The sequence below is a fragment of the Dehalococcoidia bacterium genome (assembly GCA_021295915.1).
In the GTDB taxonomy this organism is placed as follows: Bacteria; Chloroflexota; Dehalococcoidia; order Lucifugimonadales; family UBA1123; genus VXRN01.
In genome coordinates this window covers 1-55890 of sequence record JAGWBK010000023.1, presented here as the reverse complement: position 1 = coordinate 55890, position 55890 = coordinate 1, and the positions used below count along the sequence as shown (strand labels likewise).

The following is a 55890-nucleotide window of genomic DNA, read 5'->3' as shown; positions in this document are numbered from 1 at the left end:
GGGGAGAGGGCTGGGGTGAGGGCGAAAGGTCCGACTCCAACCTACTGGACACCACCCACACATCTCTGGATTCCGGCCTCCGCCGGAATGACGATTTGCGAATACCTACGCTTGTCAGCCCTGAGGGAGAGGGGATCAATTGACTAAGGGGCCAGTTGGCTGGGTGGTTCAGGTGCGGGTGAGGCTGAGGTACTCTTCGAGGTGTTTTCTCAGGAGGACGCGGCCGCGGTGGAGGCGCGATTTGAAGGAGGAGACGGTGATGTCGAGCGCATCGGCGGCTTCGGCGTTGGTCAGGCCCTCGACGTCTCTCAGCACGACTGCGGCCCTGAAGTCCTCGGGAAGCATCGCGATGCCCTCGCGCAGCCTGTCTCCTAGCTCGGAGTTCGAGGCGAACCGGTCGGGCGTGTCGGACCAGTCCGGTATCTCCACGTCCTCGAGGCCGGTGCGCGTCAGAGTCCGCTCCCTCTTGTCCTTGCGCAGCCGCATCAGCGCGGCGTTGACTGTGATCCGGTACAGCCAGGTCGTGATCTTCGAGTCACCCCTGAAGCGGTCGTATGCCCTGTAGGCCGAAATCAGGGCCTCCTGCGCGACCTCTTCGGCGTCCTCGGGCCTGCCCATCATCTTGAGGGCGACGTTGTAGACAAGGTCTGAGTGCTGCTCGACGACCTGCTCGAAATCGGGGACCACTGCCGAGTTCTGTGAGTGCTGTGCGGACTGTTCTGCCACGGTATTTCTACGGGAACCTCGGACGAATCAGGAGCGAGTTGCACCCTATTGGGGGTGTATTGCATCCAATTGTATCTGATAGGTGGGTTAGTAGTAAGTGGAATTGATCACCCCCGTATCCAGTACGGGGTAGCTCTCACTCCAGCCCTCTGGATTGCCGAGCGGCGAGCCATTCCATGGGTTCCCGCTTTCGCGGGAATGACGGTGGGTGCGTGGGGAGAGGGGGTCTGTTGGAGGAGGGCGAGGGTCGCTGTTGACGGTCAGGCGGGGTTGGAATAGAGTTTAATCGCTTTAACAGGGGCGGTAACTGGCAGGATGATTTCACGACTGGTCAGACTATTCAGGGGACGCGAGCTCGACTGCGGCGAGGTTAGAGCGGCGTCCTCGGACTTCATCGACGGCGACCTCAGCTCGGGGGAGTCGTCCAGGATCAGGTCGCACCTTGAGCGGTGCGGTCCGTGTACGGCGTTCATCGAGACGCTGAGGGCTACGATTGACTTGCTGCATTCGACCGCCGCGTCGGGGGCGCCTGCCGGATTCAGGGAGCGTGTTCAGGAGCGCATTCGGGGTGGGTAGTGTTGAACTACCAAGGTAGGGGCAGGTTTAAAACCTGCCCCTACAGGATGAATGTGCGGCGCGCGTTGCTGTCCCAATACCCGACTGATTGAGGTTCTACTGTCATGAAGATCGCTGTTTGCATTAAGCAGGTGCCTGTTGTCTCGATGATCAAGTTCGACAATGAGACACGGCGTGTTGTGCGCGAGGGTGTGCCGAACGAGGTCAACCCATACGACGTGCTGTCGCTGTCGCTAGCTGTGCGACTCAAGGGAGAGCATGGCACAGAAGTCGTCGCGCTCACTATGGGGCCGCCACAGGCGTCCGACGCGCTCGTGCAGGCTCTCGCGATGGGTGCTGACCGCGCTGTACACCTCAACGACCGCGCGTTCGCCGGCTCGGACACGCTGGCGACCTCCCGTGCACTGGCGCTGGCCCTCGAACGAGAGCAGCCAGACCTCGTCATCTGCGGACGCAACAGCACGGACGCGGAGACCGGGCAGGTCGGGCCTGAGATCGCCGAGATCCTCGGGGTTCCGCAGATCACGGCGGTATCGAAGCTCGACATGAACCCTGAGGCGGGCACTATCTCGGCCACACGGCTGACTGACGAGGGCTACCAGGAGCTTGAGTGCCCGATGCCTGCGCTGGTGACCATAACGGACGGCGCAGCCGAGGAGGTCTACCCGAGGCGGGAGGCGATGGCGGAGGCCGCCTCCAGGCCGATAGAGCAGCTTACCGCCGCCGACCTGACCGACGACATGTCGCAGTTCGGGCTGGACGGCTCTCCGACATGGGTGGACGAGATATTCTCACTGGAGTCGACGAGACTCGGCACGGTCGTGCGCGACCTCCCGCCAGCGGAAGCAGTAGCCCAGATGATGGAGTTCCTCGAAGAGCGGGGAGTGTTCGGTCCTTCGACAAGCTCAGGACAGGCCCCTTCGACAGGCTCAGGACGAACGGGGGTGGCCAGAGGGCCACGGCTGGAGCAAGGCCCTTCGACAAGCTCAGGACGAACGGAGGGGGCGATCTGGGTGGTCGCAGAGGTCATCGGCGGTGAGGTCCGGCCGGTTACGCTGGAGCTCCTCGGACGGGCGCGAGAGCTTGCGGCGCAGATAGGCACCACCGTCGAGGCCGTGCTGATTGGGGACGACGACGATGGACGCATCCGGCAGTTGACTGCGTACGGTGCTGACACGGTGCACATCGCGGGCGGCTCAGGGCAGGCTACATACGACACCGAGGCTCACACTGCGGCGTTGACGGCGGCGATCAAAGCGCAGTCGCCATTCGCAGTGCTGGTGCCGTCCACTGCCAACGGGCGCGACCTCGCAGCGAGAGTGGCGGGCAGGCTGGAACTCGGACTCACCGGCGACTGCGTGGGCCTCGACATAGACGACGAAGGACGGCTCTCACAGCTCAAGCCGGCGTTCGGGGGAAGCATCGTCGCGCCAATCCTGTCGCGCACGCTTCCCAACATGGCGACTGTGCGACCCGGCATCCTGACGGCGTGCGATCCGGACGAGTCGGTCGAGCCGGTGGTCAACCGGATCGACGTCGGGACGGTCGAAGCGTCAGGGGTCAGGGTGCTTCGAAGCGTGTCGGACGAGTCGGCAGAGGGCGCAGAGCTTGAGCGTGCGGCGAGGGTGGTGTCAGTCGGCATGGGCATCGGCGGGCCTGAGAACCTCGGGCCGATACGCGAGCTTGCGTCGGCGCTTGGCGCGTCCATAGGCACGACCCGGGACGTGTGCGACCTCGGATGGCTGCCGCGCCAGTATCAGTTAGGGCTGTCCGGCAAGGCAGTCGCGCCGGAGCTGTACGTTGCGGTCGCGCTGCGCGGACCGTTCAACCACACGGTCGGGATACAGCGGTCGGGGACGATCGTCGCGATCAACAACAGTGCGAGGTCGCAGATATTCCGCGCGTCCGATTTCGGGATACTCGGCGACTGGAATGAGATAGTGCCTGAGTTGACGACTGCGATCAGACAGCGTCTGGGCGTGTGATAAGATCAGCGCGCAGGACCGTCTTATCAATAGCCGATAACTGGAGGTTTTCGAATGGCAGATGAAGTATCAATCACACCCCGAGCGAACGGCCCGCTGCTGGTCCAGGGGAACTTCAAGATCGTTGACGCCCAGGGCAACGAGTACTCCGTCGATGGAGACGTGGTAACGCTGTGCCGCTGCGGTCAGAGCGAGAACAAGCCCTTCTGCGACGGCACACATCGTCCGGCAGGTTTCGAGGCCGATAGCGAGGCGAAGTAGCACAATGGGGCAGGTTCTAAACCTGCCCCTACCAGTTCGTAAACCACCCCCGCCAGTCCATGTCAGCCTAATTCGCGGCTGTGACACGGAGTAGCGAGGGTGAATCTTTTGTAAGAAAGGCGGGGAGAATAGGGGTCCGGCGTTATTCCTGTTCGGCGGGGGTGTACTGGCCGAGGAAGACGCGGGTGAGGATATCGGTGTCCCTGACTGAATCCGGGGTACCGCCGTGTACGACCCTGCCCCTGTCGAGCACGTAGGCGCGGTCCACTATGTCCAGGACTCCCTTGATGTTGTGCTCGACGACCAGGATGGTGGTGTTGAGCCTTTCGCTGATCTCCGAGACCTTCTGAAACACCTCGCTGACGATTATGGGCGCGAGTCCCAGCGTCGGCTCGTCTAGCAGCAGCACCTCTGGTCCGGCCATGAGTCCACGTCCGAGAGCCAGCATCTGCTGCTGTCCGCCTGACATCTGGCTGGCGAGGTCGCGTCGCTTCTCATGCAGGATCGGGAACAGCTCCATCACCGAGTCCATGCGCCGGTCCTTCTCATCAGGATCGTTGAGATAGAGACAGCCCATTTCGAGGTTCTCCTCAATGGTGAGGTGGGTGAACACACGCCTGCCCTGAGGGACAAACGCGATGCCCTCTTTGACTATCTCGTGGGTGGCTGCGACCAGCGGCTGCTGTCGCCAGTACACGTCTCCGCCTACCACGGGAGCGAGGCCCATGATGGCCTTGAGTACGGTGGACTTCCCCGCGCCGTTTGGGCCCATCACGGCGACGACTTCGCCCCTGCTCACGCCCAGTGAGATACGGTCGAGCGCGACGACCGCGCCGTAGTGGACTGATATGTCGACGAGGTCTAGGAGTCTTTCTTCTTCACCAATCACTGTTCTTACCTTGTACTCGGGAAGTATCTAAAGTCCTGCCCTCTCATGGCGGTGCGAAGAGGGTAGTTATTCTTGCTTTTCACCCTCACCCCAGCCCTCTCCCTGAGGGAGAGGAGGCCGTCGGCTGGTAATCATACCTGTCTGTGCATCTTTACATACCCCTCTCAGCCCTGAGGGAGAGGGGGTCTGATGGCTGGATTCGAGGGAGAGGGGGCCCTATGCCGCCATATGTCTACGTCCCCAGGTAGGCCTGTATCACCTCATCGCTGGCGAGGACTTCTGTGACGTCTCCCTCTGCGAGAAGTCTGCCGCTGTCGAGCACGATCAGGTGGTCGGTCAGCTCTCGTACGATGTCCATGTTGTGGGAGATGAAGATGATGGAGCGTCCCTCGTCGCGCATGAGCCTCATGATGTCCTTAACCTGCTCCAGCATCTGTGGGAACAGGCCGGCAAACGGCTCGTCGAACAGGTAGGTGTGGACATCCAGCGCCATCGCGCGGCCTATCTCAAGCAGCTTGCGCTGGCCGTATGAGAGGTCCATGGCAAGCGAGTCGCGCTTCTCCCACATGCCGACGTTCTCGAGGATGTTCTGCGCCTTCTCACGGTGGCTCTGCTTGCCCCGCTCCATCAGCGCGCGGAACGTGCGTCTCTCGGTCAGCACCACCATGATGTTGTCCCAGACGCTGATCTGATCGAACAGCCTGACCTCCTGGAAGGTGCGCGTGATGCCGTGTTCAGGGGTCTCGTGCGCCCTCACGACCCTTAGGCCGACGCCGTCAATGATGACTATTCCGCCGTCCAGAGGCAGCGTGCCGCTGAGAAGGTTCACAAGCGTTGATTTGCCCGAGCCGTTGGGGCCGACGATACTGGTCATGCCGGTCCTGGGGATGGAGATGGAGAGCCGGTCCACGGCCCTGACGGCACCGAAGTGCTTGGAGATCTCGGAGGTCTCCAGGACGAAGTCGTGATGGTCTGCAGATGGCCCTTCGACAAGCTCAGGACGAACGATCGTGGCCGCCTCCGACCCCTCTTTTCTCACTCCTCTTTCCTCGCTCCTCGTCATAGCCTGTACCTCCCAACCAGACCCTGCGGCCTGAACAGCATCAGCAGCACCAGGAGTATACCAAGCACCACCTGCCTGGCCTGGCCGATGTACTCGACTGGCATGAACGGCAGGAAGCGCATCCCCTCTTCGAGCAGGACGAACGCCATCGCGCCGAGCAGAGAGCCCCAGATGGTGGCCAGTCCTCCGAGAATCACGATTGATATGAGCAGTATCGATTCGAGCAGTACGAACGAGAACGGGTCTATGAAGCTGGTCCAGCTGCTGAACAGGCCGCCCGCGAGTCCCGCCATCATGGCGGATATGACCCATATGGCGAGCTTGTACTGCGTCACCTGGTAGCCGAAGACCTCGATCGCCTGCTCGTCCTCGCGAATTGCGGTGAGCACCCTGCCGAACGAAGACGTCACTATGAACCACGCTATCACCATGACGATGGCGAGGAGCACCAGCGCGAAGATGAGGAAATCCAGCTCGCCGTCGAGCACCCAGTTTCCTATCTTGGGCCGGGCGATCTCGTGGATTCCGAATGCTCCCCTGGTGAGACCCCGCCAGTTCAGGAACACGTTGAACGCGATGATCGCGAATCCGAACGATACGAGCACGTAGATATCGTCCCTGAACCTGTTGAACACCACGCCCACGACTATCGCTACCAGCCCGGCCAGCAGAACGCTGACGGGCAGGGCGGCGAAGAATGGCCAGGCAAACGTGGGTATAGCCTCGGTGCGGAGCTGCTCGTACTCGGGGTTAGAGCTCAGAATCGCCATTGCGTAGGCACCGATGCCGAAGAAGCCGATGTGACCAACCGACAGCAGTCCGGTGAAGCCGACGACGAGGTTGAGACTCACGGCAAGTATCGCCCAGATGGCGAAGACCGTCCCCACGGTGATGGCGAATCCGACGCCCTGCCACAGCATGAATCCGATGGCCCACGCGATGACGAACAGGTTCGCCCACAGCTGGACGTTGCCCTTGGCGGTTTGCCAGAAGGTCCTGGGATCTCGGAACAGTGTCGCGAAGTCCCTGAACAGCTGTCTATTCATCAACAATGGTTCTTCTTTCCGAGTCTCTTTCCGTTTTCGCGGGGATGGCTGGAAGGCGGCCTTTTCACCCTCACCCCAGCCCTCTCCCCCGTATCAAGTACGGGGCAGGCTCTGAGGGAGAGGGGGTTTTGCTCACTCCATTTTGCGCTCACCACGTCTCTGAGAATACGAAACTACTTTCTTGGCAGCAGGCCGTTGGGCCAGAACGACAGGAACAGAATCAGAAGGACGAACGAGATCGCGTCCTTCCACTCTCCTGCGAGGTCCCAGATGCCGAACTGCTCGATCAGGCCGAGCACGAACCCGCCGACGATTGCGCCGTACATGTTCCCGATGCCGCCGACCACCGAGGCGATCCACCCCTTGAGCAGCAGCAGCAGGCCCATCCTGGGTTGAATGGCGGTATCGTGTCCGCTCAGCACGCCCGCGGCGGCGGCGTAAATCGCGCCTATGAAGAACACGACGGCGATGACCACAGTCGTGTTGATACCCACGACCTTCGATACCTCTTCGTCGTCACCGATAGCCCTGACGGCCTTCCCGAAAGAGGTCATCTTCAGCAGGAACAGAAGGAAGACGAACCCTACGAGGGCGACGGCGATGGTGAATACGTTGAATCCCTTGATGTTCGCACCGGCGATCTTCCACGGCGTGCTGCCGAACGCGTCGGGCAGGGGTCGTGGCGCGCTCTGGAATATGATCGTGGTGAACGCGGTGATCGCGAGCAGGATACCCAGCGTGGCCACGAGCATGACCAGCGGGGACCTCGCCCGCTCTCGCATGTACACGTACAGACCCCTGTACAGCGCGAGTCCCACTATGCCGGCCAGCAGGCAGGAGATCCCCCAGGTGAGGTACAGTCCCCAGTCCGGCGAGCCGGACACGGCAACGGCACAGTACGCTCCGAGGGCGACTCCGGCCACCGCGCCGACTAACAGGACGGGCCCCTTCGACAAGCTCAGGACAGGTGCGGTGGTGACCCTGGGGAACACGCTCCTGTATATGGCATGAAGCACCCACACCACAGCCACGGCGACTAGCACGCCTACGGCCGGACTTAGCACAGTGTGGATGTCCTTGGGGAAGCTCAGCACGAAGCCCATGTACACTCCGGCGGCAGCGCCGATGAGCAGTGCAACGATCCTGACTGCAGTCGTGTTGAGGCGGCTCCTCAAGCGGTAACCGAAGCTCGTGTGGAACGACCACGCGACGACCCCGGCGGTCACAACGGCAAACAGGATGTTGAGGATCGGCTCGTTGACCTCGTAGCGTCCGCCCAGCGTGTCATGTGAGCGGAGGTAGAAGACTCCGTATGCCCCGAGAGCGGCCGCTGCGCCGTAGTACAGGTCGAAGAACCAGACCGTGCTGTACACCAGCGTGAATCCCATCGCGAGCAGCGCGTACACGGCGCCCACAGCAAGGCCGTTGAAGGTGAACTGCAAAGCCTGCTCGGGAGACTGCGTGATCTTCCAGCCGATGTACAGAACGGCCAGCGCGGTCAGTACGATTGCCAGGGTCGTGCTGTGGCGACCTCGGAGACTTAGCAAGTGACTCCTCGAAGATGCGCTTCCCTGATTCCTCTTCTCCCTGGAGAGGTTAAGAGGGATGGGTATTTGTGCTTTTCACCCCCGGATCAAGTACGGGGCAGGCTCTCACCCTGAGGGAACTCACAGGGGTACGTGTAAACCAATAGTTCGTTCGTGGACTCTGGGTTCCGGCCTCCGCCGGAACGACGGTTTGTGTAGTACATACCCTTGTCAGCCCCCTGATCAAGTCCGGGGCAGGCTCTGAGGGAGGGGGACTCTTATAACCCCTTCCAAGCACAACATGGGGCTGGCACACGAGTCATCGCAGGTCAGCCCCATGACACTAACACAGATTTAGTTCCCCATCATCATCGAGGGAGCCGGACCGAGAACTTTGTAGCCCTGGTTGGCGTCCGTGCGCTCGGCCAGAGGCAGCACCTCGACGACCGCGTTGGCCAGTCCCACTACCTCGCCTCTCTCATCGAAGCTGTAGTTCTCGCCGATCGTGCCGGTCCAGGTGATGCCGTACATGCAGTCCTTGAATCCGTCTGCGTCCTGGTCGTCACCGGTCTGCTTCAGGCACTCGGCGGTGATGTACACATCGTCATAGGCGGAACCGAGATACCACGGAAGGGTTACATAACCGTAGGTTGCACGGAACCTGGCGAGCACGTTCTGCGCCGCCTGGTTGGCAGGATCGAGCTCGGCGGTTACCGCCTTCAGTCCGGTGGCAGCTTCGCCAGCGATCTCCAGAGCGGTCGTACCTACAGGTACGATCTCAGAGTAGAGGCTGCCCTCATATCCCAGTTCGCGAATCTGCTTGACTACCGTGCCGCCGGTGAACTCTGACTGGGCCGCTATGTGTATCGCGTCAGGCGCGGCGTTGATCAGCTTGGTCAGCTGGGACCTGAAGTCGATCACGTCAGAGGCGTAACGCTCCTCACCTACAATCTCACCGCCAAGCTTCATGAAGTGTTCGGCAGTGGTTCTGCGGACACCCTCGGCGTAGTCGGTGGACTCGGAGATGGTAGCAAGCTTTCTGACGCCGTCCTCCCATAGCAGGTTGCCAGTGTCGATACCGACCTGCGCATCGTTCAGCGACGTGCGGAAGATGTAGTCACCAGCCTCGGCGATGTCAGGGTTGGTCGCCAGGCCGGAGAACATGACGACGCCGTCCTCTTCTGCCAGCGGGGCCGCTCCTAGCATCGCGCCGCTGCACGACGTTCCGAGAATGATCTTCACGCCGTCGACGTCGGTCAGCTTCCTGTACGCCGTGATCGAGTCCTGCGCGTTGCACTTCTCGTCCTCGACGATCAGCTCAAGCATCCGACCGTTGATGCCGCCCGCTGCGTTGATCTCAGCGGCGGCCATCTGCTTGGCCTGCACGGCCACGTTGCCGTAGGTCTCGCCTGGGCCGGTGACCGACTCCATCACGCCGATCCTGAACGGCTTATCGTCCATCATCATCATGCCGTCGTCCATGGCCGCCATGGCCATCGACGTGCTTGGGGCCGGACCGAGGGGCTTGTAGCCCAGGTTGTCGTCATTGCGCTCGGCCACCGGCAGGATCTCAACCACTGCGTAGGACAAACCTACCACGTCGCCATTGGCATCGAAGCTGTAGTCCACTCCGATGGTGCCGCTGTGGGAGATGTCGTTCATGCAGTTTCGGAAGCCGCTGGAGTCCTGGTCATTTCCGGTGCGACCGAGGCACTCGGCGGCGATATACACCGTGTCGTAGGCCGAACCGAGGAACCAGGCGAGGGTAAGGTAGCCGTAAGTCTCACGGAAGTTGGCCAGCATGTCCTGCGCGGTGCGGTTGTTCGGGTCGAGGTCCGCGGGGATGATGGACTTCACGCCTGTGGCGGCGTCACCGGCAATTTCGAGCGCGGTAGCGCCCGTTGGCACGCTCTCGGTGTAGATTGGGCCGTCGTAGCCCAGCTCGCGCGCCTGCTTGATGATCGTTCCACCCGGCAGCTCGCCCTGTGCGGCAAGAAGTATCCCGTCCGGCTCCAGTCCTATCAGCTTTGTGAGCTGGGTCCTGAAGTCCGTCGAGTCGGATGAGTAGCGCTCCTCGCCGATGACCTTGCCGCCAAGCTTCTGGAACTGCTCAACGCTGGTCCTGCGAACGCCCTCGGCGTAGTCGGTCGTCTCTGTGATGGTCACCAGGTTTCTGATGCCGTCAACCCACATTGCGTTGCCGGCGTCTGCTCCAAGCTGTGCGTCGCTTATTGCCGTGCGGAAGATGTAGTCGCCCGCAACGGAGATGTCCGGGTTGGTGGCGGATGGCGAGAGCAGGATTACCCTGTCCTCTTCGGCCAGCGGGGCTGCGCCGAGCATCGCGCCGCTGCATGTCGTGCCCAGGATGATCCTAACGCCGTCGACGTCGGTCAGCTTTCTATAGGCGGTGATCGCATCCTGTGCGTTGCACTTTGAGTCTTCGATGATCAGCTCGAGCATCCGGCCGTTTATGCCGCCCATGGCGTTGATCTCGTCCACGGCCAGCTGCTTGGCGTTGACGATCGGGTTGCCGTAGGACTCGCCGACGCCGGTGAGGGAGTCCATGACGCCGATCCTGAACGGCTCGGGAGTCATCGCCTCTTCAACTGCCATTTCGACAGCCATCTGGATGTCTTCCTGAGAGATCCCGGGGCGGTCTTCGAGCGCCCTGGTTATCGCTGCGGCTACCTCGGCTTCGGTCAGACCTGGGGTCTGCTGTGTGAGGGCGTTGGCGATGGCGCTCGCCATCTGGTCCTCAGTGACACCGGGCCGATCGGCAATGGCCCCTGCTATAGCGTCGGCCACCTGCGCTTCAGTGATGCCGGGCCGGTCCGACAGCGCCTTAGCTATGGAGTCAGCAACCTGTGCCGCGGTCACGCCGGCACTGCGGCAGCGACCTCATCTGGAGTTGCCCCCGATGGCTGCGACTGCATCGCCTGCTGAATCAGAGCCGAGAAGTCCGGGGTGGGCGCGGGCGCGGGTGCCTCTTCGCTGGCACATGCTGCCGCAAACAGAGCCACGAGCACCACCGGAACTAGTAATGTCATCAAGCGAATTTTGCTCACTTTACCCTCCTCACCGGGTGTATAACGTCCAACTTGCATGACACATTTGTGTCAGTCCCTACTTTGTTTTCGTATGGTGTGACATTATACACGCACGTTACTGATCTTTACGAAAATTCGCGTGAAAACGATTGTGGAATTGGGTTCGGTGCGCGTGCGAGTCCATGAAGATACCGGCCCGAATGGGAAAACTCGCAACTCGGCCTGCTATAGCCTACCGCCCGCCTCTCTCCACAGCCTGCGTCCGACCGACAGCGACAGCGCCACGAACAGCGCGTCCATGTTGCCCCTACCTCCTCTGTTCCAGTTTGATGAGACGATTCAGCGACTTCCGAATCATATCCCAGATTTTCCGAGGACAGTCAAAACCCGATCTGAGTGATTCGGATACAATGCAGCCGATGGAGTTGGAGATGGCTGCTGTGGAGACAGCCTGGAACGACCACGTGCGCCTTGACGGGGCAGGGTCAACACGCGTCCACGCCGTCCGCATCTTCTCCCACGCCGCACTGGACTCGTTGGGGGAGGACGACGGCATTGCTTAACTTTGCCAGGTTCCTGCTCGTGGTGACGGTCCTCTACAACGTCGTGGAGGGGGTTATCGCGCTCTGGTCGGGGATCGCCGCGGGCAGCATTGCGCTGGTCTCCTTCGGCGCCGACAGCTACATAGAGGTGGCCGCGGCATCTCTCGTACTCTGGAGGCTCGGCATCGAGGACAACGAGTACGCGGAGGCGGTCGAGCACCGTGTCGTACGAATCATCGGCTGGACCTTCATGGTACTTTCGGCGGTCATCGTCTTCAGCTCAGTATGGGCCCTGGCCGGTCGGGCCGGCGCAGAGGAGTCGCTGGTCGGCATCGGGCTCGCGATATTCTCCGTGGTATTCATGCCCCTCATCGCCGTCTGGAAGTTACAGGTCGCGGCGAAAAGCAACCTGCAGTCCATCGCCATCGAGGCGAAGGAGACGATGGCCTGCTCGTACCTCTCCCTCACGCTGCTGGTCGGGCTGGTCGCCAACGCGCTGCTGGGTTGGTGGTGGCTGGACGCCGTAACGGCGCTGCTGCTGGTTCCCTGGCTCGTCCGGGAGGGGATCGAGGGCATTCACGGCGAGGACAACGACGACGACGAGCTGCAGTTATGCTCCTGCCGCAGCTGCCTGTTCGGCCTTAGGACCTGCACCGCCGCCTGCTGCGCTGTGTGAGGGACTAGCGTAGCGAAAGCGGATGGTTTAGCAATCTAAGCTACAAGCTGAAGTCGACCTCAGGCGACACGCTGGACCTCGATCTGGTCGGCTCTCTTCATCACTTGAGCCAAGTCGTACGCCGCCTGCAGTTGATACCACGTCGATGCACCGCCACCAAATGCCTTGTCCAGACGTATGGCCATCTCAGCTGAGATCCCTGAATGACCATTCAATACGTCGGATAGCTGCTTACGGCTGACTCCAAGATGAGCGGCAGCGTCTGTGACGCTGAGGCCTAAAGGCTCAAGGCAGTCGTAGCGGATGGATAGTCCAGGGTGGGGTGGATTGTTTATGGGCCGATGTAATCAACGTCGCGAACGTTGCTGCCATCGAATCGAAAGACGATTCTCCAGTTCGCCGAAACTCTGACGGACCACAGACCTCTGAGTTCTCCTCTCAGCCGATGAAGCCTGTAGCCGGGCAGGTCCATGTCGCTCGGCTGCGTCGCTATGTCCAGCCTGGCGAGTATCCGTTCAATCTTGGCGAGGTGTTCGGGTGGAAGACGGCTACCGTCCCCACGTTCATACAGACTGGCCAAGCCTCTGTGTCTGATGCTTAAGATCACAGGATCAGTGTCACCTATCACCTCTCAGGTGTCAATGCCGAATTCTTACACAGCCGGAGCCTACGTCAGGTTGGCAGGCAGTGCCTTCACCCTCACCCCAACCTACTGGACACCACTCACACACCTCTGGATTGCCGAACGGCGAGCCACTTCGTGGGTTCCGGCCTTCGCCGGAATGACGACCTGCGAATACCTACCCCTATCAGCCCTGAGGGAGAGGGGGCTTTGTTCTTGAATGGCGAGTCAATTTGAACTGACACAACCACCCGCAGCATAGCCAAGTGTGACAGTATAAGGGTCGAAGATTTCGTTAGGTAATGGCGTCTAACGCATTTACAGAGTGTATCGTCGGCTGTAACATCAGACGGCCATATAGAAATGGTTACAGCACAGGCGTCTATGAATATATTTCGCTCACAATCACATTGGGGTCTGACGCCATGAATCAGATACTCGACAGGTTGAGCTGGCTGGTAACGGTCCGTCCGTGGATCACGATAGGCGTTCTCCTCGTCCTTACCGTTGTGATGGCCATGGGAACTACGATGCGCGTCCCGCCTACAGAGGGCGCGGACGTGGCGTTCCTCCCGCCCGGACACCCCATCGTCACCGCGACACAGGAGATAGATGAGCACTTCGGAGAGTCCAGCGAAGTCAGCATCGTAACGCTCATCTTCCGAGGGGATGCGCTTACGCCCGGTGGCCTCGCACAGATGGACTCCCTGATCAATGAGGTCATCAGCGATCCTAGCGTAGGCCAGCTTCTGGTGCCTGTCGATGCGATCTTCGCGCCTTCGTACGTGGTGAACGCCGTTCTCCAGACGGGCAGCTTCGAGTCAGTCTCTCAGGCGGAGATCGACGCCGTGCGCAACGTGCCGGAGATCGGGGACGCCCTCGATGCGATGACCGGCACCGGCACCGACGGCACACCGGTGGCAGTCGCCAACATACGCCTGAGCGATACGGGCGACGATAGGACCAGGGACGCCGAACGGAAGATAAATGAGATGGCGGCGGCGGACGAGGGCCCGCTGAGCGTGAGCAGCCTGTCACCGGTGATCGTCGAGGACGAGTACAGGGAGGCCACTGAGACCGGAATGGCGCCGCTGATAGGGCTGGCGCTGGTGCTGATAGCGGTGCTGCTCTTCGTGTTCACTCGTGCGCTCTCGGACATGCTGCTGACACTGCTGGGCCTAATACTGTCGATTACGTGGGTCGTTGGTGCAGAGGGCTGGCTCGGGCCGAATGGACTGTCTCTGATAGGTCCTCCGAGCTCTCTAACAGCGATGGTGCCCGTCATCATCATCAGCCTGACGGTGGACTATGCAATCCAGGCGATCTCGCACTACCGCGAACAGCGAATCGCCGGCCTGCCGGTTATGCAGGCGGTGAGGACGGGACTGCGGAACGTCACGGTACCGCTGATGCTGGCTGCCGTCACGACCATCGTCAGCCTGCTGGCAACGCTGTTCTCACCGATCGGTGTGATTGGCGACTTCGGCATCGTCGCCGGGCTGGGCGTGGGATTGAGCCTGATCGTGATGCTGACGCTGATCCCGGCCGGGCGCACCATCATCGACCGGCGGCGCGAGTCGCGCGACACTCTGAAGCCGGCCCGCCCGATGTCGAACGCGCTTCCCGGCATCAGCCAGATGGCAGAGCACCTCGGAGTGTGGGTAACGCGCTGGCCGGCGCCCTTCCTAGTTGTCATCATCGCGATAACAGTGGTCATGGGCTTCTCCGCGAGGGACCTGAAGTCCGAGTTCAGCATCAAGGACATCCTGCCCAGAGGTGGGAGCGTGATCGAGGACATGAACACCCTCGAGGCAGCGGTCGGCGGCTCAACGGAGGTCGCCACCGTACTGGTGCAGACCGAAATCACAGCGAGCAGGACGCTTCTCAACCTGCACGATCTCACGACCGGATTCGAAGACGAACAGCGCCGCCCTCAGGCGGCAGGTGGACCGATCACGGGCTCGTATGAAGAACTGGTCCGCGACTGGACACACGACTCCGGCGAGCCCGGCGACAAGTACGACCCAGAGCTGGCAGCGCTCTTTGACGAAGCCTCTCCCGGGGTGGAACTCGATCCGGTGCTGATGCAGCAGTTCGTCGACAAGCTAATCGAGAGAGAGCCCGAGCTGATGTGGCTGCTGGTCAACGACCCGGCAGGCGTCGATACGATGCTGCTCCACTTCCCGACCTACACGCACGAACCCGAGCAGACCCGGAATCTCCAGGGTGAGATCGAGGCGCTCTGGTTTGGCGAGGACGACACCATCACGGCGCTCTCGGAGAGCATCGTCGCGGTCGCGGTCACTGACCAGATCACTGCCGGCCAGACGGAGTCGATCGGCACCACTGTCGTAGCAGCCATGGGCATACTCAGCATCTTCTTCTGGGTGACGCTGCGCCAGCCCGCGCTGGGGATCGTCGCGGTTGCGCCGATCGTGCTAGTCCTCATCTGCGTACTTGGCACGATGGCGCTGCTGGACATTCCCTACACGCTGGTTACGTCGATCATCACGGCGCTGTCTATCGGTATAGGAGTGGACTACACCATCCACGTGATTCACCGGTACCGGGAGGAATTCGCCCACCTGCGCAACCCCGAGCAGGCCGCAATCAGGACGCTCTCGACGACGGGTTCCGCTCTGCTGGGTTCTGCACTGACGACCGCGTTCGGGTTCGGCGTGCTGATAGCCTCGCCGCTTCAGGCGTCCGCACAGTTCGGCATCACGGCGACCATCACGATCGTCTACTCGCTGATAGTCTCCGCACTGGTGGTGCTGCCCGCGATGGTGGTCTGGGGCGCATACCAGAACATGCGGCTGCGCTCCATGGTGGAACGCTACTGGGATGAGCTGGACGTGACCATCGAGGACACGTTCAGGCGCCACGAGGAGGGCGAAACGTCCTAGGCTCCACCAAGTAACCGGAGGTTACCGCATTTTGGAAAGTCTCCTGCAACTCCGCAAGCTATCCAAGGATCTGAAGGCCGCGTACCGTGGGCGGACACCCACCGTCGTGTGAGAGGACTCGATGGATGGACAGGGCGCCCGCAGAAACTGACGGCGCAACGGGCTACAACCACGCCGAAACCGTCAAGGAGTACTACGATCTTTGCAGCGAGTTCATGGTGTTCGGTTGGGGCGAGTCTCTCCACTTCGCGCCGTTGTCGCCGGGCGAGAGTCTGGAGGACTCCAAGGTCCGGCACCAGCGACTGATAATCGCCAGGCTGGAGTTGGGCGAGGGCATGACGGTGGTGGATGTGGGCTGCGGGATCGGCGGCCCAATGCGCCGCGTCGTCCGGGAAGCTGGCGTCAGGGTCGTAGGGGTCAATAGCAGCGAAATCCAACTCGATAAGGCCAAATCGTTGAACGCCGAGGCGGGGATCGACCACATGGTCGACTACCTTGCATGTAGCTTCATGAACATGGACGCCATTGCGGACGACACATTCGACCGAGGCTACGCGATCGAATCGACATGCCATGCGCCGGACAAGGCAGGCGCGTTCGCCGAGATATACCGCGTGCTGAAACCCGGAGCCCTTTTCTGGGGTCAGGAAATGTGCATGACGGACAAGTTCGATCCTAACGACAATCTGCACCGGGCCGCCAAACAGGACTTAATGCACGGCATCGCGCTCAAGGAGATCGCGACTATGGATGAGGTGAACCGAGACCTCGAAACGGCGGGATTTCAGGTCATCGAGGGGAGGGATCTGGCTGTCGAGGAGAGCGGTCCGACCACGCCGTGGTATCAGCCCATGGAAACCCAGCATGGAACGCCAAGCAGCACCCTGTACAGGGTGCCGCTAGGCCGCAAGCTGTTCATCGGTGCATCCAGGTTGGCAGAGGTGTTGGGAGTGTTCCCGAATGGGTCCGCGGACGTCATCAGACTAATGGACCGTACCGCCAACGCCTACGTCGCAGGCGGCAGAGCCGGGATCTTCACGCCGTTGTACTGTTTCCTGGCTCGCAAACCCCTCTAAGTCCTCTCGTTCGCAGTCTGCCGGGCGATCCCAAGGTGCGTCAGACGTTCAACTCGCGCCTCCGCTCGACTATGTCGAACTTCAGGTTCTTACTCGGCTTCATCGACGGCAGCGGGCTGAACTTCAGGTTGTAGTTCGGTGGGAACACCTTGATATTGAAGTAGTGCGCGACCATAAGCACATTGACGGCCAGCTGCAGCTCCATCCACCGGGAGCCAAGACACGTGTGCGTGCCCAGCCCGTAAGGCGCGAACCCCGGACTGTGGTGCTCATTGCGCGGGGGCAAATAGCGATCGATATCGAATTTGAAGGGGTCGGGAAAGACGTCGTCCATGTAGTGTGAAGCTGTCTGGGCAATGTAAAGCCGCGATCCCAGCGGTAGCTCATAGCCCTCGACCACACACGAATTCATCACGTTCCGGAGAGACATCGGAACAATCGGGTACATACGCAGGCACTCCATGAGGAAGCGGTGTGTGACGTCGATTGAGGCCGGGTTGAAGTCCATGGCATCCGGATCACCGTTGTCGAACAGCGCGTCGGCTTCACTCTGGATCCTGGCGTAGATCTCTGGCTGCGATACCATGGCATACATGGCGAAGCTGAACGCGTCGCCGAGGTATACGCTGGCAATCAGCGCTGCCGAAAGAGCGAAGCGCAGATTGGACTCCGGTACAAACTGGGGGTCGCTCGCGTGCAGGCTGAGAAGGTCGTCGGCAAGATCCCGGGGACTGTCAGCCCGCTGGGCAGGCGTATGTACGCTCTGGATCCGTTCGAGGAGCTCATCGACGGTGTTCGCGCGGCGTCTCATGCCCGGCGTCTTAAGCATGAATTTGGGCAGTATCTTCATGATGTGAGTCATGAGCGCCCGTTCCTTGTACGTCGTCAGATCATCAAAGATATCCTGAGAATCAACGCTGACAAAGAGCGCGGAGAGTTGCGCGTTAATCATTCGCCGGCACATGGTCGTCGCAGGATAGAACTCTCCAACTTCCCAGTCCGCCATATACTTCCGCGTTTGATGGTAGAGTTCGTCCAGCTGACCCATGAGTCTTCCGCGAGAGTACGCCGGCGACAGTGACTTGCGGAGCCGGAAATGATCGGCGCCATCCATGGAAGGCAATACTCCGGACGCGCCATACACTTTCTCGAAGTCGGCGAAGTAGTCCCTGGACCTCAGGTGCAGGCGTCCACGCCGGTGCACCCAGCGGTTTGTCTCAGGCCCGGCCAGCATGATCATGGGCGCGGCAAACGGAGGCCGGATCTGGAACACCGGGCCGTACTCTTTTGCGAGGTCGGCAAAGAGCGCGGGAACGTTTCCGGTGCGGATGTGCCGGTTGAACAGCATCTTCGTCAGGGAGACGGTCGGGATCTTCTTACTTAGACGGGAGTGTCGAAGCACCGGACCGGCCAGATTGTTGGAGACCGCGGCGGCAATGGACCGGCCTATCAGGTCCATGTTGCAGATGAACTCGATGCGCTCCTCAGCCTGCTCATCGAGATTGAACATGAAGCGAAAGACGTCGCACGTATTGATGAGACAGATGATGATGACGTCTCTTGGGTCGGGGATCTCGTTGTTGTAGATCTCGTTGCGGATGCGCGTCTTGACGAACTGTATCCTGGTCCCTTCCTCGGCGTCGTCGAACAGTACCGTCTGTTCCACGTTAGGAGCCACCGTCCAGAAATCGCCGTCGTGGTACTCCAGGATATTCAGGCGGACGAGGCGGTCCAGGGTCTGATCGATAATCGACTCCGCATAATGAGAGAGCCGTTCGATCCAGTACTGGGCGTTGTGCTGAGCGGGCTCGCTCGCGATCTCCTTCAGGATGGGGTCCAGCGTGGAGTTGCCCGTCTCAGTGTCGTCCAGAACGAACAGCGAGTCCCTGTCGGTGTCGATGCGGGACTCGATCGAGAGTTCCGCGAGAACGGCGCCGACCACGGCACAGTTCAGGTCCCAGCCGGGTACCTGATAAAAGTAGCCGCTCTCCTCGTTTAGAAGCATCAGGATGAGTTCTTCCGGCAGGCTTAGCACCTGGGTCTTAACAGCATCCTTTGTGATAGTCATTTACCTTGCCCCTCATTGACGTTAATGGTATAACTATACCACATAAATTAACCTATATTTGTGAATCACAGCTTACAGGGCGAGGAAAGGATACGATTTCTATTATAATGCTAACTGAGACACAAGTGTAATTGCGTTAAATGGTTGCGATTAATCCCAAAATTCCCACAGGGAGTGCTGAACTATGGTAACCCAGCGCAGTGGGCCCGCTAATGTTCCGTTGCCCTCCCCATTTCCCGAGGGTTGGTACTTCGTCGCGACCCGCCAGGCCGTACTGAAGTCCGGGCTCGTCCAGAAGACCTGGATGGGCGTGAACGTCGTCATCTGGTGTGACCGGAACGGACGTGCCTGCGTAGCCGAGTCGGTCTGCCCGCACCTTGGCTCCGACCTGGGACCTGAGGCAGGGGGCTGCGTACGCGACGGCCTGCTTATCTGCCCATTCCACGGATACGAGTTCGACACCACCGGCCAGTGCGTCGCCACTCCCTACGCCGAGGCGCCAAGGACCGCCAAGCTGCGCACCTTCGAGACGCACGAAATCAACGGGCTGATCTTCGCCTGGTGGGGAATAGGCGGACGGGAGCCGCAGTGGCGTCTGCCCGAAAAGGCGCCTGACCAGGTCGGATGGTGCGACTTCAAGGTCAACACCCTCCGCTTTCCGGGCCACCCTCAGGAGACTACAGAGAACTCTGTGGACATGGCCCACCTGCGATACGTGCACGGCTACGACAACGTGAACCCCGTCCAGGAAGTGTCTGTGGACGGCCACCTGCTGGAGGCTCAATTCGACTTCAAGAGGGTTCGCACCATCGCCAGGTTCGCGAGCCTCACTCTTGACGTCTCTGCCCACGCCCATATTTATGGGCTGGGCTACTCGTACGTGGAGGTCCGCGAGCACTCGATCGGCATGGACATGCGCCTGTGGGTGCTGGCGACTCCGGTCGACGGCAAGCTCATAGACCTCACGCTGGTCTCGCAGGCGCGGGAGATTCGGAAGCCCAGGCGGAGGATCATAGGCTTGGGACTGTTCCCTGTGAGCTGGCGAGCGCCCTTGATCAACAGGTTCATGGCGGCCCAGCAGCGGGATGACGTCCTGCAGGACGTGGTCATCTGGAGCCGCAAGCAGTACGTATCGCGTCCCCGTCTCTGCCGGTCCGACGGCAAGATCATGCCCTTCAGATACTACTGCGCCCAGTTCTACCCAGACCCGAGCGAGGGCGAGAACACGCCTCCGCCTCAACTGCGGTCCAGCTTCCGCGGCTCAACGGCCCCGTTCGAGACAACGACCGCTCGTCGTTAGGGTAGGGCCCGCCGCGCTACTCCGGTTTGCGGGCGTGGATGAAATACATCGGAGTGACAAGAGCCTGACGGAATCAGCCCGCTGTTGACCTACGAACTGCCAGCCATCACGCCGTGGCAACCTTCTGATCAAGGGGCAGAGTTCCCAGTGTCCCGGGATTGCTGTACTCAAGCACAAGAAACGTGCCGATGCTGATGGGCAGGACCAGGGCGGTGGCCGCGACGACCAGCTTGGTCGTCAGACTGAAGCGTCCGAACCTGCGACGGGAGACTATGTCCGACAGCACCAGGAAGCCAATCCCGCCGAGAAAGACCATCAGAGTGGTTACGCCGATTACGGTCCAGTCCGAGCTGAAACGCCCTCCATGTGGGGCAATGGAAAACCCGGGCGTTATTGAAGGCGGAGACGGCCCTGAAGAGGGATTCGACCGCGGTATGCGGAGTCAGGTCGTCCACCCAGCACAGCCTGAGGACCAGTACGACGAAGGCCAGCACCTGTGGGGCGACTGCGAACGAGGCAACCCCGGCCCAAGCCGACGTTCTCTCCACCATAGCTCTCCCTGATCAGCAATCTTTGAGAGAGTGAGATGCGCTGACCAAGGAGAACAAGCGCGAAAGTGGCCAGGGTCATGAAACCCAGGCCACCCACAAAGATGATCCCCGCCAGCACGATCTGGCCGCTGGTGGTCCAGTAGGTCGTGGTGTCCTCCACTGCCAGGCCGGTCTCCGTTATGGCAGTGGTCGCGGTGAAAGCTGAGACAAACAGGTGGCGCGCTCTGCCGCCCGAGGTGTGAGTGAACGGAAGCGCCAGGGTCAGGGTGCCGAGCAGGGCCAGACTGACGAAGACGTAGATGACTATCAGGGCAGGCGACATGCCCCTGCGCGTCTTGCGCACGCTATCAGCAGAGAACCTGAGCTTCTCCAGACTGCTCTGCCTCGGTACCCTTACCAGACTGTCCTCCGGCCTTGGTGTCCAGCTGATTTCCACTTCATGCCTGCCTTCACTCGGAGTGTTCAGAAGAAGCTTTACAGCTCCTGGCAGTCCGGCCGACTGGTCGGTCTACAACCGTGCGAACACCACCGATAACCCTGAATATCACTAACCATGGCCATAAACAAAAGGCTAGTATAAAACTAATGGCAATCAATCCGACTTTATGACTATTGACCGTCAACCGAGAGTGCTAGCCGGTGTCTTCTGGAACAATTGCCCCCACCCTGACGCCCCCGTACACTGTCGGCGACTGGAATCCCGACTACACACACCACGGAGGCGCGCTATGAGTGAACTGGACGACCGCTACGAACGAGGACAGGAGACACGGCGGATGTTCGGCGGCGGACAGATCTCCGGCGGGTCGGCGCCGGCAGCGTGGGAGCTTGCGCCGGACCTGGAGAGAATTCTCGGCGAGGCGCTGTTCGGCGACATCTGGAGGCGGCCCGCGTTGACGCCGGTACAGCGGGAGATGATCACGCTGTCGTGCCTCATCGTCATGAACCGCGAGGTGCAGCTCAAGCGGCACCTGGGCAACGCCCTGAACGTCGGACTGACCCCCGAGCAGCTCGTGGAGCTGATCATTCACGACACCTGGTACGGCGCAGCGCCGGCGGGCATCCAGGCGCTGACGATCTGCAAGGAGGTCTTCGAGGAGCGGGGGATAGACTTCACGCCGTCGCGTGTCCACGACACCGACGAAGACCCCGACAGCCTGTTCCAGCGCGGCGAGGAGCTACGGCAGCGCTACATGGGCACCACTTCGCCGACACGCGCGAACCAGCCGACACAGGCTGAGAGGGAGCTGGGTCAAATCACCGGAGAGTACTACTGGGGCGCGACCTGGACTCGACCGGGGCTCGATCTCGCCAGCCGCTGCATCTGCACCATGGCGTGCCTGGCCGCGCTGGGACGCGAGGGGCCGCTGCGGAGCCACATCAGGGCCGCGCTGAACATCGGGTTCACGCAGGACCAGATCATCGAGGTGTTCGGCCACATGACGCTCTACGCCGGCATACCGTTCGCCCGGGGCGCAATGGACCTTGCCAACGAGATATTCACCAGCGGGTGAGGTTGCCGATGTCCCTGTCTGCAAGCCTGCACATCTCGTTCAGACTGAGGCGGTCGCATAAGCCCATGACGGCGCCATGTGAGCCTCTAACGACGGGAGTCCCGCTCATGTGATGTGGGGCTCACTGATCCCAGCCACGCTAATCCCCGGTTTTCGCAACCCCCGTCCTTAGCCTCAAGGCACCGGCGAGACTCGTTCCCCCTCGCTGGCGACTGGCTTTGTTGGCGCTGGTGTGACGATGGTCAGAATGGCGGCGAAGACCATTAGGGCGACACCCACCCACCACGCGGGATCGTACGTGCCTGTGAAGTCGTGGATGTAGCCGGCTATGGGCGCTCCAAGTCCGCCGACCACGAGGTTGATCGGGTTCACGAGTCCGCGGATGCTTCCAACGCTGTCGCGACCGAAGTAGTCGGCCCAGATGAAGTTCTGCAGGAACATCATGCCGCCGATTCCCAGTCCGAATACCGCCATCGATACGAACACGATCAGGATGTTGTTGGCATAGATGGTCAGCACGCTCGCCGTGGCGAGCAACATGAAGCCGGTCGCTCCGAGATATCGCGCGGGAATGTACCTGACCAGCATCCCGAAGGAGAAGGTCGACACGCCCGCGCACACGGCGTCGAACGCGGTGGCGAAGGAGATCAGCGTGGGGTCGAGCCCCTTGTCCATGAAGGAGGGGATTCTGTGAAGGCCGACGGTGCTGGTGGCGAGTGACACCGCGCTGAACACGATGACCAGCCTCCACAGCGTTGTGCTTCGTATCGCCTCGGACACGGTCCAGGAGACCTCATCGGAAGCCGCACCTGGCGCGCCGGAGTCTCCTTCCTCCGAGTCCCGTGCTACAGCTCCGTCGGGCAGGAGTCCAATATCCTCGGGCTGCCTCCGGACGAATATGCCAGTGAGCGGAACGACCACACCTATCCCGATAACGGCCAGGACTATCCAGGACATCTCCCAACCGGCGACGTTTATGACGAACTGGGTGAGTGGGATGAAGATCAGCGCCCCGAAGGGGACTCCCAGAGACATGAAGGCGACGGCCTTGCCCCGGTCGACCACAAACCACTTCAGCACCGGCACGGACGTGACCAGCGCCCCCGGGCCGCTCAGTCCGACGAGTCCCATGATGGCGAACAGGGCGATGAGCTGCCAGGCATGACTTATGTATGCGAGCCCGATCATGGATACGCCGGTCAGGGTCACCGCAACGGACAGCATGATGCGGGCGCCGTACCTGTCGAGCAGCCAGCCGACGACTGGGCTGGTGACGGAGCTCGATGCCTGACGGGCAGTCTGTGCCCAGCCGAAGTCGGCGCGCCCAATTCCCAACTGGTCTCCCATGGGCTTGATGAACAGGCCGAAGTTGAGTGACCCCATGCCCATCGTCACAGCCCTGGACACGGCCATCACGGCCACAATCACCCAGCCGTAGTAGAAACCCGGCTGGCTATCTTTCATCGATCACGTCGATCTCTCTTCTCCAGGGTCCCTCCCGCAATCACCCCCACGCTCAAGACAGTACGGTAACATGAACACGACATCTGTATACGTGGGTTGAACTGTCCCAAGCATCGGAGACGCTCGAGTCAATGCTGAGGGGCCGTGGTTCGAAGAGTTCAGGAATGGTCTGATGACGGGAAGGCAGCGGACACGAGAAGAAGATCTGGCTGTGCTCTACCTCCGGAACAGGAGTATAAGCCAGTCTGATCCTGCTATAACAGAGCTTGCAGAAGCCACCGGGCGTTCTGAGGCGTCCATCTGGATGCGTAAGGGCAACTTCGACGCGCTCGATCCGTCCGTACCGGAAGCGGGACTCGGGAGGGTAGCCGAGGTGACCCGGAAAGTGTGGGCTGAGTACCAGCATGATCCGCAGCGAATCCTCTCCGAGGCGCGTGCTGCCTATCGGAGCCTCCTGGTGATCAACCAGGTCCGGCTGGAGAGGATCCTGGACGCGTAAATACCGGAAGCAGGACTATCAATGAGCGACACTCGCGATAACGCAACTGACGGGGCGGATGGCATCCTGGGCGAGGACCTTATCGGCTCGGCTCACTCCCTGCTCCCCGAAATCCGGGGCATGGTCGATGAGATCGACGATGCGCGCCAACTGCCAGACCGCCTGGTGACCAGGCTGGCCGATGCGGGGTTCTTCCGCATGTTGCTGGGCCGGGAGCTGGGCGGCCTGGAGGCCGATCCGCTCACCGCGGCGCAGGTGGTGGAGACGCTGTCCACGGTCAGCCCCTCCGTGGGTTGGGTGGTGATGATCGTCGCCTCCACGAACTTCTGGACTGCCAGGGTACTGCCGGATGAGGCAGTCACGGAAATCTTCACACCTGGCGTGCCAATAAACGTGGTCGGCAACCTGGTGCCCCATGGGCAGGCGCTGAGGGTCGACGGCGGCTGGCGAGTATCAGGTCAGTGGCCCATGGGCAGCGGCTGCCACCAGGCTGACTGGATGGCCAGTGGCGGCTGGCTCCACGACGAGCAGGGGCCGATCATGGACGGCGACGTCCCCGGCTGGCGGGTGTTCTACACGCCGATTGGTGACTGCCACATCCTCGATACCTGGCACTCGACGGGCCTGCGGGGTACCGGCAGCCACGATTACACGATGGACGACGTCTTCGTTCCCGACCGGATGGTGTCCCAGCACCCGCTGCGAGCGCCGAACCTTCGTCCGAACCGTCACTACACCTACAGCGCAATGGTGGTCGGCGCGATGGCGTCTGTTGCGTTGGGCGGAGCGCGAGGTGCGGTCGACAGCCTGATCGAAATCCTTGGGGGGAAGCAGGAACTGCCAAGCAGTCGTCCAGCGTCAACCAACTTCGACAAGCAGGGCGACCTGGGGGCCGCAGAAGCCCTCGTGGGCAGCGCGCGGGCCTACCTGCATGACACTCTGGCCCAGGTGTGGGCGAAGATCACCACCGGCGAACCGCTGAGTTCGGAGCTGCGAGCCCGCTTTCGCCTGGCCTGTACCAATGCAGGCACCGCCTCAGTCGACGCGGTGGACCGGGTGTACCGCGCCGGGGGCACTGAGTCCATATACGTCTCGTCGCCTGTGGAGCGGCTGTTCCGCGACGTGCACACCGTCGCCGCACACGTCGCCATGCGGCCTGCGACCCTGGCCGACGGCGGAGCGCTGCTGCTGGGTGAGAGGCCGAATATGCCGGGGTTCTAGGGAGCCTCTCGGCTGCCTGCCGTAGTTGGTTCCAGTACTGTGAAAGACTCCGGTACGATGACCGCACTATCTCGACACGAACCAGGAGGTTGATCATGACTTCGCAACAGCCGATTCGACTTGGACTTATCGGAGCAAACATTCACCAGGGGTGGTCGCCGAGGGCGCACCTGCCCGCGCTGGAGGCCCACTCCCAGTTTGAACTGGCAGCCGTCTGCACCACTCGACGGGAGTCGGCGGACGAGGCGAAGGCGGCGTTCAACGCGGGGAGCGCGTGGGACGACTACAACAAGATGCTGGCCGACGCCGACATCGATGCCGCCACGATCTCGCTGCGGGTGCCATCGCACTACGAGCCGACCATGGCGTCGCTGCGTGCAGGCAAGCACACCTTCACCGAGTGGCCGCTGGGTCGCACCACCGCAGAGGCCATCGAGATGGCCGAGTTCGCCCGTCAGCAGGGCGTCAGGACAGCGGTCGGTGTGCAGGCGAGGGCAAATCCCGCCATCATCCACCTGCGCAACCTCGTCGCCGACGGGTTCGTGGGACGGGTGATGACCTGTCACGTGCGGCTGATGCGCGAGGGCGTGCTGTCGCGGGTCTCGGGACGGACGTGGCAGCGTGACGTCGAGCTTGGTGCGAATACGCTGACCATCGCCTGCGGACACACCATCGACGCGATGTGCAGCGTGGTCGGCGAGTTCGCAGACGTGGCCGCCGTCGTCAGCACACAGGCCACCACCTGGCACGAGACCGACACCGGTAAGGACCTGCCGGTGACGTCGCCGGACAACATCCTGGTCAGCGGCAACCTACAGAGCGGCGCCGTGGCGTCGGTGCAGGTCGGCAACACCGCGTGGGCCGGCAGCGGCTACCTGATGGAGGTCTACGGCGAGGAGGGGACGCTGGTGGCGGACTCGCCGGACTCGCCTCAACTGCAAGACGTGAGAATCAGGGGAGCCCGCGGAGGCAGCAACGACCTGGAGGACCTGACACCTCCCACGGAGCTGTATCCCGCGCCTGAGATACCCGACGGATCGCCGTACAACGTCGGCCAGCTCTACAGCCAGTTCGCAGCGTCGATCCACGGCACGGCCAGCGCAGTCCCCGCCGTCCCCGACTTCGATCACGCCGTTGGCCTGCATCGACTTATCGACGCCATCCAGCAGTCGAGCGACGAAGGACGGCGTGTAACAGTGGCGTGAGGTGACACGCAGTAGTCGGTCCAGACCGTGGTACAGTCCTACTGGGGTGCGATCTCGACTTGACCAAGGCTTGATCGCCAAGCCGTTCCACCTGTTTGCTGACCATGTCCGTCGAGTGACCTAGTGGTGTGCCGATGCTATGCTGTTGACAGCCCTGACAACTAACCGTTGGAGATACTACGGAGCTACGGCATGACGATCGACCAGGATCTCCTGAAGCGGATAACCGCCCGCCCCGATGTCTTTGGCGGCAAGCCGATCATTCGCGACATGCGTGTGTCTGTGGAGCTAATTCTGAGTTTGCTCTCCCAGGGTGTCGAGCCTGAGGACATCCTCGACGACTATCCTGACCTCGAACTGGAGGACATTCGCGCCTGCACAGCCTACGCTCATGCTGTTATTGCAGGAGACTCTCTGGCCGCTGTGTCTGTAGAGGGTTAGTGAGGTTTCTGGTTGACCGGTGCGCCGGCGCCCGTTTAGCAGAGTGGCTTCGCATCAACGGACACGACGTTGTCGAGGCCAGGGAGCTCGGCCCTGACCCAGGAGATCGAGCCCTGCTGGAGCTGGCCGCACTGGTCACATCATCAGCCCTGTTCGGCGCAGAGAGGAGACGCCCATGCTGAAGCGGGCAAACTCGCGGGACGCCAAGTTCGGAGCCGTAGTTGGAATCGTGCTTGGCGGCGCAATTGGGTGGGCGCTGGGCGACACCCTGGGCATCGTCATCGGAGTCGTAATCGGGGTAGCCGTCGGCGCTGTGATTGGTGCGTTCGCCAATGTCATCGGGTACCGGACCTTCTACCCATAGGTCTCCCGTGGCGTTCATCAGCCAGTTCATACTTGGCCCCATTACCAGCATCGTGATTGTCGCCGCTGGGGTCTCCGACCCCAGCAAAGAGAAGGCACATTATGTCCAATGACGACACGACAGGCGCGAACGTCGCGCTGCTTCGCGGGATCAACGTTGGCGGGAAGAACAAGCTGCCGATGGCGGACCTTGCTGCCATGTTCCGGGAGGCGGGATGCGACGACGTCCGGACTTACATCCAGAGCGGGAACGTCGTCTTTCGCGCCGACTCTGCGCTGGCTGGAGACATCCCGTCTCTGATCAGTGCGTCGATCATGGACCAGTTCGGCTATAGCATCCCTGTGGTCACCCGCACGGCGAGTGAATTCGAGGAGATCGTGCGAGCCAACCCCTTCGCGGAAATTGGAGCTGAGGCGAACAAGCTGCACGTCATGTTCCTGGCTGATCTGCCCGACCGGGCGCACGTCGAGGCGCTTGACCCGAATCGCTCGCCCGGCGACGAGTTTGCGGTGCTGGGGCGTGAGGTCTTTCTCCATTTTCCGAACGGGGTTGCCCGCAGCAAGCTCACGAATGCCTACTTCGACTCCAGCCTCTCGACCACCAGCACATCCCGGAACTGGAGAACGGTGGGGAAGCTCTTGGAGATGGTCAGCGCGGCCACCTGAGTCGCAGAATAAGAACACGCTTGGAAGGTGAAATGGCATGACACAGAAGCTGCGTCCGGACGACCAGAGGCTGAGCTGGCAGGGCGCCATATCATTCAACGACACCGCCGACTGGCGTATGCCGTGGCGGATCCCATTCGATCAGATTTCGCTGTACCCGCCGGATGCTCTGCGCGAGAGGGCCGCCGTAACCGCCGGTCAGAGACCAGCCAGTCGAATCAGGAAATATCCTGTGGACTACGTGCTGAAACCGTAGTCGCGTTCCACCCTCGCGACGCGTACCTTGTAGCTTCTATAGTAGATCTCGCGGCCCCGCTCCTGAATGACGAGATGCTCCGCGAGCTGCTTGAAGGCTTGGATCGACTCATCGCTGTCCCAGTACGATACGGCGATGCTCAGGTCATCGTCGCCAGCGGCCTCGATACCAAGGAAGCCAGGCTGCTGCTTTGCCAGATCGAGTATGGTCTCTGTGTCCTCGGCGTAGCCCTCGTGATTGCCGGTGTGCGTCGATGAGAAGATCGCCGCGTAGTACGGTGGCTGTGGTGTGTTCGCCTGTGTCAACTATCCTGGCTCCTGTGAAACTGCCCAATTGCGCTGTGCGACGGCCGCACCCGCTGCTCGTCAGAGTACGCCGGACCTATCTACGTTCCGCCATCCAGAAATCATCGGGCTTCTTGTCGAACTTTCCGTGTCCTGCCAGATCATCCAGCCATACCCAGGTCTTGTTCAACCACCTCCACCGGAAGTTCCTGATGATGAAGCGTGGTATCGCATACATCTTACTGGGCGGTTTGGTCCAGGCGCACCTGCGGACGCACGTGCTGCAGGTGCTTCCGACACGGATCTGGAACGTGCTGCACTTCTCTGCATCCACCTTCCACGAGAGCACTCCCGACGAGTTGCTCTTGGCCAGGGGCTCGAAACTCCGGTCGTCCGTTGTGATGGCCTTGGTGCCGCACTTCGGGACACACTTCTGACACGCGTTGCAGAACTCGGTGATGCCTGAGTCAACGGCTCCGATGGCCTCCAATGGGAGATCGGTGAAGATCTTGGAGATACGGCAGCGCGACCCCACCTTGGGGTTGATCAGGAGGCCGTGTCTCCCAAGCTGGCCCAGACCCGCGTCGACAGCCAGTGGAATGCTCAGCGCTGTGTCATTAGCCATAGGGATGGCGTTGTACCCCAGCCCCCGTATGAACTCGGCGGTCATCCACAGCGTCGGGGCCATTCGGGCATACGCCAGCGTACTGAGTCCCTCAGTGAGAAGAGCCGGTGCGTACTCCGTGCCATCGACGTCCTTGCCCCACTCGTGGAGCATCACGACGACATACTTCATCTCCTTCGGGATGACCCGGGTCCCATCTTCGAGGCGAATGGGCCGGTCGTACTGTTCGTACCCGGGCTCATCGGAGAACTTGATGGGGTAGGCCTCCTTCGTCTCATCGTCGAAGTAGTGGGAATACACCCAGCGACGGTCCAGCTTAGCGAAGCCAACCTGGTCCGCTCCGAACATCTGGGCGGCCTTCCGCAACATCTCCGAGGCCTCTTCAGGGGAGGTTTCGGGTCGACCCGTGGGTGAGGGCTCCATCTCAGACTGCCATGCGTTTGCTGGCCTATCGGACTGGTTCTTCGAGAAGTCCATGAGATTCAGCAGGGACTCTGATGCGTATTCCAGTCCCCATGCAGGAGCCTCGAATCCGGCGCGTCCCTTCTCCGTAAGCTCTCGCTGCTTGACCTTCAGCTTGTCCCGTTCAGCCTTGGACCGGGCATCCCAGATCATCTGCGAGCCCATGTGGTTCTTCTGGTTGAACCGGACGTACGAGTCCTGCACCTGGTACATTTCGGCAGCCGTGACGTGGCCGTTCGTTTCTGAGTCCTGTTCGGAGTGGGATTTAGTGGGCCGCCGTATCTGAAGTTTCATAGCATGAATTCTCCTACAGGTATCGCATTGTCACATAGTGGAGGCTGACCGGCTTTTTTGCAAATGTACCAATGACCACCACATCAATACCCGACGTTTCTGGTGAGGTTGCTTACGCTGGAACTGCCTGCTAACTTTGGACAGGCTCAAGTCACACAAAAAGGGTATCAATTACCGACGGATACCGGCATTATGTGCGTCAAAATAGGAGGTAAACAAATGTCAGACGTTGCACAGCGAGTCAATCAGGTAATCGCCAGGGAACTGAGGGTCCCGGAATCTTCAATAACGCCTGCATCGACGTTCACAGAAGATCTTGGGGCGGACTCCCTGGCGCAGACCCGACTTGCAATGGCCCTCGAAACTGAGTTCAGCTGCACCATCCTGGACAGCGACGCCGACGTGATCTTCACAGTAGAAGGACTGGTCAAGTACATAGAAGGACGCTTGCCCGCTTAGATGACTCAATTTTGGAGTGTGCCGGAACCGTCGGAGGTGCTGGCAGTCCAACTTACGAACGGTGCAACGGCGCAGGTGCGGCGACACGGCAACCCGGAAGGTCCCCGGGTTATCCTCAGCCACGGTTGCGGCTTTGCCGCAGATATGTACCTGCCATACTGGTTGCTGTTCAAGGACCGTGTTGACCTGCTGGTCTTCGATTTTCGCTCTCATGGATGGAACCTGGAGGGCGACCCCGCGTCGCTAAACTTTCCCACGTCCGTTGACGACTTCGACGTCATCCTGCGGTCAATCGGACAACGGTTCGGAGAGAGGCCAGCGGTAGGGATATTCCACTCCATGTCGGCACTAACCGCCCTGCTGTTTGAACAACAGCGGGGCGGGTTTGCAGGTCTGGTGCTCTTCGACCCGCCAATCCAGGAGTCAGGCAGGAATCCTGAAGATCTGGTGTATATATCTGAGCACATGAGCCGAGGTGTGCCCCAGCGCCAGGACCGGTTCGACTCTCTCGATGACTACATCGCACACATGGACGCGAATCCAGCCCATCATCGGCTGCGCTTTGGGGTATCGGGGCTCATGGCGGAAACCCTTCTGCGCCCCGATAGTGAAGGGTACGCGCTCCGGTGTCCGAAAGAGCACGAGGCGCAGATATACCGGTTTTTCTACGGCTGGTCAATGCAGATAGACACCAAACTGGTCAATTGCCCAATCAAGGTTGTCGGCTCGGACCCGACAACTTCGTTTACGTTCATGCCGAGCATGGACTTTGCCGAGTTGGCTCGCATGAACTACGACTTCCTGCCGGATGCCACACACCTGCTCCAGTTGGAAGAGCCGGAACATTGCGCGGAAATCACCCTTCAGTTCTTGAGCGAGATCGGGCTTCTCTAACAGCCGATCTCGAGTTGGGGTCTGCTCTAACGCAGGCTTTTGAAGATTAGCATTGGGTCGGGACGCTGTGATGGAAACTACTACTTGGGATCCAGTGGAAACAGTTTCGCAGGACGAAATGGCCGCGTTGCAGGCGGAACGGCTGCGCGATTGCCTGGCCCGCATTGCCGTGCACGTGCCTTTCTACCGTGAAAAGCTGGGTGCGATGGGGGTGGCGCCAGAGGACGTACGCTCTCTGGACGACCTGGCGAGTCTGCCCTTCACCGTCAAGCAGGGCCTGAGGGACACCTACCCCTACGGGCTTTTCGCCGTACCTATGGATGACGTGGTGCGGCTGCACGCTTCGAGCGGGACGACCGGCAAGATGACGGTTGTGGGATATACCGCCAACGACATCGCCATGTGGTCCGACCTGGGGGCGCGTGCGCTCAGCATCGGGGGGGGTAGACCGGCGTGACATCATCCACGTCGCCTACGGCTACGGGCTGTTCACTGGCGGACTGGGTCTGCACTACGGCGGCGAGCGTCTGGGCGCGACGGTAGTTCCGGCGTCGACGGCCAACATGCGCCGGCAGATTGAGTTGGCGCAAGACTTCGGCGCAACGGTGTTGTGCTGCACGCCGTCGTACTCGCTGTTCCTGGGGGAACAGGCGGCGGAGGTCGGGGCAGACCTGAGCAGCCTGAGGCTGGGTGTCTTCGGTGCGGAGCCATGGTCGGAGGAGATGCGGTCTGAGATCGAGGCGCGATTCGGAATCACGGCACTGGACATATATGGGTTATCCGAGGTGATAGGGCCGTCAGTGGCGATGGAGTGTCCGTACAAGCAGGGGCTGCACCTGGCCGAGGACCACTTCATTCCTGAAGTGATCGACCCGTTGACCGGAAAGCCTCTTCCTGACGGGGAGATCGGCGAGTTGGTCTTTACGTGCGTCACGAAAGAGGCGTTGCCGCTGTTGCGCTATCGCACCGGCGACCTGTCGCGGCTGTACCGTGGGCAATGTCTCTGTGGCCGGACCACCACGCGTATGGACAAGCCGCTGGGGCGGGCGGACGACATGCTGATCATTCGCGGCGTAAACGTGTTCCCCGCTCAGATCGAATCTGAGGTACTTCGGACGGACGGCCTGGAACCCCACTACGAGCTTCTGCTGGAACGTGACGAGTCCCACATGGACCATCTGACGGTGCGGGTAGAGGCGTCGGAGACGCTGTACCAGGATGTAGACGTCGCGGGAGCCGTGGGGAGAAGGTTGGCTGCGACGTTGCAGAGTGGTCTGGGCGTCGGCTGTCGCGTCGAGGTAGTAGCGCCAAAACAATTGCCACGCAGCGAGGGCAAGGCCGTCCGCATCGTTGACAACAGGCGAATCTAGCTTCGCCGCCTGGTTGAGTAGACCTTGGCATCATCGCAAGTCAACGAGAACGTCCGGTACGAGCCTGAGGAGCGCCCTCCTGTCCTCGTGACCGTTGGCGTCGGTTTCCAGTTCATCCTCCTTACGATTACGACAATGGCGGTGGTCACCGTCGTAATCGTAAGGACCTCTGAGCAGCCCGAGAGCTATCTCACCTGGAGCTTCTTCGCAGACCTGGCAGTCGCCGGAGTGTGCACCGTCGTACAGGCGGTGCGGATCAGGAGACTAGGGGCAGGTTACCTCCTCATCATGGGTCCCTCCCCCGTGTTCATTTCCGTCTGCATCACAGCGCTGGCAGAGGGCGGGCCCGCACTGATGTCGAGCCTCATCGTCGTATCATCGCTGGTCCAGTTCATCGTGGCTTCCCGACTCTCAGCACTGCGAAGAGTCATCACGCCCGTCGTTTCCGGGTGTGTGTTCATGCTGATAGCGGCCGTTGTGATGCCCTCTCTGTTTGAACTGATGCAGGATGTACCCGCCGGCACATCGCCGCTCGCAGGACCGGCCACAGCCGCCGTGACGATTGCAATCGTCATTGGGCTGGCGCTGAGGGCTCCACAGAACTGGCAGCAGTGGTCTCCTCTGCTGGCGATACTGGCCGGTTGGGCTGTCGCCTCGACCTTTGGGCTGTCCACTTTTCAGACTGTGGCCGACGCCGGCTGGGTCGGAGTCCCGAGTATCGGCTCCTGGCCAGGGTTCGACCTCGGTTTCGGCGTCAGCTTCTGGACGCTCTTGACCAGTTTCATCGTCGTAACCCTGGTGTCTTCGATAATTGCCATTGGCAACGGCGTTACCATACAGCAGGTGTCCCATCGCACCCCACGCGCGACCGATTTTCGAGTTGTCCAGGGAGCCCTCAACGGCGAAGGTCTGGGAAACCTGCTGTATGGCCTGGCGGGAACTGTCGGCAACACGGTCTACCCGTCGAGCATCAGTGGAGTATCCCTCATGGGCGTCGCCGCTCGCAGTGTCGGAATATGCGCCGGACTCATCCTGCTGGGGACCGCGCTGCTGCCCAAGGCTCTCGCACTTCTGCTGGCTATCCCGAGTCCTGTGGCAGCAACGTACATGGTCGCATTGTTCAGTCTGATCTTCATGCAGGGTGTCAGGACCGTCTCACAGGAAGGCCTGGATGCACGCAAGGCCCTGGTCGTGGGGCTGTCGCTATGGATTGGCGCGGCCTTTCACTTTGAGTGGTTGTTCGCAGACCAATTGACCGGGGCGTGGGGCGCCCTTCTCAGCAACGGGCTGACCTCTGGCGGCCTGTCTGTAATCCTGTTGAACGCAATCACGGAAGTAGCGTTCTCAAGACGTCGACGCCTGGACACGGAGTTATCCATTTCCGCCCTGGCCCGGATTAACGTCTTCCTGAGCGAGATTGCATCCAAAGCAGGGTGGAACGAGACCTCAACACAACGCCTGTGTTCTGCCGGCGAAGAGACCCTGTCGAGCCTTCTGTCGAGAGACAGTGAAGGTTCCTCGTCAACGGGACAGCGACTGATAGTCAACGCGCACCTGATTGACGGGGCAGTTGAAATGGAGTTTCTGACCGCCCCTGAGGGTACGGAGAACCTGGAAGACAGGATGTCGTTCCTCGGTGAACAGTCCGAAGTACCGGATGAGAGTGATGTACCCCTCCGGTTGCTGCGGCACTACGCCACATCAGTGCAGCACCGTGTGTATCACAACATAGACATCATCACGGTTCGCGTGGAAGGACATAGCTAGCCACTTCTGAGGCAGTCGGGACAGATTCTGAGCTAGATAGTCCTGACGCTGCCCCGAACGTAGTCCGCGTCGTCCGAGGCCAGGAATGCGATTACTGCCGCGACCCCGTCGGGAGACGACAGCCCGGCCATAATGTCGTCGTACCTCTCGCGGTTACCCGTGTTGGCCAGCTGCTCCTCGGTAGCGCCGATCTTCAGCGGCGTTTCCAGGTTCCCCGGCAGCACGTCGTTGACCCTGATGCCGTGCCTGGATAAGTGCCCGTCCAGCGTCATCGCCAGGCCGTGAGTGCCGCCCTTGCTGGCTCCGTATGCCACGGACGAGCTTCCTCCAGTCACACCGGCTCCTGACGACGTCAGTATGATCACGCCGCTCTTCATCGGGATCATGTGTCTCGCGACGTGCTTGACGACGATGTACGACCCCTTGAGATTGATCTCGATCACAGGGTCCCAAATGGACTCGTCAACATCGGTCACCTCGAGCCCGGACCCCTTCAGAATTCCGGCCAGGTGTGCCAGAACGTCGATTCCACCGCCCAGCCAGTCGGCAGCTTCATCGACGCCGCTGCTGACCTCCTGCTCATCGGTCACGTCCACGTGCCAGTAACGGGCGCTGCCGCCAGAGTCCAGAATCGTCCTGAGCGTGGACTCGGCGTCGGAGTCGTTGACGTCGAACAGCGCGACGCGCCCGCCCTCCGAAGCGATTCGGATTGCGGTGGCGCGGCCTATGCCGGTTGATGCCCCGGTAACGAGCACACGTTTCCCACTAAGATTCGCCACGATTCTCTCCTGTCTGATTGTCCCACTCGATGCCTGCTAGAGACGCATACTTCCGGTACTCGACCGCGGCGGCAGCGTAGCGCTCCGGCGGCAGGTGCTCGATGAGCACGTGACCCGTGGGGCACACGCGCTGCATGCTCTGGAGAAACGTCACATGGTCCAGCAGACCCGAGCCGATCTCCGCTTCCTCAAACCGCACCATGAGCTGGTCCATGACCGTGAAGTCCTTGGCGTGCGCGCCGAGCGTGAACTCTCCGGTCAGTTCGAAGAACTCCGCGAGAAAACGGGTCGTGTCGTAGGCGTCTTCCAAACCACCGATGAAGTTCACGGGGTCCTGGTTAAAGCCCAGCACTGGCGATCCGACAGCTTCGATGAAGTCCCGCACGCGGCGAGCGGAATAGAGCGGGGAGACGGCGCCGCCTTCCACCGCGACCATCACACCCTCGTCCCGCGCCGTCCGGCAGAACTTTCGCGCGGAGTCCACCAGGCTGTCGAATACCTCATCGCTGCGATTACCCGGATGTGGGAGCCATGGCCCATTCGGGTTCAGGCTGCCCGGTCGCAGGTACGTGTTCGGCGAGCCAAGCTGCGCCGTGAGTCCGCACATGCGCCTTGCGAACTCGATGGCGGCCTCCCGCTCGCGGTGGTCCGGGCTCACCACCATTGGTCTGACCTACCAGGACTCCGGCCTCCTCGAACATCGCCTTCAGCCGGGCGATGTCCTGCGACGTCATGGAGACCGAGTCTTGAACGATTATGTTCAGCGCTCCGAACCCCTCGGCTGCGACCTCCGCCAACAACTCAGAGGTAATGTTTCGCCAATCTCCGGGTATCCGTCCGGCGGCCCCTAGCAGCATATTCTCATCCCCGGTTGCGCGTACAAGAGTGGATCGACGATCCGATTCAGGTGGGGTGTCGGTGAAGGTATCAGGTTGGTGTAGCCTGCGAAAAGTGAGTCAGGATGGTTATAGCCGTCGTTACTTGACATGAATCTATAGTGCGAACCGAGGGATCAGTTCCCGCTTATGCCACTCGACTTTGGACACCACCCTTGGTGCCATTGACAACAACGGCGGGTACTGTATGATTCGCGGCAACTATCTATTTGCTGCTTTGGCAACGTTACGTTTGACGGGACCAAGATCAATCTGGCACCTCTTGGGTATCAGATCATCACATCCACGGACCGGCCAAACAGTTGTCGTCAGGCCAGAATGATTGGCGCTGCTCAGATTCCGTGCGGTACGAGGCCGTTCCGGCTTTGAGATAAGGAGAGGGCAATATGCGTACATCTACTTCGCTTAATTGGCTAGCCGTGGTGGCAGGAGCGGCCATGCTTCTGGTTCTTGCCCTAGCCTGCGGCACAGAGACAATTGAGGTTCCCGGCGAGACCGTGGTGGTAGAGAAGGAGGTCGTCAAGACGATCGAGGTGCCGGGCGAGACCGTCGTCAAGGAAGTGGTGAGAGAGGTGCAGGTCCCCGGTGAGACTGTGGTGGTGGAGAAGGAGGTCGTCAAGACGATCGAGGTCCCCGGTGAGACCATAGTCACGGAGGTGGTGAGAGAGGTACAGGTCCCTGGTGAGACCGTGGTGGTGGAGAAGGAGGTCGTAAGAGAGGTCGAGGGCGAGAGGTACGTTCGCAACGTCAATGGTGTGCTAGCGGAGAGGCCCCAGTATGGCGGAACACTCGTCGTACCGGTGTCATGGGGCTACGAGAACTTCAACCCTGGGACTTCGCGCGTACGCGAGTGGGCATTCCTCGTTTTTGAAGAGTTGACCCAGATAGACTACACGCTGCCCCGCGACCAACATTCCCTTCAAGGCCCTTTCATGACCGCGGACATGATGACAGGGGAGATAGCAGAGAGTTGGGGGGTTTCATCGGATCTCCTGACCTACACGTTCAACATTCGTGACGGCATCCACTGGCACGATAAGGCGCCGATGAACGGCCGGAGGCTAAACGCCAATGACGTTGCATGGACTTGGCAGAAGCACTATGGCATGGGCGAATTTGAAGGGCAGGGAAAGAACCCCACCTATTGGCGGTTCACGGCGGCGCCATTGGAATCCGTAACGGCCACGAATGAAGATACAGTGGTCTTTCAGATGGACAGTCCTAACCTTGAGTCTATAGAGATTATCTCAGGCGTCATGGCCAACGACTCAGGATATTTAGTACTGCCAAAGGAAGTTTACGATACGCATGGTGACATGAGCGATTGGAGGAATGTCGTCGGCAGCGGTCCCTACCAGATCACCGACAATGTGCCGAACTCCGCTCTGACCCTTACCAGGAATCCCAACTACTGGAAGGTCGATCATCAATTCCCGGATTTGAACAACCAGTTGCCCTATATTGAAGAGGTCAAGATTTTGACGATGCCGGACGTAGCAACGCAGATAGCGGCGTTGCGTACCGGTAAGATTGCCGTGCCGGATACACTCTTGCTGACACTTCCGATGTCGCTCAGCATCCAGGAATCCAACCCGGAGCTGACTGTGCTATTTGGACCTGGTGACCAGCTGACCACCCCGGCCTTCCGGCGGGAGCGTCCACCCTTCGATAACAAGAACGTGCGCATCGCCATGCAGAAGGCCATTAACCTTCAAGAGCTCAACTGGGCCTACTATGACGGTATCGCCGACCCAACACCCTACGGGAATATCAATCCCGTCAACGTAGAGGTCGCCCACCCGTATGCTCAGTGGCCTGAAGAGGTCAAGCGGCAGTACGAGTACGACCCGGCAGAGGCCGAAAGGCTCCTTGACGAGGCAGGATACCTTCGTGGCGCTGATGGCATTAGATTTAGTGCTGATTGGACTAACATCGTCCCATGGGGTGAGGACGTAGATCTGAACCAGTTGGTGACAAGCTACTTCGACGCGATTGGCGTTGACATCACCATTCAAGTGCAAAGCGATGATACCGCGGGGTGGAACAGCTACGTGGACGGAACGGCTGGAGAAATTGTCAGCGCTTACGCCCGGGGTTACATGTGGAATCCCATGTTTACATTTGGGCGTATGGCCTCCACGGATTACGTGGGAGTTACTGACCCTGAATTTGACGCTATGTTCGAAGCGGCTCGGGCATCTACTGACAGAGAAGAGTATATCGGGTTACTCAGAGACATGGACATGCGCTACATCGAGCAGGTGTGGACGCTGGCGTATCCCATACCTCCTTACGTCTTCATGTCCCAGCCGTGGGTTAAGGGTCACAGCGGCGAACAATCCTTCAATGGCGCTGAGTGGCTTCTTTCTAGCGGCATCGTGGAGTGGTGGTGGATCGACCAGGAACTGAAGGGAGACATGGGGCACTAGTGGCCAGCTCCCGAGGATAAGTGATTCATCTAAGGTTGCTGGGGGTTGTGCCCTAGGCAGCCTCTTTTCTGCGTGGCAGCCGTTAAATGCTAAGTCAATGAGCGAAGGCGATGTTGCCCAACTCGGTTATGCCCTCCCCGAGCTTCGCTCGAACATGTAACTATCCCCCGCCGTGGAAGCCGTCCGGATTAGGGGAAGTGGCCCATCCAGTGTGACCCACTCCCCGCAACACCTCCTGACAGGCCGCTCGATTTACCAACTGAACTTACGATTCAGGACACTGGTGGCGTTGAACGGCACTAGTGCCGGGACCTGATATGCGTCAATACTTGATCAGAAGACTACTGTTGATGATAGTCACCCTCTTCATGGTCTCTATCTTGGTCTTTCTGAGTATTCGTCTCATACCGGGCGACATAGTTGACAGTCTCATCGCGGAGATACAGCGCTCCTCGGGTACTTCTACGGGGGTTCTTGACCGAGAAGCGCTGGAACGTCTCTGGGGCATCGACGTACCCATATATGTTCAATACGGTCGCTGGATGGGGGTGTTACCGCGCCCTGACCCGGTTACCGGCGAGAACAGCTACAGCGGCATCTTCCAGGGCAGCCTGGGTACGTCTCTGAAACTGGGGGCGCCGGTAACGGAGATGATTCTCAGAAGAATAGGAGTAACCTTCGAGCTTGGCCTCATGGCGGTCGTGATCGGGCTCGTGATAGCCCTGCCAGTTGGCATCTACTCAGCGATTCGCCAGGATACGGTCGCCGATTACCTGGCGCGCACCATCGCCGTCATCGGCCTGTCAACTCCCAACTTCTGGCTGGCAATGATGGTCATGCTATACCCAGCTCTCTATTTCGGCTGGTCACCACCAGTGGAGCTCATCTATTTCAGAGAAGACCCTCTGGGAAACCTAAAGCAGTTCATTATTCCGGCTGCTATTTTGGGGACGTCCATGTCGGCAATGACGATGCGGATGACACGCACCATGATGTTGGAGGTGCTGAGGCAGGACTACATCAGGACCGCCTGGTCGAAGGGTCTGACGGAGAGAGTGGTGGTCACGAGGCACGCCCTGAAGAACGCGCTGATTCCGGTAGTGACCATAGTAGGAGCGAGCTTGCCCATCATGATCGGCGGCGCGGTAATCATGGAGAATATATTCGCCCTGCCAGGGATGGGGCGTCTGATGGTAACCTCGCTGCTGCAAAGAGATTACACCGTTGTCTCTGGAGTGAATTTGGTTGTCGCCACCGTGGTAGTAATAGTCAACCTATTGGTAGACATCTCCTATGCCTATCTGGATCCCAGGATCCGCTACAGGTAGTCGAGGGACAGAGATGAGTCAGCTTAGAGATATCCCCCCACAAGAAGTCGAAAGGAAGAGGCGCAACGCATTGGCCGATTTCTTCGTCAGGCTTGTGCAGGAGAAGCGGTTGGGTGTTGTGGGGGGAGTCATATTCTTGACACTGATCTTTCTCGCTGTTTTCGCCGACGTCCTGACTCCCTACGGGGTGGACGAGATGCGCGTAATGGACAGGCTGGTGCCACCATCAGCAAGTCACCTGCTGGGTGGCGATCAGGTGGGAAGAGACATCCTAACCCGCCTTATCTACGGCGCGCGCATCTCGATGGTCGTCGGTGTGGCGGGAACCTCCGTCACTGTAATAATCGCTTCAATAATAGGCGTCCCTTCGGGATTTTTCGGCGGCAAGTACGACATCATAGTGCAGAGATTTGTTGACGCCTTTCTGGCCTTCCCGGGCCTGCTCATTCTGTTGACGGTGCTGTCAATTGTGGGACCGGGTATATTGCAGATAATTCTTGTTCTGGGCATATTGACCGGCATTTATAGCTCAAGGGTAGTAAGAAGTGCCGTTATCGGCATCAAGGAGAATGACTACTTTCTGGCGGCTGAGGCAATTGGCAGCCCCATCACAAGAACGGTGATGCGGCACATCATGCCCAATATCATGGCTCCCTTGATCATCATATTCAGCATCAACATCGGAGGCATAATCCTGGACGAGGCTTCTCTGAGCTTCCTGGGATTCGGGCTGCCTCCCGAGGTTCCCAGCTGGGGAGGAATGCTCAGCTGGGAAGGTCGCCGCTATATGGAGGTGAAACCAGAGCTGGCTCTTTATCCGGGTCTTTGCCTGGCTTTGGTGATCTTCGGTGTAAACATGTTCGGGGACGCTGTAAGAGACCTGCTTGACCCCAGGCTGAGGGGCGGTTAACCGTAAAGGCATTTTGCCCATATCCGCCAACGGCAGGATCTGGGCCCCTGAGGAATGCGCCGCACTAGCACCCCGAAACAAAACGGCGGACTCAGCCCATTGGGCCGGTCCGCCGTCGCTGTTGCGTCTGAGTTTTGGGCTAGGCTACGCCAGCTTATCCTGGATGAACGCGGTCATCTCTTCGAGGGTCTGCTGAGCGACGTCCAATGAGAGGTCAGCCAGCAGTCCTGGGCCCTCCCCTTCGAAGATCGTCACGTCGATCTGCCCACCGGCTTTGCGGTACTGGCTGATGAACTCGTCCAGGTCAGGGCGCGGGTGAGATGCCTCGTAGTCCCTTGCAAGGCACAGTGTGTGCGGCAGTTCAGTGCGCTCGCCAGCGGCCAGGATTCGCGCCGGAGCGCCTTCTGCCATCGCCTCTTCCGTCACCCAGTACAGGTCGTGCATGGCCACTGTATTCGCGCCTATCGACTCTGGCGGCTTGACGTCCTCCCGAAGACCCTGGGCGTAATGATAGCGACCCAGGGGATCGATCACCGGGGACACCATGATCACGCAGTCCAGCGTGCCGTCTACGTCGGACGCGCCGTTGGTGAGCGACAGCGCCGCGTAGCGGGAGTCGTTGGGCCTCATGCCCAGCAGCATGGCCTGGTGAGCGCCGCTGGAGGTGCCCATCGCGCCGACCTTGCCCGAGATGCCGTTCCAGCTTTCTGCGTTGGCCTTGCACCAGCGGACTCCGTAGTGGATGTCGGCCAGGGAGGCAGGGTATGACGCCTCCGGCGGAACTCGGAAATCCAGGGCCGCCACGATGACGCCGTTCTTCGCCAGCGCTTCGTTGGCGACGTTGCCGTTCTCACGGGTGCCGTTCACCCAGGCACCGCCATGCAGCTCGACCATCACCGGGAAGGGCCCGCTGCCCTGTGGCTTGAAGAGTCGCGCCAGGAAGGGCTTGTCGCCGTGCCGCAGGTACTCTACGTCTTCTACTTGGACTTCATAGGTGGTGCGTGTGCTGGACGTCATGCCTTACTCCTTCTGGCTGGCCGATTAACATAAGTGTGGATGAGCCTAGATTAGAACTATGCCTCCCTGCCGTCAATCGGTGGAAAGCTGATATGAAAGCGGCCTCCGTAATATAATCTGTGTATCTTCAGCAAGGAGAACGGTACTTATGACGCTGGAACTCACGGACTTTAAGGTACGAAACCGTCCTCCTGTTTCCGGCCGAAGGCTGGATCCCGATATGTCGGAGCAGATGGCGAACAACATTCGGGATGCTGAGACGCAGATCGCCGAACCCTTCCGGGGACTGACTGCCGACGGCCATGTCGTCCCAAATCTGTTCACCCTGCAAGAGACCGGCCTGTCCAATGAAGCGGTGAAACGGGCCGCCGATGCCTGGCTGGACTGTGTTGACCCCGGTCAGCGCGACTCCGCGCTCTTCTCCGTGGACAGCGATGCCTGGCGACGCTGGAGCAACATCCACGTCTTCCTGATGCGCCACGGTGCGATGATGGAGGACATGACCGAGGGCCAGCGTGACCTTGCATTCGACCTGCTGCGAGAAAGCTTCAGTCCCAGCGGCTTCAAGCTTGCCCGCAACATCATGAAGCTCAACGAGTCCATTAGGGAGATCACCGGCAGCGATGACGAGCTGGGAGAGTGGCTCTACTGGCTGAGCGTTCTCGGCGAGCCTTCCCTGGACGAGCCGTGGGGCTGGCAGTTCGATGGCCACCATCTGAACGTCAACTGCTTCCTGCTGGGAGGCCAGATGGTGATGACACCCATGTTCATGGGGTCCGAGCCGGTGGCTGTCGACATTGGCAAACACGCCGGAACGCGTGTCTTCCAGGCTGAAGAGGGTACAGCGTTGAATCTCGCCCGTACGCTATCCGCCGAGCAGCGGAGCAAGGCGATAGTCTCCAATGACGTTCCCCCTGGCGTCTTCACGGGCGCATTCAGGGACAACTTCGAGATGCGTTATGAGGGCATCAAGTTCGATGAACTATCCAGCCGTCAGCAGGCACTCATGTTCGACCTGATCGGCACCTACATCAACCGAATGCGTTCCGATCACGCCGAGCTCAGAATGGAAGAGATAAGGGAGCACCTCGACGAGACCCAATTCGCCTGGATGGGCGGCACCGACGAGGACAGCGTCTTCTACTACCGGGTGCACAGCCCTGTAGTCCTAATCGAGTTCGACCACCAGGGCGGTATCTTCCTGGACAACGACGAACCAACGCGAAATCACATCCACACCGTGGTGCGGACTCCCAACGGCAACGACTACGGCAAGGACCTGCTGCGCCAGCACCGGGAACAGGTCAACCACCACAGCCACTAGCGACTGACGCCTTCACTTCGTTCCTGACCCAGCTTAACCAGTGACGTGTACTCTCACTCCGCCTCCGCGTTATCTGAGGACCCGATTCGAGAGGCCGTCGGGAGCCTGCTGGCCATCTCACTGGTCGCTGGTATAGTCATCGGAGCAAATGCTTAGATTTCTACTGCCAAGACCCACGCTCTCCGACGAGGAAACCGAGAGGGGCATGAAGTGGCTGACCTGGGAAGGGGCAGCCACGATGGGGTTCAACAGCATCACTGAGAGTGGCTTCCTCGCCGCCTACGCGCTTCTCATGGGAGCCAACAACTTTCAGATAGGCGTTCTGGCGGCGCTGCCATTCATGGTGCAGCCCACTCAGATACTGATGATCATCCTCGTGGAACGCCTCAAGGTGAGGAAAGCGTTTGCCGTGGTCGCGTGGACGGCATCCCAGCTGGTCTGGGTCCCCATTGCACTCATTCCTGTCTTCATCGGCACCAGTGGAGCGCTGTCCATATCCACACTGCTCGGGTTGGTAGCGCTTCGCAGCCTTCTCGCCTCAGCACGGAACGTCAATTTCAACAGCTGGGTGCGCGACCTTGTCCCTGCGGACAGGCTGGGCAGCTTCCACTCAAGACGACTCACACTGGCGATGGTCGCTGCCATAGTCTTCAGCCTTGGCGCGTCCTTCTTCGTGGACTTCTGGAAGACCCAGAACCCCGGCGACGGCGAGATATACGGCTACACGATAGCCCTGCTGGCCGGGGTGATCTTCATCGGAATGGCCAGCCCGATATTCATGATGTTTGTCCCCGAACCGCTGATGCAGACTCCCGTTGGTGGCCGGCCCTCCCTGGCAGACAACCTGACGAGGCCCCTGAGGGACAGAAACTTCCGCCAGCTCATGAACTTCCTGTTCTTCCGGGGGTTCACGGCCAACCTAGCCATCCCGTTCTTCGCGGTCTACATGCTCGAGCGCATAGGTCTGCCGTTGACCGTCGTGATTGCGCTCACGGTCGTCAGCCAGATCTCGAACCTGCTGTTCCTGCGGGTGTGGGGACCAATGTCGGACAGGATGGGCAGCAAGGTCATTCTTTCTGTCTGCACGTCCCTTCTACTCCTCGTGATCCTGGGCTGGACCTTCACCACACTGCCGGACAGGTACGCCCTCACCATACCCCTGCTCGTGATACTCCACGTATTCGCCGGGATAGCGATTGCAGGGATCAATGTCACCACCCAGGCCATAGGCATGAAGCTGGCGCCCACGGGCGATGCAGGCCCTTATCTCGCAGGCGCATCGCTGGCAACCAATCTGGGTGCAGGCCTGGCACCTCTCGTGGGGGGAAGGTTCGCCGACTTCTTCAGCGTGCGCGCATTCAACGTCAGTGTCGAGTGGATCGATCCTCAGAGGGCTGTCGGACTTCCCGCCTTCAGCCTCACCGGACACGACTTCCTGTTCGCCATATCGTTCGTACTCGGTCTCGTCGCGTTGAACACACTTACGACAATACGAGAGGAGGGTGAAGCAACTCGCGAGGAGGTAATGGACGAGCTCATGGCAGGTGCGGCGGACATGTCCCGCGCTGTGAGTTCCGTTCCCGGATTGAGGTTGGCCGCACAGTTCCCGTATGGCTATCTCAGGCACGTCCCGGGCGTGGACGTGGCGATTGGCGTAACCGCGTACCAGTTGGCATCCGCCACGAGGACAGCGACGGCCGCTGCCGGACAGGGTGCGACATCAGCTGATGCAATTGCCAGAACGGCTTCCGAGGCAGTGAGTGCGGCAGCCGGGCCGGTAGCCGAGATCGGAGATGCGGGAGCGGAGATTGCCAAACACTCAGCCAGGGGCGTCCTGAACGCGGCCAACGAAGTGGAGGCAAGTATCGAAACCCTCGCCCAGGGCGCGCTCATTGGAGCGTCGAGGGCTGTGGGCAGGTCCACAGTTGGCTCGGCACAAGCCATAGAGGGTGCGGCACACGGCATCGTTCAGGGAGCGCACGAGGTTGGAGGCAGCCTGTTCAGGGCGGCTCTCGGCGCACTTGAGAGCGTATCGGAACTATCGACCATGCTCGGAATTTCCGAAGCTGAGGCGCATGACACCGTAGCAAAGAGTGCGCTGCTGGCCGCGGAGGAAATAGGGCCAGAGGCCGTTGACGAGGTGCAGAGGGCCATAATGTCGGCAGATGGAGACGACTCCCCACGCGATGCAGGTGATTGAAGTCGGATCCCCAGCGGCCAGGCCCACATGATCAGCGGCACGGAGATGGCTACTATCAGAACCTCCAGGGGAAGGCCCATCCTCCAGTAGTCCCCAAACCTGTAACCCCCGGGCCCCATCACAATGGTGTTGGACTGGTGTCCAATGGGTGTAAGAAAGGCTGACGACCCACCAATTGCCACCGCCATCAGGAACGGGTCGACCGAGGCCCCAAGACTGGTGGATACTCCCATCGATACAGGCGCCATCAGGATGACTGCAGTGGCATTGTTGACGATGTCGGAAAGGCAGCAGGCCGAGCTGGGGAAGGGCGGCGAGCCCACCCGAAATCACATCCACACCGTGGTGCGGACTCCCAACGGCAACGACTACGGCAAGGACCTGCTGCGCCAACACCGAGAACAGGTCAACCACCACAGCCACTAGCGCCTGCCACCCGCGCTGACGGAATCCCCACCTCTCTAAATCTGCGCGGGTTGCCAGCGTCAGAGACGCTGTGCGGCTAGTCGTTTCGGCCTTCCGCCCCGCCCATCTCACGTATCTCGCGCCGCAGCCCGACGGCGATGCTGAATAACGCCATCAGCCCACCGGAGGCAATGAACACCCACCGCAGGCTTACCTTCATCAGAGCGCCGGAGGCCGCGTAAGAGATTGGCGATAACCCGATCGCCGAAATCGTCAGGAGGCTCATCACCCGGCCGAGCATTGCCTGAGGTGTACGGGCCTGTAGCCACGATGTGAGGATTACGTCTATGTATCCGCCCAGCACCCCGACGGCCAGCCCGATACACACCGCATACCACATCGACGTTAGCAATCCTAAGGGCATCATGAGTATGCCGGACAGTGCAAAGGCTGCTATCAAGATCGGTCCCAGGCGACGACGCGGCGCGGGCAGTGTCCCTGCAAGAATCGCACCCATTACCGTCCCACCAGCGTACATCGATGTGATGACTCCCAAAGCGAATGCGCCCTCTGCGAACCTCATTTCCGACAGGACAGGGAGTCCGACGGTTACCGGGCCTTCTATCAGAATTTCGACCCCTGCGATGAGCAGGAATACTGCGAGCATCGATCCGTCAGAGCGGACGTGTCTGATCCCCTGTGCAATGGACGACAGAACACTGGATTCGGCGGCGTCCGTGCCCTCGGAATCTGCACTGGAGCTATCAATCCGAAGGATGAGCAGCATCAGTGAAGAGACCAGGAGGGCAACCGCCATCACCGCAAACACAATCCCTATCCCCGTCTTGTCCGAGCCGCCTCCCATAGGTCCACCACTGTTGAAGAGTGCTATGAGGCTTCCGGCCAGTGCGGGACCGATGAATCCACTCAATTCCGAGGTCGTGTGGATCACCGCATTTGACTGGGGCAGCAGTCCGGTCGGAACAACCCGCGGCAGTATCGCCAGGTGAGCCGGGTAGTAGAACGAGTCCGCTGTACCTTTCAGTAACGAGAACAGGTAAATGAGCCACAGGCTCGTCATGTCAGTCAGAATCAGCACAGCCAGCGTTGTGACGAGCACAATTCGGGTGGCGTTGCTGAACAGCATGATCAGTCGTGGGCCGTATCTGTCGGCGAGAGACCCGCCAAGCAGCATGAAGAACACTGCGGGAATGCTGCCCACCGAAATCACAATCCCAACTGCAAGTGGGTCTCCTGTGACCAGCAGTACCAGCCACGGGAATGCGATCAGGTCGAACTGGTCGGCGATGGCCGACAGTCCGCCCGCGCCCCAAAGCAGTCCGAAGTTCCGCGTTCTAATCAGCTGCCGGAACGATGGGTTTCTGGGTTCCTCAGTCATCGTCACCTACTGATCCCCACATCGACTGGAGATCGTGTGGACGCGCCAAGACTAGAACCCTGGCCCCTCACCGTCAATCGGCCTGTTTAAAACGGCGCCGCGAGGTCGCAGGGCACAGGCCATTCGGGCCAGCATTCGCTTGCTGCACCACTCTAAAACTCGTGACGTTGTGTCACAACACTGGTAATATCGAGTGGCGCCCCGGTCACATTCCGAACTCAGAAGGCGGTTCTCACGATCCTCTTGAGTTAGGACGACCCAGGGGCCAAAAGGAAGGCTTCACTGTGCCTATGGAGCAGCCGGCACAGGAGCCGTGGTTCGATGTGCCCTGCTCAGATCTCTGCTGCACTCTGCCGGGCTGTATCTTACCTGCAGCGACGCAGGGAGCTGTTCCAGTCGGAATCTAATCGATGGCAGTTTCCAGTCTCGGTGGCGCTGGAGCCGTTCACAGCAGGCAGTCGGCAGCCCCGATGACGTAAGCGTCACTGTGTCCACAGTTCATAGTCAGTCCTGAACCAATCATAATCACGCTCTGGAGGCCTCTGTCATGGCACTACCACAGTTGACCTTTGACCTGATGGATGCGCTCGATATCCTGGGCCCCCTGGCGCTCATAATCGGGGGCATAACCCTCTATGGGGTCTTCGTGTTTAACTTCTACAGGTTCGTTGCACGCAAGGACATAATCACCCTGAACCTCCAGAGGCACAACCAGGCCACACATGCGACGACCAGGAAGGCACTCTCCGTGGTGTTCTACGTTGTCCGATTCCTGGTGGTCTACCCGATCTTCGTCTTCTTCTGGTTCTGTGTGATGGTCGGTCTGCTGTACGTGCTGAGCAGGAATCAGAGCATCGAGACCGTGATGCTTGTGGGCATGGGAGTCGTCGGCGCCATCAGGGTGTCTTCCTACTACACTGAAGCCCTCTCTACCGACATCGCCAAGATACTCCCGTTCGCACTGCTGGGCACCATGATCGTCGACAGCTCGATCACCCGCATCTTTGAGTCGACGGAAGGCGTGACCGAGGCCACTCTCAGCTGGGAGACAGCCGTCTACTACCTGATTGCCGTTGTCGTGCTGGAGGCCATACTGAGGGTGGCCACAGGGCTCATTGGGCTTCTGAGGGGCAGCTCGGAGTCGGACGGTCTCCAGGAGGGTGTAGAGACTCCTCAGCCCGAGCCTGGGACACCCCGGCAAACCCGGGAGGTCTTGCAGACTGCCCCCGGGGCATCGGCGCCGAGCCCGGTTGCAGCCGCAGCAGCGCCAGGTCCCAATGGGCTGACGGTAATCCGACCGAGGTCATAGGCAACGGCCTGATCGGGGACACCGTCAACGGGCAATCGCACCCCAGGAGGGCGCCATGCAGGACCAGACTTCCACCCACTCACAACTTTGCGATGAGCACGACAGAGCGGGCGAGAACTTTGCGGCGATCAGAGCGGTAACCGTGTCAGCCTTCGAGGATATTCTGAACGTTGACGACAGGGCCAGGCGCGTCCTTGCAGATACAGGCATGGACTCTCTAGCGCCCAGGGACATCGTGGAAGTCGACTGGTTCAGCGATGAGATGTCATACAGGAACCAGAAAATCAGCGGTGGAAGGATCTCCGGCTGGTGGGTCAGCGCAGGAGTTGCAGCCCTGGTTGGGGCGGTATTGGCTCTGCTGGGGGCCTTCACAGTGACGGGATTCGGCTCCGTACCGGAAGGCGCTCTCGAGTGGTTCGGCGCTGTTTCGCTCTCCCTGGGAGGGTTCGATCTTGCGCTGGGCCCGCTGTACCTGAGCTGCATCTGCCTGGCAGTGGGCGCAGGCCTGTTCGTGGTGGCCGCGCTGCTCCGTCGCCGCATGAGACGGCGGATAGCGCGCGCAGTAGATGATGCGAACAGCACCATGAGAGAAGCGATGAACCGCATGGAGGTCAACGGCACGAGACTGCGGGAGCTCGCCAACAGCGCCAAAGAAAGGTCGGAGGAGCTTTCCAGGGCAACCGGCGCACTCCAAGCGAACATGAACCAGGTTACCGTCGACCGCGTCTACAGGGCGCTGAGCGAAGCTGGAAGGCTGTATTCGAGCCTGCGGAATCCCATTCCCCATGCACGTCTGTACATATGTAGACCCAGTCCTGTGGCCTCCCTTAGCTCCATTGAGACAACCCCGACCAGCGTCACCATCGCCTGGGATGACCCTGACCTCGGCAGCTCCAGCATAGACGGCTATCGAGTACGCCAGAGGGGAGATCTTTTCAGGGGCGCAAGGGACCTCTCGACGGTGGAGGAACCGGAGTTCGCTCACACTGGACTGAAAACTGGGAAGACCTTCACCTACACGATCATCCCGTTCAACACCATCGGCGAGGCGACTTCGAGCATGAAATTCAAGGCCAGGACTCAATAGAGCTGGTCATCGTGGCACACTGCTTGCGATCTATATGCGGACTGACCTGCTGCGGAGGTATTGCGACTTCCCGAGTCCTGCTTATGGCAACTCGCTTAGCATCGCTCGCTCATCGTCCAGGAGCTGAATCATAGACATTCTGCTCTTCCTACCCGCTGCCGGCCTGTCGGAGGGTAGCGCCACGCTCCTCAAGGACTTCGCCATCGCGATGGTGATAGCCGCCGCTGGCCTGGGCCTGGCGAGGATGTTCAAACAGCCTCCGGTCCTCGGGTACCTTGTGGCGGGTATGGTGATTGGCGATACGGAATCCTCACATCGGATTACCCGAATGATTGCGCCAGTACGCGACATGTTTGGCGCTCTGTTCTTTCTGTCGATTGGAATGCTGATCGATTACCGTACCCTGGACGATTATCTGGTACCCGCGCTGGTGGTGGTGGCAGTGTTCATGACCGGGAAGATTGCCGCCAACACCGTGGGCTCCATACTGGCCGGGCGCAGGCCCGATGAGGCCCTGCGAGTGGGCATGACGATGCCCCAGATGGGTGAGTTCTCGCTGGCGATAGGTCGCCTGAGCCCCTCGGACGTCGTGGGCGGATCGGCACTGGGTCCGGTGCTTTCACTCTGCACGGCTATTACCTCAGTGATGGCGCCTCTGACTAGCCGCTCCGCACTACCTGTGACCAGGTGGGCCAATCGGCGTACTCCGCTCCCCCTGCGCAAGATAATGCTCTCTATCAGGCTCGGCGTGAATATATTCTGGTCGGCTCTGTCCCTGACGGGAGAGACCGGCGAGCAGCTCCGCGGATCCTGATCAACGTCGGCATCATCGGACTACTCTGCCTGGCAGGGACAGGCGTGCTGTATATCACTCCTGAAGCGCTGGGAAGCCTGCTTCCGTGGCCCGTGGGGATCACCGGACTGTTGATTCTGGGTGTTGTGACCGGACTGAGCGCGCCGTCAGCAATCCGCATCTGGCATTCGCTGGGAGATCTCGCCCGACTCGCCACCAACATTCCTCAGATTCAGCCCTTCGGCACGTGGCAGACCATGGTGGAGTATGGGCTGGCGACCGTTCTGCTGGGTCTGCTCTTCCTGCTGACCCTTCCATTCCTGGTCAGGCTGTTCACCCTGGGCAGTCTGTCGGTCCCGCTTTCGCTTCTGCTCATGGTCACTCCGGCGCTGGCTGTGGGCGTGTTCAGCTTCCGTCTCCACCTGATCCTGGAGCCCGCTTTCAGAGACACGTTCATCGCCGAGCCTGCAAGTACCCGCAGGACATCTAATACCAGTCCTCAGAGGACGGCTGACGTGGAGCCAGGTTCAGCAGACTCCCGCCCGGATCGCTGACACAGTCTCCCCCCCGCGATGCTGTATAAAGTTCGTGGGCGCAGGCCGGAATCCAGAGATCGACAACCACCGTCCGTAGGGGCAGGTTTGAAACCTGCCCCTACCCGAGCACGGCGCCGACTAGGATGGTACGGATTCCCCCGCCTTCTAACAGGCCATCGACAACTTCTTGTGCGATACTGGAATTGCAGGCACGTCCATCTCCGACCGATAGCAGCGATGACGTGCTTGAGGTAACGTCGAAGTTTGCGCAGCCGGCGTGAGGAGACAGGATGGATGTCCAGATTGAAGGCAACGCGGACTACGGCCACCTGATCGTCAGCCTTGGTCCAGGCGATACGGTCCTAGCTGAAGGCGGCTCGATGGCGTGGATGTCGGACGGCGTCGATGTGAAGGCGCGACTGCTCGGTGGCTTTCTGCGCGCGTTGGTCAGGAAGATGACCGGCGGCGAGTCTCTCTTCGTCGGCGAGTACACCCACCCGGCTGGCGGCGAGGTCGTACTCTCCCCGAGAGTACCGGGACACATTGGCCACCGCTCTCTGGCGGACGACTCACTGATCCTGACGAGTGGGGCATACATGGCGTCCACTCCTGGAATCAATCTCAGGACGAGGTTCGGCGGTCTCAAGGCGATGTTCTCCGGCGAGGGACTGTTTCTCCATGGAGTGCAGCGGCCAGGGCGACCTGTTCTTCAACACCTACGGGGCGCTCATAGAGAGGAACGTCGAAGACGGATTCACCGTCGATACCGGCCACGTGGTCGGGTGGGAGCCCACTGTCGGCTACTCGATACGCGGCATGGGCGGTCTCAAGAACACGCTGACGTCGGGCGAGGGTCTGGCGATGCGCTTCACCGGACACGGCAAGGTGTACCTGCAGACCAGGACCCTGGACTCGGTCGCCAACTGGCTCATACCGTTCCTGCCGCAGTGATCAGCCCGGAAAGAGCAGGGGCTTTTCGTTCTCGCCTCATTGTTCACCCTGAGCTTGTCGAAGGGCCTCCCGTTCATGGTTCGACAAGCTCACCACGAACGGACTAATCAGGTGACACTCGAAACGAACGGACTTGTCAGATGACACTCGAAGGCGAAAAGACCCTGCCGGAGCAAGACCAACGTTTGACAATCCTTGGAAAGGACACCTGAAATGGCGATCTGCAGAATAACCGGAGGCGGTGGGTTCCAGGTCGCTCTCGTGAGGATCGGACCCGGTGAGAGCTTCATGTCCGAGTCCGGCAGTATGTTTCACGCATCCGGCAACGTCGACGTCGACGTCACCACGCGAACAAGGTCGTCCGGGGGGCTTCTCTCGGGCATCAGGCGGCTGTTCGCCCAGGAGAGCTTCTTTCTGTCCGAGTACCGGACTACGGACGGGAGTGAGGGCGAGGTCGGCCTCGCACCCAGGCTGCCGGGCAGCATGGCGGTTATAGACTGCACCGGACGCAGAAAATGGGTCTGCGCCGGTGGCAGCTACGTCGGCTCGTCGGAGAACCTGGGCCTGGACACCCAGTTCCAGGGCTTTGGCGGGATCTTCTCCGGGGAGTCGCTGTCTTTCCTCGAAGTTGATGGGATGGGCCAGCTGCTGGTGAGTGCCTTTGGGGCCATCCGGGAAATCGACCTCGACGGCGCAATAACCGTTGACACAGGTCACGTCGTGGCATTCGAGGACTCTCTCGAGTACTCGCTGGGCAAGGCGGGCGGAAGCCGTCTCCAGTCGTTCCTGGCAAGCGAGGGCATAACGCTGAACTTCAGCGGAAGCGGGAAGCTGTACGTCCAGAGCCACAACCCTGACGAATGGGGACGCAGTCTCGCCGGGCTGCTGCCGCCAAGGAAGGAATAAATTGAAGTACGAGATTCAGAACCGACCGGCCTACAGCGTGCTGGAGGTGACAATCGATCCTAGCGAGTCGATCGTGGCCGAGTCAGGCGCCATGGTCTGGATGAGCGACTCCGTTCAACTCTCCACCTCAGCGCGCGGCGGCGTGTTCAAGAGCCTGCGCAGGTCCGTGCTCGGCGGCGAGAGCTTCTTCCAGAACGTGTTCGAGGCACAGGACACTCCCGGTCTCGTGGGGCTCGCCCCCGGCCAGCCGGGTGACATAGTAGCCGTGGATCTCCGAGACGGCGACATACTGATGGAGGACAGCGCCTACCTGGCGTCGGAGCAGGGAGTCGACATAGACTCCGACTTCTCAGGCCTTCGAGGGCTGTTCAATGAGGGACTGTTCATCCTGAGAGCGTCCGGAAGCGGCCTGCTGTTCTTCACCGGATACGGAGACATCGAAGAGGTGCAGGTGGACGGCTCGTACACAGTGGACAACGGATACGCTGTGGCGTGGGAACCGAGCCTGGACTACGACATCACGCGCGGCCGGTCGATCCGGTCGTTCCTGTTCTCGGATCAGCTTCTGCTGAGATTCAGAGGTCGCGGCCGGCTGTGGGTGCAGTCCCGGAATCCACAGGCGCTTGCCAACTGGGTACACCCCTACAGAAACGTCACAAGAGAGAGCAAAGACGACGATTAGAACCCAAGCCAAGGACCCGCTCCAGGCGGAGGCGCATGTTCACGAAAGCTCTTGTCCCGCTGGACAACACCGAGACTTCAGAGGGGATCATCCCCCTCGTCACTCAGCTTGCTCAGGGCCTCGACATGGGAGTGGTTCTTGCCACTGCCATCAACCCGGACCACTCGCCTGGAGCGCTGTTCGACAGAATACGCGGCGGCATGGGAGGGCCTCCGTCGCCTACCGCAGAGGCAGTCTCCGGCCCGTCACAGGAGAACGCCGAGCGCGACGCCAGGAGCCGCCTCGACGAGCTGGCCAGCGGAATATCGCAGAGTGGAGTCTCGGTCGAGAGCGCGGTGGGATTCGGCCCTGCGTCGGAGACCATCATCCGCATGGCTACGGACTCCGACTGCGATCTCATAGCAATGTCGACCAGGGGACGCGGTGTGCTGAGCAGCGGTCTCCTGGGGAGCGTGACCTACAGGACCATGCACGAATCGCCGGTGCCTGTGCTGGCAGTCACGCCGGAACGGGCCGGGCGTCACCGGACAGCCGAAGGTAAATTCAGTACCGTGATCGTCCCGCTGGACGGCTCCGAACTTGCCGAGACCGCTCTGCCGTATGCAGTCGCCCTATGTCGGGGTATGGATATGGAGATGGTCCTGCTGCACGTAATACCTGCGAATGAGTCCATCTACAGCGATGGCAATGCTGGCGGTCAGGACGCATCCGATAGCAGGGAAGAGATGGATGCCATGGCGAGAATGTACCTCAACGGCATCGTGAGACGGCTTGAGGATGAGGGACTGGACGCCAGGATGAGTGTGCACGAGGGCAGACCGTCAACGGTGATAACAGCCGTGGCCCGCGGCACCGAGCCCAGCATGATAGCGATGGCCAGCCACGGTCGTTCAGGAGTGAGCCGGCTGCTGATGGGCAGCGTGGCTGAAGCCGTGGTCAGGGAGTCCGGGGAACCCGTGCTGATGGTCCGCTCACACACCGCGGTTGTGCCGGGACCGGCGGAGGTACCCAGACCCGCATAAAGGAGGGCCGGGCGGAAACGTCTACCTGGGAGATGTAATGCTGCAGGTCACCCCAGGGACTTGGGATTTAACGGCGTGGGCATGGCCTGGACTTCCGGTAGGACCTCCTTCGCGAACAGCCGGAGACTCTTTTCTGCCTTGTCCCTCGGCATCCCGCCGTAGAACATGTGGATCACCACTTTCTCGAGGCTGATGGTCCACTGCATCGCGCGAATCTTCTCGATGATCTCGTCCGGCGTACCGATGGGCTGGGTTGCGCGCCGGGCGGCGAAACTGGCATCCGCCGTACCCACGTCGGCGCTCTGGCGTTTGAGATATTCCTCGTAGCCCTGTATGCCCTCATAGCCTGGATTGTTCCATTCGAAGTAGTGGTGCTGGGCCGCGGTTAGCTGGTTGCGGAAATAGGTCCAGCCCTCTTCGGCTTCCTCCGAAGTCTCGGCGCAGTACATCCACAGCAGGGTGGTCGGCTGGTCAGGCGGGAGTCCGAGTTCACTCCTGATCGCGTTGAACCGCCGCACCTTGCTGGTCATCTCGTCGACATCGTCGCCTGCAACGAACATCTGCCCGAGACCGTTTTCGGCAGCCATTCTCGCTGATGCCTCTGTGTTGAACGCGACCTTGATGTCCCTGGTCAGTTCACCCTTATGGCGGGCCTGTGGCCGGATGGTTGTCGGAGGAATATCGTAGACCTCTCCCTTGAACTCGAACCGCTCCGCTCCGTCAGCGGCCTTGATGGCGTTGACAACATCGTAGAAGTACTTGTGCGACTGCTCGATCGGATAGCCCAGCGACGCATATTCGTGAGGCGCGATACCACGACCGATGCCCAGGTGGAGCCTCCTCCCCTGCAACAGGATATCGAGCATGGAGAGCTCGGAAGCCAGCCGGACCGGGTTCCACCATGGAGCGACGATTACCGCCGTACCCACATCGACTCGGCTCGTGCGGCCTGCCCAGTAGGCCAGGTATTGCAGGGGGTTGGGTTGCATGGAATAGGCGGAGCCGTAGTGCTCGGTCGCCCAAATCGAATCGAACCCCAGCGGCTCGACCAGTCCACCCATGTAGAGAGTGTCATCCAGATTGTTGGCGTCCGATACCGTCGGAGGACGGCTGTAGTCTTCCTCCATCAGACGGGGCCAGTCACCCTGGTTGTAACCGGTGACCATCACTCCGCAGTGCATGTATATGTTCCTCCTCTAGCAGGCTGCTGAAGAACGGGTTTCAGGGCGGCGTAGTGAGCGTGGCGGTCGCGTAGGAGCGCTCATTCGGACGA

The 55890-nt window shown here is 60.4% G+C and carries 53 protein-coding genes and 2 pseudogenes; 34 read left to right on the top strand and 21 right to left on the bottom strand.

The genetic code is table 11. From position 1 onward, the window contains the following. Positions 1–168: 168 nt before the first annotated feature. On the bottom strand, positions 169–726 hold the full coding sequence (locus J4G14_08750) for a sigma-70 family RNA polymerase sigma factor (GenBank protein ID MCE2457889.1): 558 nt from the start codon (positions 724–726) through the stop codon (positions 169–171). Between the two features lie 315 nt (positions 727–1041). Between J4G14_08750 and J4G14_08745 the strand changes: the two genes are divergently transcribed. The 3 genes from J4G14_08745 to J4G14_08735 all read left to right on the top strand — a co-directional run bounded on the left by J4G14_08745 (position 1042) and on the right by J4G14_08735 (position 3548). After that, positions 1042–1302: a zf-HC2 domain-containing protein gene (locus J4G14_08745; protein MCE2457888.1), complete on the top strand. Its 261-nt coding sequence runs from the start codon at positions 1042–1044 to the stop codon at positions 1300–1302. Between the two features lie 104 nt (positions 1303–1406). Beyond that, entirely contained in the window at positions 1407–3287 is a 1881-nt protein-coding gene (locus J4G14_08740; protein MCE2457887.1) for an FAD-binding protein, read from the top strand. Positions 3288–3341: 54 nt separating this feature from the next. After that, positions 3342–3548: a CDGSH iron-sulfur domain-containing protein gene (locus tag J4G14_08735; protein MCE2457886.1), complete on the top strand. Its 207-nt coding sequence runs from the start codon at positions 3342–3344 to the stop codon at positions 3546–3548. A 142-nt stretch (positions 3549–3690) separates the two neighbouring features. Here J4G14_08735 and J4G14_08730 read toward each other — a convergent pair whose 3' ends face one another. The 6 genes from J4G14_08730 to J4G14_08705 form a co-directional block, all read right to left on the bottom strand. Beyond that, positions 3691–4437: an ABC transporter ATP-binding protein gene (locus J4G14_08730; GenBank protein ID MCE2457885.1), complete on the bottom strand. Its 747-nt coding sequence runs from the start codon at positions 4435–4437 to the stop codon at positions 3691–3693. A 232-nt stretch (positions 4438–4669) separates the two neighbouring features. Continuing rightward, a complete protein-coding gene (locus J4G14_08725; protein ID MCE2457884.1) occupies positions 4670–5500 on the bottom strand; it encodes an ATP-binding cassette domain-containing protein in 831 nt (276 codons plus the stop codon). Then, entirely contained in the window at positions 5497–6546 is a 1050-nt protein-coding gene (locus J4G14_08720; protein ID MCE2457883.1) for a branched-chain amino acid ABC transporter permease, read from the bottom strand. Before J4G14_08720 ends, J4G14_08725 begins: the two co-directional genes overlap by 4 nt. A 173-nt stretch (positions 6547–6719) precedes the next feature. Then, positions 6720–8093, bottom strand: a complete 1374-nt coding sequence (locus J4G14_08715; protein ID MCE2457882.1) for a branched-chain amino acid ABC transporter permease — start codon at positions 8091–8093, stop codon at positions 6720–6722. A gap of 333 nt (positions 8094–8426) precedes the next feature. Then, the gene (locus tag J4G14_08710) at positions 8427–10949 is read right to left on the bottom strand and encodes an ABC transporter substrate-binding protein (protein ID MCE2457881.1); all 2523 of its coding nucleotides are present in this window, start codon (positions 10947–10949) and stop codon (positions 8427–8429) included. Continuing rightward, positions 10946–11137, bottom strand: coding sequence for a hypothetical protein (locus J4G14_08705; protein ID MCE2457880.1), 192 nt, complete (start codon positions 11135–11137; stop codon positions 10946–10948). Before J4G14_08705 ends, J4G14_08710 begins: the two co-directional genes overlap by 4 nt. Before the next feature lie 537 nt (positions 11138–11674). On the opposite strand from J4G14_08705, the gene J4G14_08700 reads away from it, so the two are divergent. Beyond that, on the top strand, positions 11675–12337 hold the full coding sequence (locus tag J4G14_08700; GenBank protein MCE2457879.1) for a hypothetical protein: 663 nt from the start codon (positions 11675–11677) through the stop codon (positions 12335–12337). 59 nt (positions 12338–12396) lie between these two features. On the opposite strand, the gene J4G14_08695 is transcribed toward J4G14_08700, so the two are convergent. Together J4G14_08695 and J4G14_08690 are read right to left on the bottom strand one after the other, a co-directional pair. Next, complete coding sequence (locus J4G14_08695) at positions 12397–12672, bottom strand: HigA family addiction module antidote protein (protein MCE2457878.1); 276 nt, start codon at positions 12670–12672, stop codon at positions 12397–12399. After that, complete coding sequence (locus tag J4G14_08690) at positions 12669–12944, bottom strand: type II toxin-antitoxin system RelE/ParE family toxin (GenBank protein MCE2457877.1); 276 nt, start codon at positions 12942–12944, stop codon at positions 12669–12671. Before J4G14_08690 ends, J4G14_08695 begins: the two co-directional genes overlap by 4 nt. A gap of 440 nt (positions 12945–13384) precedes the next feature. Between J4G14_08690 and J4G14_08685 the strand changes: the two genes are divergently transcribed. Both J4G14_08685 and J4G14_08680 read left to right on the top strand, forming a co-directional pair. Next, positions 13385–15865: an MMPL family transporter gene (locus J4G14_08685; GenBank protein MCE2457876.1), complete on the top strand. Its 2481-nt coding sequence runs from the start codon at positions 13385–13387 to the stop codon at positions 15863–15865. 125 nt (positions 15866–15990) lie between these two features. Beyond that, entirely contained in the window at positions 15991–16941 is a 951-nt protein-coding gene (locus J4G14_08680) for a class I SAM-dependent methyltransferase (protein MCE2457875.1), read from the top strand. Positions 16942–16981: 40 nt separating this feature from the next. Here the strand turns inward: J4G14_08680 and J4G14_08675 are convergent, their stop codons facing one another. After that, positions 16982–19009: a cytochrome P450 gene (locus J4G14_08675; protein MCE2457874.1), complete on the bottom strand. Its 2028-nt coding sequence runs from the start codon at positions 19007–19009 to the stop codon at positions 16982–16984. 184 nt (positions 19010–19193) lie between these two features. On the opposite strand from J4G14_08675, the gene J4G14_08670 reads away from it, so the two are divergent. After that, positions 19194–20309: a Rieske 2Fe-2S domain-containing protein gene (locus J4G14_08670; GenBank protein MCE2457873.1), complete on the top strand. Its 1116-nt coding sequence runs from the start codon at positions 19194–19196 to the stop codon at positions 20307–20309. 106 nt (positions 20310–20415) lie between these two features. Here J4G14_08670 and J4G14_08665 read toward each other — a convergent pair whose 3' ends face one another. Beyond that, a complete protein-coding gene (locus J4G14_08665) occupies positions 20416–20625 on the bottom strand; it encodes a hypothetical protein (GenBank protein ID MCE2457872.1) in 210 nt (69 codons plus the stop codon). Between the two features lie 74 nt (positions 20626–20699). Continuing rightward, on the bottom strand, positions 20700–21296 hold the full coding sequence (locus tag J4G14_08660) for a hypothetical protein (GenBank protein MCE2457871.1): 597 nt from the start codon (positions 21294–21296) through the stop codon (positions 20700–20702). Between the two features lie 292 nt (positions 21297–21588). Between J4G14_08660 and J4G14_08655 the strand changes: the two genes are divergently transcribed. Then, entirely contained in the window at positions 21589–22374 is a 786-nt protein-coding gene (locus J4G14_08655) for a carboxymuconolactone decarboxylase family protein (protein MCE2457870.1), read from the top strand. 174 nt (positions 22375–22548) lie between these two features. On the opposite strand, the gene J4G14_08650 is transcribed toward J4G14_08655, so the two are convergent. Next, positions 22549–23838: an MFS transporter gene (locus J4G14_08650; GenBank protein ID MCE2457869.1), complete on the bottom strand. Its 1290-nt coding sequence runs from the start codon at positions 23836–23838 to the stop codon at positions 22549–22551. 172 nt (positions 23839–24010) lie between these two features. On the opposite strand from J4G14_08650, the gene J4G14_08645 reads away from it, so the two are divergent. The 8 genes from J4G14_08645 (at position 24011) to J4G14_08610 (ending at position 28489) form a co-directional block, all read left to right on the top strand. Further along, positions 24011–24337: a hypothetical protein gene (locus J4G14_08645; protein MCE2457868.1), complete on the top strand. Its 327-nt coding sequence runs from the start codon at positions 24011–24013 to the stop codon at positions 24335–24337. Positions 24338–24358: 21 nt separating this feature from the next. After that, positions 24359–25558, top strand: coding sequence for an acyl-CoA dehydrogenase family protein (locus J4G14_08640; protein ID MCE2457867.1), 1200 nt, complete (start codon positions 24359–24361; stop codon positions 25556–25558). Positions 25559–25653: 95 nt separating this feature from the next. After that, positions 25654–26763, top strand: a complete 1110-nt coding sequence (locus tag J4G14_08635) for a Gfo/Idh/MocA family oxidoreductase (protein ID MCE2457866.1) — start codon at positions 25654–25656, stop codon at positions 26761–26763. Positions 26764–26955: 192 nt separating this feature from the next. Then, on the top strand, positions 26956–27204 hold the full coding sequence (locus tag J4G14_08630) for a DUF433 domain-containing protein (protein ID MCE2457865.1): 249 nt from the start codon (positions 26956–26958) through the stop codon (positions 27202–27204). Beyond that, on the top strand, positions 27204–27386 hold the full coding sequence (locus tag J4G14_08625) for a DUF5615 family PIN-like protein (protein MCE2457864.1): 183 nt from the start codon (positions 27204–27206) through the stop codon (positions 27384–27386). Before J4G14_08630 ends, J4G14_08625 begins: the two co-directional genes overlap by 1 nt. After that, the gene (locus J4G14_08620) at positions 27380–27568 is read left to right on the top strand and encodes a hypothetical protein (protein ID MCE2457863.1); all 189 of its coding nucleotides are present in this window, start codon (positions 27380–27382) and stop codon (positions 27566–27568) included. The genes J4G14_08625 and J4G14_08620 overlap by 7 nt, the downstream gene beginning before the upstream one ends. Positions 27569–27669: 101 nt before the next feature. Then, a complete protein-coding gene (locus J4G14_08615) occupies positions 27670–28233 on the top strand; it encodes a DUF1697 domain-containing protein (protein ID MCE2457862.1) in 564 nt (187 codons plus the stop codon). A gap of 37 nt (positions 28234–28270) precedes the next feature. Then, positions 28271–28489: a hypothetical protein gene (locus J4G14_08610; GenBank protein ID MCE2457861.1), complete on the top strand. Its 219-nt coding sequence runs from the start codon at positions 28271–28273 to the stop codon at positions 28487–28489. Here J4G14_08610 and J4G14_08605 read toward each other — a convergent pair. Next, positions 28471–28794 carry an antibiotic biosynthesis monooxygenase gene (locus J4G14_08605; protein ID MCE2457860.1) on the bottom strand — a complete coding sequence of 108 codons (324 nt, stop codon included), beginning with the start codon at positions 28792–28794 and terminating at the stop codon, positions 28471–28473. The genes J4G14_08610 and J4G14_08605 overlap by 19 nt on opposite strands. 76 nt (positions 28795–28870) lie before the next feature. Next, positions 28871–30154, bottom strand: a complete 1284-nt coding sequence (locus tag J4G14_08600; protein MCE2457859.1) for a reductive dehalogenase — start codon at positions 30152–30154, stop codon at positions 28871–28873. A 219-nt stretch (positions 30155–30373) separates the two neighbouring features. Here J4G14_08600 and J4G14_08595 point away from each other — a divergent pair, with 219 nt between their 5' ends. The 4 genes and pseudogenes from J4G14_08595 (at position 30374) to J4G14_08580 (ending at position 34644) form a co-directional block, all read left to right on the top strand. Continuing rightward, a complete protein-coding gene (locus J4G14_08595) occupies positions 30374–30613 on the top strand; it encodes an acyl carrier protein (GenBank protein ID MCE2457858.1) in 240 nt (79 codons plus the stop codon). After that, on the top strand, positions 30614–31507 hold the full coding sequence (locus tag J4G14_08590; GenBank protein ID MCE2457857.1) for an alpha/beta hydrolase: 894 nt from the start codon (positions 30614–30616) through the stop codon (positions 31505–31507). Positions 31508–31625: 118 nt separating this feature from the next. Next, positions 31626–32877: pseudogene (locus tag J4G14_08585) on the top strand (phenylacetate--CoA ligase). A gap of 24 nt (positions 32878–32901) precedes the next feature. Next, positions 32902–34644 carry a purine/pyrimidine permease gene (locus J4G14_08580; protein ID MCE2457856.1) on the top strand — a complete coding sequence of 581 codons (1743 nt, stop codon included), beginning with the start codon at positions 32902–32904 and terminating at the stop codon, positions 34642–34644. Positions 34645–34676: 32 nt separating this feature from the next. Here J4G14_08580 and J4G14_08575 read toward each other — a convergent pair whose 3' ends face one another. Both J4G14_08575 and J4G14_08570 read right to left on the bottom strand, forming a co-directional pair. Next, a complete protein-coding gene (locus tag J4G14_08575; GenBank protein ID MCE2457855.1) occupies positions 34677–35423 on the bottom strand; it encodes an SDR family oxidoreductase in 747 nt (248 codons plus the stop codon). Further along, on the bottom strand, positions 35410–36087 hold the full coding sequence (locus J4G14_08570) for a TIM barrel protein (protein ID MCE2457854.1): 678 nt from the start codon (positions 36085–36087) through the stop codon (positions 35410–35412). The genes J4G14_08575 and J4G14_08570 overlap by 14 nt, the downstream gene beginning before the upstream one ends. A gap of 618 nt (positions 36088–36705) precedes the next feature. Between J4G14_08570 and J4G14_08565 the strand changes: the two genes are divergently transcribed. The 3 genes from J4G14_08565 (at position 36706) to J4G14_08555 (ending at position 40986) form a co-directional block, all read left to right on the top strand. Continuing rightward, the gene (locus J4G14_08565; protein ID MCE2457853.1) at positions 36706–38748 is read left to right on the top strand and encodes an ABC transporter substrate-binding protein; all 2043 of its coding nucleotides are present in this window, start codon (positions 36706–36708) and stop codon (positions 38746–38748) included. Between the two features lie 317 nt (positions 38749–39065). Continuing rightward, positions 39066–40076 (top strand): ABC transporter permease, encoded by a 1011-nt coding sequence (locus J4G14_08560; GenBank protein ID MCE2457852.1) that lies wholly within the window; start codon positions 39066–39068, stop codon positions 40074–40076. A 136-nt stretch (positions 40077–40212) separates the two neighbouring features. Then, positions 40213–40986, top strand: a complete 774-nt coding sequence (locus tag J4G14_08555; protein ID MCE2457851.1) for an ABC transporter permease — start codon at positions 40213–40215, stop codon at positions 40984–40986. Between the two features lie 144 nt (positions 40987–41130). Here the strand turns inward: J4G14_08555 and J4G14_08550 are convergent, their stop codons facing one another. Then, complete coding sequence (locus tag J4G14_08550) at positions 41131–42003, bottom strand: alpha/beta hydrolase (protein MCE2457850.1); 873 nt, start codon at positions 42001–42003, stop codon at positions 41131–41133. A 148-nt stretch (positions 42004–42151) separates the two neighbouring features. On the opposite strand from J4G14_08550, the gene J4G14_08545 reads away from it, so the two are divergent. Then, the gene (locus J4G14_08545) at positions 42152–43327 is read left to right on the top strand and encodes a DUF3500 domain-containing protein (protein MCE2457849.1); all 1176 of its coding nucleotides are present in this window, start codon (positions 42152–42154) and stop codon (positions 43325–43327) included. A 1968-nt stretch (positions 43328–45295) separates the two neighbouring features. Here the strand turns inward: J4G14_08545 and J4G14_08540 are convergent. Continuing rightward, a complete protein-coding gene (locus tag J4G14_08540) occupies positions 45296–45775 on the bottom strand; it encodes an anion permease (GenBank protein ID MCE2457848.1) in 480 nt (159 codons plus the stop codon). Here J4G14_08540 and J4G14_08535 point away from each other — a divergent pair. After that, entirely contained in the window at positions 45672–45953 is a 282-nt protein-coding gene (locus J4G14_08535) for a hypothetical protein (GenBank protein MCE2457847.1), read from the top strand. The genes J4G14_08540 and J4G14_08535 overlap by 104 nt on opposite strands. Positions 45954–46029: 76 nt before the next feature. On the opposite strand, the gene J4G14_08530 is transcribed toward J4G14_08535, so the two are convergent. After that, entirely contained in the window at positions 46030–47331 is a 1302-nt protein-coding gene (locus tag J4G14_08530) for an MFS transporter (protein ID MCE2457846.1), read from the bottom strand. A 547-nt stretch (positions 47332–47878) separates the two neighbouring features. Between J4G14_08530 and J4G14_08525 the strand changes: the two genes are divergently transcribed. From J4G14_08525 to J4G14_08485, 9 genes and pseudogenes are all read left to right on the top strand, one after another. After that, positions 47879–48640, top strand: a complete 762-nt coding sequence (locus J4G14_08525) for a hypothetical protein (GenBank protein MCE2457845.1) — start codon at positions 47879–47881, stop codon at positions 48638–48640. A gap of 55 nt (positions 48641–48695) precedes the next feature. After that, positions 48696–49727 (top strand): fibronectin type III domain-containing protein, encoded by a 1032-nt coding sequence (locus J4G14_08520; protein MCE2457844.1) that lies wholly within the window; start codon positions 48696–48698, stop codon positions 49725–49727. 208 nt (positions 49728–49935) lie between these two features. Continuing rightward, a complete protein-coding gene (locus tag J4G14_08515; GenBank protein MCE2457843.1) occupies positions 49936–50541 on the top strand; it encodes a cation:proton antiporter in 606 nt (201 codons plus the stop codon). Between the two features lie 44 nt (positions 50542–50585). Next, complete coding sequence (locus tag J4G14_08510; GenBank protein ID MCE2457842.1) at positions 50586–51074, top strand: hypothetical protein; 489 nt, start codon at positions 50586–50588, stop codon at positions 51072–51074. A gap of 272 nt (positions 51075–51346) precedes the next feature. After that, positions 51347–51769: pseudogene (locus J4G14_08505) on the top strand (AIM24 family protein). Next, complete coding sequence (locus tag J4G14_08500) at positions 51735–52007, top strand: AIM24 family protein (GenBank protein MCE2457841.1); 273 nt, start codon at positions 51735–51737, stop codon at positions 52005–52007. The pseudogene J4G14_08505 and the gene J4G14_08500 overlap by 35 nt, the downstream one beginning before the upstream one ends. Positions 52008–52220: 213 nt before the next feature. Further along, positions 52221–52913, top strand: a complete 693-nt coding sequence (locus tag J4G14_08495; protein MCE2457840.1) for a TIGR00266 family protein — start codon at positions 52221–52223, stop codon at positions 52911–52913. A gap of 1 nt (position 52914) precedes the next feature. Further along, complete coding sequence (locus J4G14_08490; protein MCE2457839.1) at positions 52915–53595, top strand: TIGR00266 family protein; 681 nt, start codon at positions 52915–52917, stop codon at positions 53593–53595. A gap of 35 nt (positions 53596–53630) precedes the next feature. Beyond that, complete coding sequence (locus J4G14_08485; protein ID MCE2457838.1) at positions 53631–54617, top strand: universal stress protein; 987 nt, start codon at positions 53631–53633, stop codon at positions 54615–54617. Positions 54618–54664: 47 nt separating this feature from the next. On the opposite strand, the gene J4G14_08480 is transcribed toward J4G14_08485, so the two are convergent. Further along, positions 54665–55798, bottom strand: coding sequence for an LLM class flavin-dependent oxidoreductase (locus tag J4G14_08480; protein ID MCE2457837.1), 1134 nt, complete (start codon positions 55796–55798; stop codon positions 54665–54667). Between the last annotated feature and the right edge of the window lie 92 nt (positions 55799–55890).

Bases quoted from the DNA above. Each gene is read 5' to 3' on its own strand.
- J4G14_08745 (MCE2457888.1), top strand. From the start codon at position 1,042: ATGATTTCACGACTGGTCAGACTATTCAGGGGACGCGAGCTCGACTGC.
- J4G14_08740 (MCE2457887.1), top strand. From the start codon at position 1,407: ATGAAGATCGCTGTTTGCATTAAGCAGGTGCCTGTTGTCTCGATGATC.
- J4G14_08735 (MCE2457886.1), top strand. From the start codon at position 3,342: ATGGCAGATGAAGTATCAATCACACCCCGAGCGAACGGCCCGCTGCTG.
- J4G14_08725 (MCE2457884.1), bottom strand. From the start codon at position 5,500: ATGACGAGGAGCGAGGAAAGAGGAGTGAGAAAAGAGGGGTCGGAGGCG.
- J4G14_08720 (MCE2457883.1), bottom strand. From the start codon at position 6,546: ATGAATAGACAGCTGTTCAGGGACTTCGCGACACTGTTCCGAGATCCC.
- J4G14_08685 (MCE2457876.1), top strand. From the start codon at position 13,385: ATGAATCAGATACTCGACAGGTTGAGCTGGCTGGTAACGGTCCGTCCG.
- J4G14_08680 (MCE2457875.1), top strand. From the start codon at position 15,991: ATGGACAGGGCGCCCGCAGAAACTGACGGCGCAACGGGCTACAACCAC.
- J4G14_08675 (MCE2457874.1), bottom strand. From the start codon at position 19,009: ATGACTATCACAAAGGATGCTGTTAAGACCCAGGTGCTAAGCCTGCCG.
- J4G14_08670 (MCE2457873.1), top strand. From the start codon at position 19,194: ATGGTAACCCAGCGCAGTGGGCCCGCTAATGTTCCGTTGCCCTCCCCA.
- J4G14_08665 (MCE2457872.1), bottom strand. From the start codon at position 20,625: ATGGTCTTTCTCGGCGGGATTGGCTTCCTGGTGCTGTCGGACATAGTC.
- J4G14_08655 (MCE2457870.1), top strand. From the start codon at position 21,589: ATGAGTGAACTGGACGACCGCTACGAACGAGGACAGGAGACACGGCGG.
- J4G14_08650 (MCE2457869.1), bottom strand. From the start codon at position 23,838: ATGAAAGATAGCCAGCCGGGTTTCTACTACGGCTGGGTGATTGTGGCC.
- J4G14_08645 (MCE2457868.1), top strand. From the start codon at position 24,011: ATGACGGGAAGGCAGCGGACACGAGAAGAAGATCTGGCTGTGCTCTAC.
- J4G14_08640 (MCE2457867.1), top strand. From the start codon at position 24,359: ATGAGCGACACTCGCGATAACGCAACTGACGGGGCGGATGGCATCCTG.
- J4G14_08635 (MCE2457866.1), top strand. From the start codon at position 25,654: ATGACTTCGCAACAGCCGATTCGACTTGGACTTATCGGAGCAAACATT.
- J4G14_08630 (MCE2457865.1), top strand. From the start codon at position 26,956: ATGACGATCGACCAGGATCTCCTGAAGCGGATAACCGCCCGCCCCGAT.
- J4G14_08620 (MCE2457863.1), top strand. From the start codon at position 27,380: ATGCTGAAGCGGGCAAACTCGCGGGACGCCAAGTTCGGAGCCGTAGTT.
- J4G14_08615 (MCE2457862.1), top strand. From the start codon at position 27,670: ATGTCCAATGACGACACGACAGGCGCGAACGTCGCGCTGCTTCGCGGG.
- J4G14_08610 (MCE2457861.1), top strand. From the start codon at position 28,271: ATGACACAGAAGCTGCGTCCGGACGACCAGAGGCTGAGCTGGCAGGGC.
- J4G14_08600 (MCE2457859.1), bottom strand. From the start codon at position 30,154: ATGAAACTTCAGATACGGCGGCCCACTAAATCCCACTCCGAACAGGAC.
- J4G14_08595 (MCE2457858.1), top strand. From the start codon at position 30,374: ATGTCAGACGTTGCACAGCGAGTCAATCAGGTAATCGCCAGGGAACTG.
- J4G14_08590 (MCE2457857.1), top strand. From the start codon at position 30,614: ATGACTCAATTTTGGAGTGTGCCGGAACCGTCGGAGGTGCTGGCAGTC.
- J4G14_08570 (MCE2457854.1), bottom strand. From the start codon at position 36,087: ATGGTGGTGAGCCCGGACCACCGCGAGCGGGAGGCCGCCATCGAGTTC.
- J4G14_08565 (MCE2457853.1), top strand. From the start codon at position 36,706: ATGCGTACATCTACTTCGCTTAATTGGCTAGCCGTGGTGGCAGGAGCG.
- J4G14_08560 (MCE2457852.1), top strand. From the start codon at position 39,066: ATGCGTCAATACTTGATCAGAAGACTACTGTTGATGATAGTCACCCTC.
- J4G14_08550 (MCE2457850.1), bottom strand. From the start codon at position 42,003: ATGACGTCCAGCACACGCACCACCTATGAAGTCCAAGTAGAAGACGTA.
- J4G14_08545 (MCE2457849.1), top strand. From the start codon at position 42,152: ATGACGCTGGAACTCACGGACTTTAAGGTACGAAACCGTCCTCCTGTT.
- J4G14_08535 (MCE2457847.1), top strand. From the start codon at position 45,672: ATGGGTGTAAGAAAGGCTGACGACCCACCAATTGCCACCGCCATCAGG.
- J4G14_08540 (MCE2457848.1), bottom strand. From the start codon at position 45,775: ATGGCGCCTGTATCGATGGGAGTATCCACCAGTCTTGGGGCCTCGGTC.
- J4G14_08530 (MCE2457846.1), bottom strand. From the start codon at position 47,331: ATGACTGAGGAACCCAGAAACCCATCGTTCCGGCAGCTGATTAGAACG.
- J4G14_08525 (MCE2457845.1), top strand. From the start codon at position 47,879: ATGGCACTACCACAGTTGACCTTTGACCTGATGGATGCGCTCGATATC.
- J4G14_08520 (MCE2457844.1), top strand. From the start codon at position 48,696: ATGCAGGACCAGACTTCCACCCACTCACAACTTTGCGATGAGCACGAC.
- J4G14_08515 (MCE2457843.1), top strand. From the start codon at position 49,936: ATGGTGATAGCCGCCGCTGGCCTGGGCCTGGCGAGGATGTTCAAACAG.
- J4G14_08500 (MCE2457841.1), top strand. From the start codon at position 51,735: ATGGAGTGCAGCGGCCAGGGCGACCTGTTCTTCAACACCTACGGGGCG.
- J4G14_08495 (MCE2457840.1), top strand. From the start codon at position 52,221: ATGGCGATCTGCAGAATAACCGGAGGCGGTGGGTTCCAGGTCGCTCTC.
- J4G14_08485 (MCE2457838.1), top strand. From the start codon at position 53,631: ATGTTCACGAAAGCTCTTGTCCCGCTGGACAACACCGAGACTTCAGAG.
- J4G14_08480 (MCE2457837.1), bottom strand. From the start codon at position 55,798: ATGCACTGCGGAGTGATGGTCACCGGTTACAACCAGGGTGACTGGCCC.